Origin of the sequence: Ornithinimicrobium sediminis (assembly GCF_021272345.1) — a bacterium.
Taxonomy (GTDB): domain Bacteria; phylum Actinomycetota; class Actinomycetes; order Actinomycetales; family Dermatophilaceae; genus Ornithinicoccus; species Ornithinicoccus sediminis_B.
Genome location: NZ_JAJSDQ010000006.1, coordinates 111,896 through 167,964, shown reverse-complemented (window position 1 = coordinate 167,964; position 56,069 = coordinate 111,896). Strand labels below are relative to the sequence as shown.

The following is a 56,069-nucleotide window of genomic DNA, read 5'->3' as shown; positions in this document are numbered from 1 at the left end:
GCTATGTCCAGCACGTCATCGTCGAGCGGGAGAACGCCCTCGACCAGGTGGCGAGCATGCACCGCGTCGCCCGGCTCTTCGTCATCCCCGGCCAGGCCCTGGCCGGGCTCGGGGCGCTGTCCTTCATCGCGACCGTCGTGCTCGAGATGGTCAAGGCCTCCGACGTGGACATGGGGGACCCCGAGGCGTTCCGCCAGTCGATGCAGCCGATCGAGGTCGCCGGCATCCCGCTCTTCGCCCTCGCCATGGGGGTGGCCCTTCTGGGCTTCGCGCTCGTGCTGGTGGGCGCGGTGATCCAGTCCTCCGCGAAGCGCACCTCCCAGCGGGTCGAGCACGACTACCCGCTGCCGCCCCACCCCGGTCCCTGACCCACCCCCCGAGGAGCACACCATGACCTTCAACATCGGCAGCCAGACCGGCGGCGTCATCAGCAACGTCGGCCGTGACCAGGTGGTCAGCGGCGGCCAGCACGGCACGGCCGTCACCCTGGACGACGCGCGGTCGGCGGTCGACGCGCTGCGCGCCGTCCTGCACCGCCCCGACGCGCTCCCGCTCACCGAGCAGCAGCAGGCGGAGGTCCGTGGCGACCTGGCCGCCATCGAGGCCGACCTGGGCGAGGCCGACCCGCCCCGGGAGCGGATCGGCGAGCGGCTCACCCGTCTGACGACGGTGCTCACCCAGGCCGGTGCCCTCGTGGGTGCGGGTGCGGCGATGGTCGGCCCGCTCAGCACGCTGGCCCAGTGGCTGGGCTCGACAGGCTCGGCCGTGCTGCAGATGCTGCCTGTCTGAGCGCCCGGGACCAAGGCCCCTACCGGCTCGCTGCCGCCCCTGCCTACGGTCCGGGTATGGAGCACACACGGGTCCTGGCCGCCGGTGCCGTCGCGACCGCAGGGGTGGTGGCCGTCGCCGGCGCGGCGGCCTACGGCCTGTCCCGGTGGCCGGCCATGACGACCTGGGGCGCCACCGCCCAGGAGGCGGGGGAGAGCCTGCCCGGTGACGACGTGGTCGGCGAGCCGCGCTACCGCACGACCCACGCCGTCACCATCGACGTCCCACCCGGGCAGGTCTGGCCGTGGCTGGTGCAGCTGGGCCAGGGCCGCGGCGGGCTCTACAGCTACGACTGGCTGGAGAACCTGATGGGCCTGGATATCCGCAGCGCCGACCACATCGACCCGGCGCTGCAGGACCTGGCGGTCGGCGACACCGTGCGGCTGGTGCCCGAGGGCACCGAGCCCGACCTGTCGATGACGGTGCTGCGCCTCGAGCCGCCCTCCCTGCTGCTGCTCGGCGCCGGCATGCCTCGCGAGGAGGCGCTCGCGGCCGGTATGCCGTACCCCGCGTGGACCTTCCTGCTGCGCCCGGTGGCCGGCGACCGCAGCCGGCTCGTCGTCCGCTTCCAGAGCGACTTCGAGCCGACCCCGCTGGGGCTGCTGATGAACAAGTGGGCCCTGGGCCCGGTCCACTTCGTGATGGAGCGCCGGATGCTGCTGGGCATCAAGGAGCGCGCCGAGGCGGCCTGGGCGACACTGGGCTGATGCGCCTGCTGCTCGTCGCCGACACCCACGTGCCCCGGCGTGCCCGGGAGATGCCGCGCCAGGTCTGGGACGAGGTGGAGAGCGCCGACCTCGTGGTGCACGCCGGCGACTGGGTGGTGCCGGAGCTGCTGGACGAGCTCGAGGCCCGCTCGCGCCTCCTGCTGGCGGTCCACGGCAACAACGACGGTGCCGAGCTGCGCCGCCGGCTTCCGGAGGTCGCCACCGCGGTGGTCGGAGGGGTGCGCCTCGGGGTCGTCCACGAGACCGGGCCCCGCCAGCGGCGCGAGCAGCGGATGCGGGCGGCATACCCCGACCTCGACCTGCTCGTGTTCGGGCACAGCCACATCCCGTGGGACACCGAGGTCGACGGCCTGCGCCTGCTCAACCCCGGCTCGCCGACCGACCGCCGTCGCCAGCCCCACTGCACCTACCTGACCTGCAGCGTCACCGAGGGACGGGTCGACGACGTGACCCTGCACCGGCTGCCACCGCGGACCTGAGCGGCAGGCAGATGCCGGTCGCGGGACGCACGAGGCACCGTCCGGTCCCGGGGGTGGCGCGGGGACCCGGCCGCGACGAGTGGCACAGGAGCGCCGGCGGGTCGACGATGAGCAGGTCCAGGCTCAACGGCCACCACCACCGGTGCGCCCACCGCGGGCGGCCGGGTCCACGAGAGGACGTCCTCATGTCCGTCACCCGCATCTCCACCGCCGCCGCCCTGTCCGGGCTCCTGCTGGTCGCCGGCGCCGGCGCCGCACAGGCCGACCACACCCACGTCAGGGTGCTCGGCAACGGGCAGTGCGTCGTGCTCGCCGCCCAGGGCGGCGAGCAGTACGTCCAGCTGCCGCACGCCGACGAGTTCGCCGAGAACCGGAAGCACCCGCTGCATGTCAACGTCCACCTCGGCCAGGCCGGCACCCGGCAGGGCGAGCCGGTCGTCTTCGTCAAGGGCTCGCCGGGCGACCTCGACCACTGCGACAGTTACGTCAACGGCTGACTTCGTCGCCCGGACCCCTTCCGGTGCGCGGTCTCCCGGCCCTAGCCTGTGATGTGCGTCACTGGGCGCGCGATCGGGGATCTCGGGGAGCTGTGAAGGGGTCCAGCCATGTCCCGTCTTCTGCGTCTGCTCGTCACCGGGTCAGCCACCGCCGCGGTGCTGGCGGGGACGGCGCTTCCGGCCACCGTCGTCGCCGCACCGGACCCGGACGGTCCCGCCGCCCCACCGGCTCATGCGCAGGGCCACGAGCCCGGCAAGGGCGACACGGACGGGGACCGGGTCGCCGACGACCTCGAGGCCGCGCTCGACGAGCTGGGCCCGGGTGAGCGCGTGGACGTCATCGTGCAGGGCACCACGCCCAGCGAGGCCCGGCGCGCCGCCCGGTCCTTCACCGTGGACCACACCTACGCGACCATCCCGGCCTTCTCCGGCTCGGTGACCGCGGGTCAGGTGACGGCGCTGGCGAGGATCCCCGGGGTGACCCGGGTCGAGCTCGACGGGGTGGCCCGGACGGCCGACGCGGCAGGCGACCGGGACTACGGCGTCGACGCAGCGCGGGTGGCGGTGGCGCCGGGCGACGGCGTGCTGGACGGCAGCGGCGTCGGCATCTGTGTCATCGACACCGGCATCGACCCCGGCCACGAGCAGCTGTCGGGTCGCGTCGTCGGCTGGAACGACTGGGTCAACGGCCGCGCCGAGCCCTACGACGACCACGGTCACGGCACGCACGTGGCCGGCATCGCCGCCGGCGACGGCACGGGCTCGGCCGCGGCCGCCGACTACGGCGGGGTGGCCGGCGACGCTTGGCTCATCGGCGCCAAGGTGCTCAGCTCCGCAGGCAGCGGCGCGGACTCCGACGTCGCCGCCGCCATCGAGTGGTGTGCCGGACGCGCCGACGTGCACGTCATCTCGATGTCGCTCGGGAGCCCGGGTGGCGACGGTGCCGACGCGGGCAGCCAGGCGGCCGACGCCGCGGTGGCCGCGGGCAAGGTCGTCGTGGTCGCCGCCGGCAACTCCGGCGACGCGCCGGGCACGGTCTCCTCGCCCGGCGTGGCCACGCACGTGGTCACGGTCGGAGCCGCCTCCGACTACTCCCGGATGGCCGGCGGCCTGGACACCGACGACGGCCTCTACCTGGCCGGCTTCTCCAGCCGCGGGCCGACCACCAACCCGCAGGCCGCGCTCAAGCCCGACCTCGTCGGCCCGGGCATGAGCGTGGTCGCCGCACAGGCCAACACCACCAGCTCCTATGTCGCCTACTCCGGCACCTCGATGGCGACGCCCTTCGTGGCCGGGGTCGTGGCCCTGGGTCTGGAGGCCGAGCCCGGTGCCACACCTGCGCAGGTCAAGAGCGCACTGCAGGCGTCGGCCCGCGACGCCGGCACCGCCGGCCCCGACAACGAGTGGGGCCACGGCCTCGTGGACGCCAGAGCCTTCCTCGCGGCGCTGCAGGGCACCGCCGCGGCCACAGCGCCGTGGCCGGCGCACACCCTCCTCGAGGGGTCGGTCGGCTCGGGGGCCGTCCGGGACTACCCGTTCGAGGTCGCCGTCGCCGGCGAGCCGCTCGGCGTGACGATGCAGACGACCAACGGCGCGGCCCAGTGCGCGCTCTGGCTCGGCACGGTGTGCTGGTTCGGCTACGAGTGGGCACCCGACCTGGACGCCTACCTCGTCGACCCGGCCGGCACGGTCGTCGCCGTCAGCCGCTGCATGCTCGAGGCGACCAACGGCAACTGCGCGGCCCCGGGCAGGTTCGAGACCCTGGGCGTGCCGAGTGCCGCAGCCGGCACCTGGACCTTGCGCGTGGAGTCCTTCTCCGGGTCCGGCGCCTTCGCCGCCTCGGTGTTCGCCGGGTCCGGCACGTCCGAGCCACCGCCCCCGCCGCCCCCGCCGGACACGGAGCCCTCCGCCCCGACCGCGCTGACGGCCTCCGGTGTGACGACCAGCACCGTGGACCTCTCCTGGACCGACACCGCCGACAACGAGACCGGCTTCCGGGTCGAGCGGTGCGAGGGGGCCGCGTGCACCGGCTTCAATGAGGTGGGCACCGTCGGGGCGGATGTCTCCTCCTTCACCGACACCGGGCTGGGCGCGGGGACGACGTACCGCTACCGGGTGAGCGCGTTCAACGACGTCGGCGCCTCGGCCTGGGCCGGGCCGGTGAGCGCGACCACCGAGGCCGCACCGCCCCCGCCGCCGTCGGCCCCCTCGGCGCCGACCGACGTCACCGCGCAGGCCACCGCCAAGAACAAGGTCAGCGTGACCTGGACCGACACCGCCACCGACGAGAGCGGCTTCCGCGTCGAGCGGTGCACCGGGGCAGGGTGCACGTCGTTCACGCAGGTGGGCGCGCCCGGAGCCGACAGCACCTCGTACGACGACCGCGGGCTCAGGGCGAACACGACCTACGGCTACCGGGTGCTGGCGTGGAACGACAGCGGCGAGGCCGCCTCGGGCGTCGTCTACGTGACGACGCCGCGACGCTGACCCGCTGCTGCGTGCCTCAGGAGCGCCGCGCCGGCCTCAGGAGCGTCGCGCCGGGCTCACCCCGGCGTGACGATCCGGCGGCGCAGGCCGCTGGCGCGGCGCACCTGGCGGTCGACCGCTGCCCGCACGACCGCCTCGGACCCCACCACCACGACGCGCTCCTGGGCGCGGGTCACGGCGGTGTAGAGCAGCTCACGGGTGAGCAGCAGCGAGTCCTCGTCAGGCAGCAGCACGACGACCTCGCGGGCCTGGCTGCCCTGGGCCTTGTGGATCGTCATGGCGTGCATGGTGTCGACGTCCGCGAGCCGGCTCACCGCCAGCCGGCGCAGGCCGTCGGGCCCGGCGAACACCGCGTGCGTCCCGCCGTCCTCGCCGCGGACCACGACCCCGGTGTCACCGTTGAACAGCGCGAGGCCGTAGTCGTTGGCGGTCACCAGCAGCGGGCGGCCGGGGTACATCGGGTCCCAGAGGCCGTCGCCGGTCGTCTCGGTCACCCACTGCTCGACGTGCTGGTTCCAGGTGCGCACGCCGTGCGGTCCGTCGCGGTGGGCGCAGAGCAGCCGCTGCTGGTCGAGAGCGGCCAGCGCAGCCGTCTCGTCACCGGACAGGGCGGCCTCCCGCAGGGCGAGAGCCCGCCGGGTCAGCGGCCCGCGCAGCCGCGCCGTGGGGTCGTCCTCCTCGAGGAGGTCCACCTCCCCGCCTCCGTCGCGCAGCACCGTGACGACCTCGTCGGCGTCGCCCTCACGCAGCGCCTGGGCGAGGGCGCCGATGCGGTGCCCGAAGCGGTGCACGGTCCGCAGCCGCGCCACGCACGCCGGGGCACCGGCGGGGTCGCTCTCCTGCAGCCCGGCGACGAGGTCGGCGAGCACCGCGCCGGCGTCGATGGACACCAGCTGGTCCGGGTCGCCGACGAGCAGCAGACGGGCCTGGGGACGGACCGCCTCCAGGAGCCGGGCCGTCATGGTCAGCGACATCATCGAGCTCTCGTCGACGACGACCACGTCGTGCGGCAGCCGGTCGCTGCGGTCGTGGCGGAAGCGGGTGGAGCTGCCCGGACGACGCCCCAGCAGCCGGTGCAGCGTCGAGGCCTGCACCTCGCGCAGCGGCTCGACGAGGGCACGCTGCTCGGGTGCCAGGCGCTGTGCGGCGGGCAGGTCCGCGCGCAGGATGCCCTCCAGCGCCTCGGTGACGGCCTCCTGCAGCCGGGCCGCGGCCTTGCCGGTGGGGGCCGCGAGCGCCACCCGCAGCGGCCGGCCGGTCGAGCCGTGCTGCACCGCCAGCAGCACGAGCACCCCGGCGACGGTGGTCGTCTTGCCGGTGCCCGGGCCGCCGGTGAGCACGGTCGTCCAGGAGCAGACCGCCGCCTGGGCCGCTGCGCGCTGCTCGGCATACCCCTCACCGGGGAAGACGCGGTCCAGGCCCTCGCCCAGCAGGTCGTGGTCCACCGGCGGTGCCGGCTGCAGGCCCCGGGCGCGCAGGTCGGCGCAGACCTGCACCTCCTGGTGGTGGTAGCGCTGCAGGTAGACCAGGTCGAGGTCGACGAGCAGCACGCCGCGCCGGGCCAGGGCGCTGTCGCGCACCCGCTCCAGCCACGGCCCCGGCTCGGGCCAGGCGACGTCGGCGTCCAGCTCTGCGACGCGGGACAGGTCGACGCACACCGAGCCCTCGCGCACCGCGCGGGTGGCCAGGGCCGCCGCCAGCACCACCTGCTCGTCCTGCTCGTGGCCCAGCCGGGCGAGCGTGCCGGCGACGTGCACGTCGGCGGCGGTGAGCAGCCCCGCCCGGTTGAGCTCGCCGAGCACCCCGGTGGCGGAGCGGGCGAGCCGGCGGTCGTGCGGGCCCAGCGGCTCGAACGCGCGCGCGGCGGTGACCATGGTCATGTCCGTCCTCCGTCCAGCAGGTCGGAGACCGCCTGCACCAGGGCCACCGGAGGCCGCCACGAGAACACCCCGCAGGGCTGCCCGTCGACCACCGGGGTGGTGGGCCCGCACATGCCGCGGACGTAGAGGTAGAGCACGCCGCCGAGGTGCCGGCGCGGGTCGTAGCCCGGCAGCCGCCACCGCAGGAACCGGTGCGCTACCACGGCATACAGCAGCGCCTGCAGCGGGTAGCTGGAGTGGCCCATCGCCTCGGCCAGGGCCTCCGGACGGTAGGCGGCCGCGGTGAGCGGCTCGTCGGCCGGGCCGAGCCAGTTGGTCTTGTAGTCCACGACGAGGTAGCGCCCGCCGGTGCGCAGCACGACGTCGACGGACCCGGTGAGGTAGCCCCGCAGCGCCTGGCCGGCCAGCTCGGGACGGCGCAGCGCGTCTGCCCAGCCCCGCACCGGGTCGCCCGCCGGGAGGTGCTGCAGCAGCAGCGGGCGCAGGTCGCCGAGGCTCACGTGGTCGGCCACGTAGGCCGTGTCGTCGCCCCCGGCCAGGGGCAGCTCGAAGTCCAGCTCGCAGAGCCGGTCGCCCCGGCCCACCCCGCGCAGCGTGGCGCCGGGGGCGAGCGGGCCGAGCGGGGTGTCGCACACCTGCACCAGCGCGTCGGCCAGTGCCTCCGGGCCGCCGGGGCCCAGGTCCACCGGCCACCACACCAGCTGCTCGCCGATGTGCTCCAGCAGCTCGGCGCGCAGGTCGGCGGCGCCCGGGTCGGTGTGCTCCAGCACTGCGTGGACCAGGGAGCCGAAGGTCGCCCCCACCGGCAGGTCGGCCATCGGCGAGGGCACCTCGGCGCCCGGCAGCGCCAGGCCGGGCAGCACGTCGTCGCGCACCGGTTCGGTCGCGTCCGGCTCGTCCTGGCGCGGCTCCACCTCCGGCTCGCTGCCGACGCCGCCGGCGTCGCCCGGGCCGGTCTCGGCCGGGCGGCTGAGCGCGGTGTAGGACGTGCGCCGCCACGTGGTGTCGACCTGCCGGTCGAAGTCGCGGACGGAGAGCTCGGAGGCGTCGTCACGGGCCGGCGGCGCAGGGGGGACGGCGATGTCGGCGAACTCGATGTGCACCCCGGCCCGGGCGCCGGCGGACCAGCGGCACAGCACGCGCACGGCGTCCTCGTCCGGGGGCACCTCGACGGTGTCGGGCACCTCGGCCTCCCCGGGTGCCCGGCCCACGAGCAGGCGGTGCAGCGAGGAGGTGGGTGTGTTGCGGGTGCTGGGGGCCCACCAGGTGACGACCTGCGACTGGGCACGGGTCATCGCGACGTAGAGCAGGCGCAGCGACTCCCCGGCGTCCTCGCGCTGGTCGGCCTCGACGGACGCCTCCCACTCCGGGCCGTGCGGACCACCGACGTCGATGGTGCGGGTCTGCTCGGGCTCCGGGCCGTGGAAGAGGGGGATGCGGGGGGTGCCGACGTGCCGGTCGGTCATGAACGGCAGGTAGACCACGGGGTACTGCAGGCCCTTGCTGCCGTGGATGGTCACCAGCTGCACGGCGGAGGCGTCGCTGTCGAGCCGGCGGGTGCGCGCGCTCGCCCCGCCCGGGGTGTCGTCGTCCATCTGCGCACGCAGCCACTCGGTGAGGGCCACCAGGCCCATCGGCCCCTGGGTGCCGGCGTCGTGCAGCAGCTGGCCGACGTGCCGCAGGTCGGTGAGCAGCCGCTCGCCGCCCTCGGTGGCCAGCACCCGCTGGGCCAGGCCGTGGATGGTGGCGTGCTCGAGCACCGCCGCGACACCGCGTCGCTCGCAGATGTCGGCGAGGTCGCGCAGGTCACCGGCCAGGGTGTCGTCGAGCCGGTCGCCGCCCTCGTCGAGCTGCTCGACGGTGAGCCCGACCAGGCAGGTCAGCGCGGCGGCACGGGTGCGCACGGAGCGGTGCGGGGCGCAGAGCCCCTCCAGGAGCGTGAGCCACTCGGTGGCCGCACGGGTCGTGAAGACGCTGCCACCCCCGGCGACGACCGAGGGGATGCCGACCTCCGCCAGTGCGCCCTGCATCCGCGCCAGGTCGCGGCCGCGGTGGGCCAGCACCGCCACGTGCCGGGGCTGCAGCGGACGGCCGCAGAAGGTGGCGCCGGAAGCGACGAGCCGGGCGATGTCGGTGGCGGCGTCACGGGCGACGTGCTCCCGCACGGGTCCGACGGTCACCGAGCGGGCCCGCGGGGAGACGCCCAGGTGCTCGCGGTGCACGATGCGCAGGCGCAGCGGCTCGTCGCACGGCGCCCCGCGCAGCCGTGAGGTCGTGTGCCGGGCCTGCACCGGGCGCACCGTGATCTCCGGGTCGCCGAGTGCCGCGCCCTCGAGCACCCGCTGGAGGCTGTCGACGAGAGGACCGTCGCTGCGGTGGTTGGTGCCCAGCGTCATCCGGGTCCCGGCGGTCCGCGCCGCGCGCAGGTAGGTGACGACGTCGCCGCCGCGGAAGGCGTAGATCGCCTGCTTCGGGTCACCGATCAGCACCATCCGGGCGTGACCGGTGAAGGCCCGGTCGAGCACCTGCCACTGCACGGGGTCGGTGTCCTGGAACTCGTCGACGAGGACCACCCGCCACCGACGCCGCATACGGTCGCGGGCGGGGGAGTCCGGCGCCGCGAGGGCGTCGGCGAGCTGGGACAGCAGGTCCTGGTAGTGCAGCACCCCGAGCCGTCGCTTGCGTCGCTCCATCTCGGCTCGGACGGCCTCGGCGAAGCGGACCCGCCGCCCGGCCTCCGAGTGCGGCTCGGCGCTCACCGGTGCCAGCGCGGCGGCGCTGTCGTCGACCGCGGTGCGCGCGATGGTGAGCGCCTCGCCGCGGCTGAAGACCGGCTCCTGGTCGTCGGCGACGAACCCCCTCAGGTAGAGGTCGTCGACCACCTCGACGAGCAGGTCGTCGAGGTCCTCCACCAGCTGGGCGTCGCTCTCGGTGTCACCGGCCACCCCCAGGCTGCGCAGCACCATCTGGCAGAACTGGTGGGTCGTGGCGATGGTGGCCGCGTCGAAGCCGGTGAGCGCCTCGCGCAGGCGCGCCAGCCGTCGTGCCCGCTCCGGCGCCTCGGCCGCGAGGAGCAGCCGTTCCAGCTCGTCGCGCTCGGCCTCCGGGGGCGGGTCCAGCAGGGCGTGCTCGGCCGCCACGAGCTGCTCGCGCACCCGGGCCCGCAGCTCCTGGCTGGCGGCGCGACCGAAGGTGACCACGAGCATCTCGGGCAGGGTCGCCTCGCCCTCGGCCACGAACCGGGTCACCAGGGCCGCGATGGTCCACGTCTTGCCGGTGCCCGCGCTCGCCTCCAGCAGGGTCGTGCCGGTGGGCAGCGGGGCGGCGATGTCGAAGGTCGGCAGGCTCACAGCGTCACCGTCTCCTCGGGCCCGGTGAGCACCGGCTGCCACACCCGCAGTGCCAGCTGCCCCAGGCGGGTCTGCTCGCTGTCGTCCCAGCGCTCGTCGTCCCGGGGCGTCCCGAGCAGCTCGGGGAGTCTCAGGGCGCGCCCGTGCAGCCGGACGAACGCCGGGTCCTGGTCCTCCCGCGGGAAGGCGCCGTCGCGCTCCTCGGTCTGCCAGGCCGAGCGGGCCTTGTACACCGGGTCACCGGACCGGGCCAGGCGCGCCTCGGCATACGCGTGGGCCGTCTCGACCGGCAACGGCAGCGGCTCGCGCAGGCCGCGGTCGTGGACGTCCACCAGCTCGCGCAGCCGCTGCAGCGCCTCCTCGGCACTGAGGGGGCCGTAGCGCACACCGACCTGGATGGTCCGCGTGCCCGCCCTACGACGTCCCACGACGTGCGAGGTCCAGGGCCGTGAGGGGTCGGTGGCGGTGAGCGCCAGCAGCGTGATCCAGGCGTCGATGCGGTGCCTGGCCTTCACCTGGGAGTAGTTCGCCACCACCGCGCGGTCGCCGTGCAGGTGCGGGACCGTGCCGACCAGCCGGCGGCCCCCACCCAGGTCGACGTCCACGTCCACGGCATGGGCCTCGCCCGCGCGCAGGACGGTCGCGGCCGCTGCGAGCACCTCCACGGCACCGCACACCTCGTCGAGGATGCGGTGCCCGAGCGTGCCCGGCGGCAGCTGGCCCCGGAGCAGCTCGGCCTCCCGGCAGGACTGCAGCGACCGGCCGGACAGCACGTCGCGCAGCACCCGGTCGCCCACCGCCCACTGCTCGAGACCGTCCAGCTCGATCGGTATGCCGTCGCTCGCCTCGGACTGGACCTCCGGCAGGAGCACGCCCAGGCGCTGGCTGAGGAACGCCCGCGCGGGGTTGGCGTAGAACCGCCGCAGGTCGGTGAGCGACACCGTCGGGCCGGGGCGGGCCGGCAGCGGGTGGTCGCCGACGACGGCAGGGGAGTGGCGCGGCCCGGCCCCTGCCCGGGCGCCCTCCAGGGCGGTGCCGTCGAAGCTGAACGGACGTTCGCCGGCGAACAGCGCGCCGGGCGTGAGGTTGCGCGGGTCGAAGGGCTGCAGCGGGTGGCGCACCACCAGCGGGTCGGGCCGGTCGCCGTCCTCCGGGTCCGCGTCGGGGAAGGTCGCCCCGGCTCGGGTCGCGTCGACCAGCTCGCCCAGCGGGACCGACGGCGGCCGTGCCGCACCCGTGTGCTCGTCCGCGCCGGTGTAGGTGACCACCAGGGTCTCCTGCGCGGCCATGACCGCGTCGAGCAGCAGCTGGCGGTCCTCGCTACGCGGGTCGCGCTCGCCGGTGACCGGGGTGCGGGCCAGCACGTCGTCGCCGTCCACCGTGGTCGTCCGCGGGAAGAGCCCGTCGTCGAGCCCGACCAGGCAGACCACGCGGTGAGGCACCGAGCGCATCGGCACCATCGTGCACACCGTGAGCGTGCCGGTGCGGAAGTTGGCCCGGGTCGGCCGACCTCCGAGCCGGTCCTGGAGTACGGCCGAGACGTCGCTCAGGCTCAGGCCGGTGCTGCGCCTGGTGGTGTCGGGCGTGCCGCCCAGCGGGTCGGCGGGGGCGACCGAGGCGTCGCGGATGCGCTCCAGCTCCCGCTCGAGCTGGGTGACCTGCCAGGCGTCCCGCGGCGCGACGTCGGCCAGCGACAGCACCCCCGTGCGCAGCGCCTCCGCCCACTCCGGGGCGGCGTGGCAGGCACGCAGCCGCACCAGCGTCGAGCCCAGCCGGTCGAGCAGCTCGGCCAGCCGGCCGGCGAGGTCGATGTCGCCGCTGTCGAGGTCGTCCAGGGCCAGCGCGGTGCCCAGACCGCTGACCTGTGTGCCGTCGACCACCACACCGGTGAGGATGCGGTCCAGGCCGAAGCGCCAGGTGTTCTGGCCGAACCGCCGCAGCTGGTAGACCCCCCGGTGGTCGTGGTCCAGCCCCCACCGGATGACGGCCTCGCGCACCCAGTCGCCGACCCGCTCCAGCTCGTCCTCGTCCAGACCGAAGCGTCGCCGCACCGCCACCGAGCGGGCCAGGTCGAGCACCTCGCTGGCCGTGACCCGGCCACCGGCCAGCCGGACCAGGTCGGCGGCCACGGACAGCAGCGGGTTGGTGTGCCGTGGGCCGCGGTCGGCGAGCCGCACCCGCAGCCGGTGCGCCGGGTGGCCGGCCGCCTCGTCGCGCACGACGTCCGCCAGCCCGAAGCCGGCGTGCACGAGGGGGGCGTAGTCGTCGATGTCGGGGCACATCACGAGGATGTCGCGGGGCTCCAGGCCCGGGTCGTCCTGGAGCAGCCCGGAGAGCACCTCGCGCAGCACCTCGACCTGGCGTGCCGGGCCGTGGCACGCGTGCACCTGCACACTGCGGTCGGTGGGCGAGACGACCCGCGACGCCACGGTCGCCGCGTCCGGGGCGCGGTTGTGACGGATGTCGTCCTGGAGCCAGCCCAGCAGCGTCCCGGCCTGTCCACCTGCACGAGCGACGGCACGGGCGGGGGCCGCGACGTCTCGGTCCGGCGGCGCTGCACCGTCCGCGTCGGGAGCCGGGGCCGTGACCGCGCTCGTCGCGGTGGCCAGCACGCGCTGGACCTCCCGGGCGTCCCGGCCCAGCGCAGCCAGCAGCGGGTGGCGGACGTGGTCGACGGAGCGGTCCTGGGCCCGGGGCACAGGCCCGGGTGCGACGACAGGTGCCAGCTCGTCCCACAGGGCGGGGGATGCCTGGGGCAGCCACAGGTGCACCTCACGACGCCGGCCGAGGGCCTCCAGCAGCCGGACCTCGGTCACCGGCATCCGGGTGTGCCCGAAGAGCGAGAGCCGCCCCGGCAGGTCCAGCCCCTCGTCACCGGTCCCGAGCCGGGCCACCGTCTCCTCGAGCCGGACGTCCGGCGGCGGGGCGTCCACCCGGGCCAGGACGCGCCGCCACAGCTCGGCCTGCCAGCGCAGGTCCGGCTCCAGGGGACCTCCGAGGCCGTCGGTGTCCCGGCCCTCCCGCCAGTCGGTGACCAGGGCCGGGCGCTGCACGGCATACGCGGAGAAGAGCCCGGCCAGTCGGCGTGCCACGGACCAGCGTCGGCCCTGGCGCACCTCGCCCTCCTCGCCGGTGAGACCGTGCCCGAGATGCGTGGCCAGGGTGTGGCACCACGGCTCGCCCAGGCTGTCGTCGACCGCCTGCAGCACGGTCCAGGCCAGGCGGTCGGGCTGCCACGGGTCGTCGTGCTCGCGGCCGAGCAGCAGCGCGACCAGGGAGTGCGGGCTCAGGAAGCGCACCCCGGCGCACACACCGTCCCCTCCTCGGGTCCCCACCCCGAGACGGTGGGACAGGCGCTGGCTGAGCCAGCGCTCCACGCCGCGGGCAGGCACGACCACGACCTCCTCGGCGAAGGGGTCGGCCAAGGGCTGCGCCAGCAGACCGGCCAGCTCGTCGGCGAGCGAGTCGGTGTGCGCGGCGCGGTGCACGACCAGGGTCACGGCCTCACCCTAACGACGCGGCCGGACACACCCAGGCAGGCCACGGCCCGCCGCTTCCCGGCCGAGGCAGGTTGCGCCGGACATCGCACAGGAAACCGGCCGCCCCTCGTCATACGCGCATTCCTGGGATATCGTGCGGGCACCCCCCAAGAGCACGCGCTGGTCCCTGCGCCGAGTGCCCGAGAAAGCGGTATCAAGGATGAGCATCCGTCGCACCAAGAAATGGCAAGGAAATGGTCTGCACTCGGTCATCTCTCTGCTCGCTGCATCCGCACTGACGCTGTCCGTCGCTCCGGCCCAGGCCGACCCGGACCACGGTCCGGACGAGGACGGGCCGGTCTCGCAGCAGCGGCTGACCATCGCGCAGGAGGACCTGCTCACCCTGCCCGACCCGGAGGAGCCCGGGGCGATGGAGGGGGTCGTCCCCGACCTCGCAGACCTCCCGGACGCGTGGCTCGAGCCGACCCCGGCCGGTCCGGCCACCCTCACCCCGGAGCAGCCGGCGGGCTCCGGCGTCGACCAGGGCGTGCCCGAGCCGCCGTCGAAGCCGCTGCCGGCGACCGTCGACGCGGCGCCGGGCTGGCAGCCGACCTACTCGTGCGACCCCAACGACAAGCCGGGCATCGTGGCCTTCGCCGAGCTGGTCGCCGAGCACTACGACCGGCCCGGCTACTCGACCTCCCGCCGGTGCCTGTCCGGCAGCACGAGCCAGCACGGTGAGGGCCGTGCCGTCGACTGGTCGATGAACGCCTACGACGCGGAGGACAAGGCGATCGGGGACGCCGTGGCGGCCTGGCTCACCGTCGACAACGGGGCGATGGCCCGCCGGTTCGGCATCATGTCCATCATCTGGAACCGGCAGTCGTGGTACCTCTACGACCCCGGCTCGTGGCGCACCTACACCGGCGCCAGCCCGCACACCGACCACCTGCACATCAGCTTCACCTGGGACGGTGCGATGCAGCGCACCTCGTGGTGGACCGGGACCCCGGTCACCCAGGTCGACCACGGCACGTGCCGGGTCTACGCGCTGCAGTACGCCCCGCGCTACACCGACCGGCGCACCACGCCCTGCCCGACCAGCCTGCCGGCCCCGCCCCCCAGCGACTACCCGGTGGTGCTGCCCGGGGCACGCTCGGACACGGTGGCGACGGCACAGGCCTACCTCGGCCTGCGTGGCCTCGCCGTGGACGGCTCGTTCGGCCCGACCACGCTCGCCACCCTGATGGAGCACCAGCGCGCGGAGAAGCTGCCGGTGACGGGGGTGCTCGACAACGCCACCTGGCACGACGTCACCACGGGGGTCTCCCGCGTGTATGGTGCGGACCGGTACGGCACGGCGCACGGGCTGTCGCTGTTCACGGCGACCGGTGGGGACGTCTACGTCACCACCGGTGACACCTACCCCGACGCCCTGGCTGCGAGCGCGCAGGCCGGAGCCGACGGTGCACCGGTGCTCCTGGTGCGCAGCACCGGCGTCCCGGCGGAGACGGTGACCGCGCTGCAGCGCGCCAAGCCCTCGCGGATCGTCGTCGTCGGCGGCACGACGCGCATCCCGACGACAATGCTGGACGCACTGAAGCCGTATGCCGGAGCCGGGGGCGTCACACGCGTGGCGGGCGAGGACCGCTACGCCACCGCCGGCGAGCTCGCCCGCAGCGGCGGCAGCCCGGTGCCCGTCGCCTACGTCGCCACCGGCACCGACTACCCCTCCGCGCTGGTCGCGGCCGCCCGCGCCGCGTCCCAGGGCGCTCCCGTGCTGCTCACCCGCCCCACGGCACTGCCGGCTGCGACCGTCGCGGCACTGCAGGACGTCCGGCCCGAGCGGATCGTCGTCGTCGGCGACACCGGCGAGGTCTCCGCGTCTGTGGCGTCCGCGCTGGCCTCGCACGCCACCACCGGGCAGGTGCAGCGGATCGCGGGGAGCACCCCCGCCGACACCGCCGCGACCCTGGCGGTCCAGCAGGCCGGGGGTCTCGACGCGGTCTACGTCGCCACGTCGGCGACCTTCCCGGACGCCCTGGCCGCCGCGGCCAGGGCGGGCCACCAGGACGCTCCCGTGCTGCTCACCTCACCCACCCAGCTGCCCTCGGCGACCCGCGCTGCTCTGACGCACCTGCAGCCGAAGGCGGTCGTCGTGGCGGGCGGGCCGGACGCCATCGCGCCGGAGGTGGTCACCGCGCTCGAGGAGTATGCGCAGTGACTTTTCTGTCGGTCCGGTCGGCCGCAGCTCGACCGGACATGACGAAACTCTTCATGACCCTCTCTGACTGCGAATATGGACGCAGATGCCACCGACAGACGGAGATGCCGTCAACAATGGCGTGACCCCAGATGCGCGACCGCCTGCCGATATGGCGACACCGGGTATTCCGGGATACGGCCCCGGTGGGCGCCGGGCTCAGGTCGAGGTGTCCCGGGACGAGGGCTCGACCAGCCTGCGCCGGTCGATCACGACCGCGTTCCGGCGTTGCCGTGCCCGCAGCGCGAGCACGACCAGCACCGTGACGGCCACCAGTGCCACCACCAGTGCCACCACCAGCCAGACGTACTGCTCCATGACCCACCTCCCTCGTCACATCCGGGGGCCCGACCGCACCGGCCCCGCCGTCGGCACAGGCTACTGGGCAGGGTCGTCGTGGCCACCGCCGGCCCTGGTCGACTGCCCTCGCCGCCCGACGGCTCCTCAGGGGCGGCGCCAGTCGTCGCCGGTCAGGTGCGACCCGGCCTGCGGGCCCATCTGCAGCATCCCGCCGTCGACCACCCAGGAGGCGCCGTTGACGTAGCCGGCGTCCGGGCCACAGAGGAAGGCCACGGTGGCGGCGACCTCCCGGGCGTCACCCGGGCGTGAGACCGGTATGCCGGGGCGGGCCTTGCCTGCCAGCACCGACTCGTCCTCCTGCCCGGTCATCGGGGTGGCGATCTCGCCGGGAGCGACCGCGTTGACGGTGATGCCGTGCTCGGCGAGCTCGAGGGCCGCGACCTTCACGAGCAGCCCGAGCCCACCCTTGGCGGCGCAGTAGGGGGCGGCGCCCACGCGAGGCGCGTGCTCGTGCACCGAGGTGACCGCCACGATGCGCCCGCCACGGCCCCCGGCGACCATCTGCCGCGCCGCGGCCTGCAGGCAGCAGAAGGCACCGTCCAGGTCGACCGAGACCACCTCGCGCCAGGTCGCGTAGCCCATGTCGAGCAGCGGGGTCGCGCTGCCCGTGCCGGAGCTGACGACGAGGGTGTCCAGGCCGCCCAAGTCGGCCGCGAAGGTGTCCACCACCTCGCTGCCCTGCTCCGGGTCGGTGAGGTCCAGCCGGCGCACATGGGCCTGCGCCCCGGCCGCCTGCACCTGCCTGGCGGTCGCGTGCGCGCCGTCCTCGTCCTGGTGCCAGGTGATGCCGACCTGCCGGCCCGGCTGTGCCAGGGCGACGGCGGTGGCCCGGCCGATGCCGGAGTCGGCGCCGGTGACCACGATGCGCTGGGGCTCGAAGGACTCGGGGGCTGTCGTGGGGTCGCTCAACACCACTCCTCGGGGGTCGTCGGGGCGTCGTCCCCGACGCTAGGTCGCGGTCCGTGACGCCGCATCAGGACGAGCCTGTGCCACCGTCTGCCCAGGGCACGGTGCGACCATGGGGTGAACCGTCACGGGTGGCTGCCGCAGACGTGCCGACAGGAGGCTCCGGAGATGACCCCACGCTCCCGCCGTACCCCGGTCGTCGTCGCTGCGTTCGTCGCGGCGGCACTCACGGTCAGCGCCTGCACCGGCGGCGGCACGGAGGGCTCCCCGGCGCCCGGCGCGGAGCAGGGGTCGACCACGAGCGCGCCGACCACGAGCGCCCCGAGGACCAGCGCACCGACAGTGACCAGGCCCTCTGACACGGGGGACCCAGCCCCGTCGACGCAGTCCCCCTCGCCGGACGCTGGGCCGCTGCCGGTGGGTGCCTACGCTGTCTCCGCCGGTCACCCGACGGCGGTCGCCGCGGGGATGGAGGTGCTGGCGGCCGGAGGGACGGCGGTCGACGCCGCCGTGGCCACCGCGTTCGCCGTGTCCGTGGCCGAGCCGTTCGCCTCCGGGCTCGGCGGCGGTGGTGCCGCCCTGGTGCACGAGCTGGGTGAGGAGCCGGTCGCGTACGACTACCGGGAGGTCGTGGCCCAGGACGGCCGTATCCCCTCGAGCGGCGTCGGTGTCCCCGGCTTCGTCGCCGGTATGGAGCGCCTGCACAGCGACCACGGCGAGCTCGCGTGGGCCGACGTCGTGGCCCCGGCCGTGCGTCTGGCCGAGGAGGGTGTGCCCACGACCGCGCTGCTGGCCGGCCAGCTGGCCGCCGGTGCCGGACGGATCGAGCAGGGTGCCAGAGGTGCGTTCTTCCCCGACGGGCAGGCACTGCAGGAGGGCGAGCCGCTGGTCCAGGCCGAGCTGGGCGAGACGCTGCGCGCGGTCGCCGCCGAGGGCGCAGCGGTGGTCTACGAGGACGCTCTCGCGGGGTCGCTGACGGCCGTCGACGGCATCGACGCCGCCTCGCTGGCCGCCTACTCGGTCGCCACCCCCGACCCGGTCACCGGCGAGGTCGGGCCCTTCACGGTGGTCGGCGCGGCCGCCCCGCTGACCGGGGTCACCCTGGTGCAGATGCTGCAGATGGCTGCCTCCCTGGGTGCGACCGAGTCTCCTCCCGGGTCGGCGGACTTCGTCGACGCCGTCACGGTCTCCTGGCTGCGGGCACGCCAGGACCTGCTGACCGAGGTCGGCGACCCCGCCTTCGTGGACGTGCCGCTGGACGAGCTCACCGACGCGGAGCGCAACGCCGACAAGGTCGAGGGGACCGTGCCCCCGTGGCCGTCCACGAGCGGCGCGCAGGAGGGGGAGGGCAACACCACGCACCTGACCGTGGTCGACGCCGAGGGCACCGTCGTCTCGATGACCAACACGCTCACCAACTTCTGGGGCTCCGGTCAGGAGGTCGGGGGCTTCTTCCTCAACGACCAGCTCCGCCGGTTCGAGCTGGGGCAAGGGTCGGCCAACGCACCGGAAGCCGGCAAGCGCTCGCTCAGCTACAGCTCGCCCACCATCGTCGCCGACGACGAGGGCCGACCCGTGCTGGGTCTGGGCTCTCCGGGCGGGGCGCGCATCCCCGGCGTGCTGACCCAGGTGGTGCTGGCCTGGGCGTTCCACGGGGACAGCCTGCAGGAGGCGGTCGACCACCCTCGGTCCCACCAGGCCGACGGGGTGCTCGTCATCGAGCCCCTGCCGCACGGCGCGGCAGAGGCCCTGACCGCACGCGGCTACACGGTGTCGCAGGACCCGCCGTTCTCGCTCTACTTCGGCTCGGTCCAGGCCCTGGAGGTCGACTACGAGGCGGGCGAGGTCCGTGGAGCCGAGGACGACCGCCGGGCCGGCACCTTCGAGGTCGACACTCCCTGACGAGGCAGCGCCGGGGGCGCAGCCCCGGTCAGCGCAGCACCAGGTTGAGCAGGACGGTCAGGGCGACCGACAGGCCCACGGACAGCAGGATCATCACCAGGCACCCCGGGCCTCCGCCCAGGGCTCGGACCTCCGTGTTGCCGATACGCATGCACCCACTGTGCCCGGCAGCACCGCACCCCGCACCTCAGCCTGCCCTGGGTCGGTGCGCCCACCCTCAGGGGTGGGAACTGACGGTTCAGGTGGACGCCGGCGCACATCCTCCGCACGGTGGAAGAGGACTCAGCACAGAAGCTGAAACACGCGACAGGGATCCTCCCCGCGTGTCCACGACAGTGAGGAGACCACGCATGACACACCCACGCAACACATCCGGGACGACCGGTCGGACCAGTCGGCACCCGGTCCAGATCGCCGCGCTTGCCGTCGGGGTGGTGTTCCTGCTCGTCGGCGTCCTGGGGTTCGTCCCGGGGGTGACCGAGAACGCCGGTGACATCGAGCTGTCGGGCCACGAGTCGCCCGCCCTGCTGCTCGGCATCTTCCAGGTGTCGATCCTGCACAACGTCGTGCACCTGCTCTTCGGCATCGCCGGCGTCGCACTGGCCCGGTCCTTCTCCGGCTCCCGTGGCTACCTGGTGGGCGGCGGCGTCGTCTACCTGCTCCTGTGGGTCTACGGCCTGGTCGTCGACAAGGAGTCGGCGGCGAACTTCGTGCCGCTCAACGCGGCCGACGACTGGCTGCACCTGGCCCTGGGCCTCGGCATGGTCGCCCTCGGGCTGATCCTCGGCCGCCGCGCCCCGGCGCGGGCCACGGACGACCACACGGGCACGCACACCGCCGGCCGCACCGGCTCGGCAGCCGAACGGCCCGGCCCCGGCGCCGACGGCCCCCCGGTCCGCGGCTGAGCAGCCCAGACCACCCCGTACCGACGAAAGGACGTCACCATGACCACCCCTGACAACCCGCAGGGCGACCCCGGGCCCGACCCGGTGTTCGCACCCACCGAGGGCGACGTGGCCTTCGAGGACGACGTCGTGCCCACGGCACCTCCCGTGGCGGCCCCGGACCACGGCATGAGCCACACCACCGGAGGCAGCGGTGGCGGAGGCCGCGCCGACCAGGCGAAGCAGGAGGCCTCCCAGGTCGCTGACGACGCCAAGCAGGGCGGCCGCCAGGTCGCGGACGTCGCCAAGCAGGAGATGTCGAGCGTCAAGGACACCGTCGGTGACCAGACGCGGCAGCTGCTGGACCAGACGCGCTCCGAGCTCTCCGGGCAGGCCGGCACCCAGCAGCACCGGCTCGCCGAGGGGATCCGAGCCCTGGGGCAGGAGCTGGGCTCGATGGCCGAGGGCTCCCAGGAGCAGGGCATCGCCACCGACCTGGCGCGACAGGCGTCCCAGCGGTCCAAGGACGTGGCCGGATGGCTCGAGGACCGTGAGCCCGCCGACCTGCTGGACGAGGTGCGGGGCTACGCCCGTCGCCACCCCGGCACCTTCATCGCCGTGGCCGCAGGCATCGGCCTGGTCGCCGGCCGCCTGACCCGGGGACTGTCGGACGACTCCGACGACCAGGGCGGGTCGGCGCCGTCCCCGGCGGCCTCCGCACCTGCGCCCGCCGTGGGTGCAGCCCCGGTCGTCGCCGCGCCCGCCACCGCCCCGACCACGACCCCCCCGGGCACGGACCCGGCGGTGGGCCCCTACCCGGGCAGCCAGGTGGGTGACGGCGTCGAGGGTCGGCCCATGGGGCACTTCAACCCGTCGGTGACCGGCACGCCGGGGCCGGGGCCGCGATGACCGGGCCCCAGACGGGCCGCGCGGGCCCGCAGACCACCGGCCAGTCAGGACCGCAGACGACCGGCCAGGCGGGCGCCACGTCGGCGGCCCCGCACGACGAGCCGGCCGGACGGCCGCTGTCGTCCGTGGGTGACGTCGTGGGCCAGATCGGTGAGGACCTCTCACGCCTGGTGCAGCAGGAGCTGGAGCTGGCCAAGGCCGAGCTCGCCGCGTCCGCGAAGCGGGGCGGCAAGGGCGCCGGGATGCTGGGCGGCGCCGGTGTCGCCGGACACTTCGTGCTGCTCTTCTGCTCCCTGGCCCTGTGGTGGGGCCTGGGCGACCTGCTCGGACTCGGCTGGTCGGCACTCGTCGTCGCGCTGGTCTGGGCGGTCGTCGCCGGGGTGCTGGCCGCTGTGGGACGCAAGCAGCTCAAGGACATCGAGGGGATGCCTCGCACGGTGGAGACCACCACGGAGATCCCCGACGCACTCAAGGGAAACGAGGACAGGCGATGACGAGCAACGACCCGGACCAGATCCGTGCCGAGATCGAGGCGACCAGGCGCGACCTGAGCCACCACGTCAACGAGCTCGGCGAGACCGTCTCGCCCGGCAACGTGGCGCAACGAGGCAAGGACAAGGTCACCGGCCGGGCTGCTGAGCTCAGGGACCGTGTGATGGGCAGTGTCGAAGACGCGAAGGAGTCGGCGATGGGCACAGGACAGCACATGAAGGCCTCCGGTGAGGGCAGCGTGCAGCAGGCCTCGGCCTCGGCGCAGCAGCTGCCGGGCCAGGCCCGGCGGCAGACGCAGGGCAACCCCCTGGCCGTGGGGCTCATCGCCCTCGGCGCCGGGTGGCTGGTCGGCTCGCTCCTGCCCGCCAGCGAGAGGGAGCGCGAGGCGGCGCAGACCGTCAAGGACAAGGCCCAGCCCATGATGGAGGAGGCCAGGTCGGCCGGCCAGGAGGTCGCCGAGCACCTCAAGGAGCCTGCACAGCAGGCTGCGGAGGAGGTCAGGGCCTCCGCGCAGGGCTCCGCCGAGACCGTGAGGGGCGAGGCGCAGAGCACCGCCGACGACGTCAAGGGCTCGGCCCAGCAGTCGCGCGAGAACGTGCAGGAGTCCAGCCGCTCCTGACATCTGCCCGGCCACAGGCCCCTCACCCGTCCGGGTGGGGGGCCCGTTCTCGTGTGATCTGGCTCACATCTGGGTGGTGGCGCCATCCACCGGACGGCACCGCCCCGAACACCTCCCGACACCACACCGGGGCAAACCAACACCACGCCTCGTCGTCGAACCGAAGGAGATGTCATGCGCACCGTCACCACCCGTCTCACCCCCGTCGCCATCGCGGCCCTGGTGGGGCTGCCGATCGCCCTGGCCGCACCGGCCACCGCGTCGGACCACGAGAGCGGCACCGAGCTGTCGGCCACCCTCACCGAGATCAGCGGCTCCGGAGCCTCCGGCACGGCCTGGGGCTGGGTCGACGGCACCGAGCTGACGATCCAGATCGAGGCGATGGGCCTGCTGGACGGCGCTCCGCACGCCCAGCACATCCACATCGGAGGGTCCAACACCTGCCCGTCCGCCGACCTGGCCGGCTCCGGCTTCGAAGGAGCCGTCCGCACCACCGACGCCGTCGACTTCTACGGCGGTGTGGCGGTCTCCCTCACCAACGAGGGCGGCATGACCGGCCCCGACCACGCCCTGGACGTCATGGACTTCCCGGCCGAGGGTGAGTACTCCTACGAGCGCACCTTCGAGGTGCCCCAGGACGTGGCCGACGACATCGCCGCCGGCAACGGCGTGGTCGTCGTGCACGGCGTCGACCACAACGGCAGCGGCGAGTACGACGGCGACCAGGAGTCGGACCTCGACCCCAGCCTGCCGTCGGAGGCCACCGACCCGGCCATGTGCGGCACGCTGGACGTCGCCCAGATGGCCATGCCGGAGGACGGTGTCGCCACCGGGGGAGGGGCCACGCAGGGCACCGAGCACGCAGGGGCCATCGCCCTGGGTGCGGTCGCCATCGGGGCCGGAGCGCTCGGCCTCGCCGCGAGCCGGCGTCGCACCGAGACTGCGCGTCGCTGAGCGATGAGCCACGGCACCACGACCGGGGGTCGCGGCCACGAGCGCAGCAGTGCGTTCGTGGCCGCGGCCTCCGCGCTGCTCGTGACCGGCGCGGTCGTGCTCGGCTGGGCCCTGTGGGGCCAGCAGGCCGACCCTCCCGCGCCGGAACCCGCGGCCGGGCTGTCCACCGTCCAGGGGCCGAGCGTCCCGGGCCCCACCTCGAGCGAGCCACTCGTCAGCGAGCCCACCACGACCGAGCCCACCGCGACCGAGCCCACAACGGCCCAGCCCATCGCGACCGAGCCCACAACGGCCCAGCCCACTGCGAGTGAGCAGGCGGCTGAGGCAGAGGTCGAGGTGCTCCCGCCCTCCGAGCCGGTGGCCGTGGACATCCCGGGCATCCAGGTCAGCTCACCGCTGCACCCGCTCGGGCTCGACGACGACGGGGCGCTGCAGGTCCCCGCGGGCGAGCGGTACGACGAGGCAGCCTGGTACGACGGCTCACCCACCCCGGGCGAGCCCGGCCCCACCGTCATCGAGGGGCATGTCACCAGCCAGGGCTCGACGCCCTCGGTGTTCTTCGAGCTCGGCGCTCTCGGGGTCGGCGACACCGTCGACGTCACGCGCGAGGACGGCGCGGTGGTGACCTTCGAGGTCTACGCCACCGACTCCTTCCCCAAGGACTCCTTCCCGAGGGTGGCGGTCTACGGCAACACGGCAGGGCCCGAGCTGCGGCTGATCACCTGTGGTGGTGACTACGACCCGGTCGCCCGGGCGCACGTCGACAACATCGTGGTGTTCGCCCGGATGGTCGGGCACACCCCGCCTGCGTGACCCGAGGTCGTGACCTCGGCGCACCACAGCCGCGGCCCACCCGGTCAGGTGTCCGCGTGGGCCGCTGCGGCAAGGGGTGTGTCGGCCGTGGGGGTCACGTGTCCGCGTGGGCAGGCGGGGCCTCGCCCTGCGCACCGCCGAGGTATGCCGTGTGCCCGGTTTTTGGTCCGGTGCCCCCCAGAGCGTCGACCGCGCGCCCGAACACCCAGGGCACGCCGGCGGCCGCGCCGAGCACGGCTCGCCGGCCGGCCGGTGTGGCCGTGGCCGTGAGCAGCCCGTGGGTCAGCGCGGTGCTGACCAGCCCGGCACGCCGCGCCAGCGCGGGGTAGCGCTGCGGCCGTCCCGAGGCGACGGCCTGCACGGCGACCTGCGCCTGCGCCAGGCCCAGGGCCAGGCCCTCGCCGGTCAGGGCGTCGACGTAGCCGCCCGCGTCACCGACGAGCAGCACCCGTCCGGCGGCCCGGGAGGCCACCCGTTGGCGCAGCGGCCCGGCACCGCGCGCCGGCCCGGTGACCTCGGCGTCCCGCACCCGTGCGGCCAGCGACCCGAACTCCGCCAGGTGCGCCTGCATCGGCCCCCGGGCCGAGGTCAGCACCGCCACCCCGACCGTGTCGTCGGCGACCGGGGTCACGTAGGCCTCTGCGGCCCGCCCCCAGTGCACCTCCACGTGCTCGCTCCACGGGGCGACGCGGTAGTGCTGCCGGATGCCGTGCCGGCGCCGGCTGCCGGAGGGACGGTGCAGCCCCAGCATCCGGCGCACCGGGGAGTGCAGGCCGTCCGCCGCGACGACGTGGCGTGCCGACAGCCGCCCCTGCCCCTGCACCTGCACGCTCACCTCGCCGTCGTGCTGCTCCAGCCCGGTCACGGTGCCGGTGACCAGGCCTGCCCCGGCCCGCTCGGCGGCCTCCCGCAGCGCGGTGTGCAGCACGGTGCGCCGCACCCCCCGCCCCGGCCCCCGGGTGAAGTCGGTCGTCACCGACCGGGTGGGAGTGAGGTAGCGGATGCCGGCGATGTCGTGCCCGGCGGGGTCCACGCCCAGCGCCTGCAGGCCGGCCAGGGCACCGGGCATGAGCCCCTCGCCGCAGGCCTTGTCGACCACCCCGGCGCGCTGCTCCACGACGGCGACCGACAGCCCCGCCTGCACGGCATACAGGGCGGTGGCCAGCCCGACGGGCCCGCCGCCGACGACGAGCAGGTCCAGGCTCACCGCAACGGCTCCAGCGCACGGTCCTCGGTGCGGATGCGGACGGTCAGCAGCCAGGCGTTGAGCAGCGTGAACACGAGCGCGGTGACCCAGGAGCCGTGCACCAGGGGCAGGGCGACGCCCTCGGCGACGACGGCGACGTAGTTGGGGTGACGCATCAGGCGGTAGGGGCCTCGGGCGACCAGCGGAAGCCCCGGCACGACGATGACCCGGGTGTTCCAGCGCTTGCCGAGGGTCACGATGCACCACCAGCGCAGCGCCTGGGCCGCGACCACGACGACCACCATGGACCAGCCGAGCACCGGCAGGAACGGCCGGTCGAGCAGCCATGCCTCGGCCAGGCAGGCCACGAGCAGGCCCGTGTGCAGCAGCACCATCCACGGGTAGTGCCCCCGCCCGTGCTCCACTGCGCCCCGCGACAGTGCCCAGGAGGCGTGGTGTCGCGAGACGACCAGCTCGGCGAGCCGCTCGAGGACGACCAGGCCCAGCAGCACGGCATACCAGCCCAGGGAGCCCATCTCAGGCCTCGGGCATCTGCAGCAGCACGGTCTCCAGGCAGAAGCCCGGCCCCATCGCCATGAGCAGCCCGTGCGTGCCCGGGGCGGGCGGCCGCTCCCGGAGCGTGTCGTCGAGCACGTGCAGCACGGAGGAGGAGGACAGGTTGCCGATGCGGGCCAGCGAACGGGTCGTCACTCCCAGGGCCTCGCGGTCGACCTCCAGCGCGTCGACGAGGGCGTCGATCACCTTGGGTCCGCCGGGGTGGGCGACCCACCACCCGATGTCGGCCCGGGTGAGCCGGTGCCCGGCGAGGAAGGTGTCGACGTCGTCCCGCACGTGCGCCCGCACGAGCTCGGGCACCTCGGGGCCGAGCACGATCTTCAGACCGGTGGACCCCACGTCCCACCCCATCGCGCGCTCGGTGTCGGGGTAGAACCGGCTGCGGCTGGCCAGGACGACCGGTCGGCCCGGGTGACGGGCCGCGGCGCGCTCGCCGACCAGCACCACCGCGGACGCGCCGTCGCCGAACAGCCCGCTGGCGACCAGGTTGGCGGTCGAGGTGTCGTCGCGCTGCACGGTGAGGCTGCACACCTCGACCGAGACGAGCACGGCGACGTCGTCGGGATGGCCGGCCAGGTAGTCGTGGGCCCGGGCCAGGCCGGCCGCGCCTCCGACGCAGCCCAGCCCGAGGATGGGCACCCGCCGCACGTCGGAGCGCAGCGGCATCCGTGCCATGAGGCGGGCGTCGAGAGAGGGCACCGCCACCCCCGTGATGGTGGTCGAGACGAGCAGGTCGACGTCCTGCGCCACGAGCCCGGCACGGTCGAGCGCCTGCTGCACCGCCCGGTGGGCCAGCTCGGTCGCGGCCGCGACGAACGCGTCGTTGGCGGTGCCGAAGTCTGCGGTGACCTCCGGGTAGTCGTCCAGGGGCAGTGCGAGGTGCCGGTGCTCGACGCCGCTGTTGCCGTGGATGCGTTGCAGCACCGGCAGCTGGGTGTCGGGCAGGCCGGTGAGCCGGGCCATGCGTTCGGTCAGCTCGGCCTGGGCGTAGCGGTGCTCGGGCAGGACGGCACTGACGGCGGCGATCGTGGACACGACCGCCAGCCTACGGAGCGGCGGTGACCGGCGCCTGTCTACGCTCTGGGGGTGAGCGGAGCCCTGGGTGTGAGCGGCCTCGTCAGGGCGTGCCACCCGGGCCCCACCGTGGCCGTCACCCTGCTGACGGCCCTGCTCGCGGTCGCAGCCGGGACCGGGTGGACGACCGGGCTCCTGGTGACGGCGGCGGTGTGCGCCGGCCAGCTCACCATCGGCTGGTCCAACGACCTGCTGGACACCGAGCGTGACCGTGCCTCCGGGCGTGCCGACAAGCCACTGGCGAGCGGTGCCGTGGCCCGCGGGAGCGTGCGGGCCGCGCTCGCGGCGGCGACGGCCGCCACGGTGGTGCTGTCGGGCCTGACCGGCTGGCGGTCGGCGGCCGTGCACCTGGTCCTCGTCGTCGGGTCCGGCTGGGCCTACAACCTCGGGGTCAAGGGCACGCTCTGGTCGTGGGTGCCGTATGCCGTGGCGTTCGGCTCGCTGCCGGCAGTCGTCTGGCTCGCGGCCGGGCCAGGGTGGTCCCTGCCGCCGGCGTGGATGACGCTCGTCGGCGCGCTGCTGGGGGTGGGCGCCCACCTGCTCAACGTGCTGCCCGACCTGGCCGACGACGAGCGCACCGGCGTCCGGGGGCTGCCGCACCGGCTGGGGGAGCGCAGGGTGCGCCTGCTCGCGCCCCTGCTGCTGCTCACCGGGGCGCTCCTGGTCGTGCTGGCTCCGGGGGGCGAGGTGCCGGTATGGGGCTGGGTGGCCGTGGTGGTGTCCGCCGCCCTGGCCGGCGTCGCCTGGGTGACCCGCGGCTCGACACCCTTCGTCGCCGCGATGCTGCTCGCCGTGGTCAACGTGGTGGGGCTGGTGCTGCGGGGCTAGGGCAGAGTGTCCTCATGCACTACGTCGGTGTCGACCTCGCCTGGGGGGAGCGCAAGCCCACCGGAGTGGCCGTCCTGGACGCCGCAGGGCGGCTGGTCCACGTCTCGGCACAGACGACCGACGCGTCGATCGTGACGGCCGTGACGCCATACGTGCAGGGCCCGTGCCTGGTCGCGGTCGACGCTCCGCTCATCGTGACCAACCCGAAGGGCAACCGCCCCGGCGAGGCCGCGCTCAACCGCGACTTCGCGCGCTTCGACGCCGGTGCGCACCCGGCCAACACCGGCAAGCCGGAGTTCGCCGACACACCGCGTGGCGCCCGGCTGGCCGCGGCGCTGGGTCTCGACATGGACCCCGCGTCAGCAGCGGAACGCAGGGCCATCGAGGTCTACCCGCACCCGGCGACGGTCTCGCTGTTCCGGCTGGGCCGCACGCTGAAGTACAAGCAGCGCAGCGGGCGCACCCTGCCCGAGCTGCGCACGGCACTGCTGGAGCTGATGCGGCTGCTGGAGGGCCTGGCCGAGGCAGCGGCCCCCATGGTGGTCACCGAGCACGAGGGCTGGCGCGACCTGGTCGACCAGGTGCGCTCGGCGCAGCGCAAGAGCGACCTGCGCCGGGTCGAGGACCAGGTGGACGCCGTGGTCTGTGCCTACATCGCGCGGTATGCGGTGGCGCACCCGGAGGACGTCACGACCTACGGCGACCTCGCCTCGGGCTACATCGTCACCCCGACCCTGCCCGCCGGCCACCGGCCGACCCCTCGGGCCCCGGTGCTGGGTGCGGACCTCGTCCACCGCGCCGTGCAGAGCTACGCCTCGCACTACCCCGTCGTCACCGACGCCACCGCCGGCTACGTGGCCCTGGTGACGACCCTGCTCGACGACGCCGGCATCAACTACCTGTCCGTCACCGGACGCACCAAGAGCGTCGCCTCGTTCGCCGGGAAGGCCAACCGGATGGTCGACGGGCGTCCGGCCTTCGCCGACCCCCTGCGTGAGATCACCGACCAGATCGGCGTGCGGGTCATCACCTTCGTGCACAGCGACGTGGCGGCCGTGGCCGACCTGCTCGCCGACCAGCTGCGGGTGCTGGACGACCGTGACATGGGGCAGGAGACCGCGCAGGAGGGACGCTTCGGCTACGCCAGCCGGCACGTGCTGGTGACCCTGGACGACGCCCGCGCGGCCTCGCCGGAGTTCGCGCCCCTGCGCGACCGCACAGCCTCGGTGCAGGTGCGCACGGTGCTGCAGCACGCCTGGGCCGAGTTCGAGCACGACATCCGCTACAAGGGCAGCATCCCCGAGGAGCACGCCCCGGACCTGGACCGGAGGTTCACCCTGGCGGCCGGGCTGCTGGAGCTGGCCGACCGCGAGTTCTCGACGATCCGCGACCGGCTGCGGGCCAGCATGGCCGACTCCCGCCCCGAGGCCGACGCCGCCGACCCCCGCATCAGCGCCCAGGACCTCGCCTCCTTCCTCGCCGGCCAGTTCGCCGACGCGGGCTGGTCGCGCACCGAGCACTACGACTGGGTGTCCGGGCTGCTGCTCGAGCTGGGCATCACCTCGCTGGAGGAGCTCGGAGGCCTGCTGGGGTCGGTGGACAGTGCTGCCATCAGCGCCCGCATGGACTACCGCTACCCGCCGGGGGCGGTCCGGCGGCTCGACGACGCCCTGCTGGCGGTCTTCGGCGACCGCTACCTCGAGCTGCACGGCAACGCCGAGCGGGTGGAGCCGCTGCGCGCCCGCCTGGAGAAGCTCCGCGCCTGAGTGTGCCGGGGGCGGTGCCCGGCGTGCCCTCCTGCCCGCCCTCGTGCCGGTTCTCGTGCCCTGTCGGCCGTGCGAGGCCTTGTCCCGGCACGGTCGGCAGTGCTGCAATCGGCCATGGACTGGCTCCGCGACCTCACCCGCACCGTGTCCCGCGCACTGCCTCGCACCCGCCTGCCCGGCGCCCGGGAGCCGGTGCCCGAAGGCCAGCCTGCGAGCGTCGAGGAGGTCATCCGGCGCCTGCGTGCCCTGGACGCCACGCTGCCGCCCGAGGACGGCGTCGCCTGCTTCAACCGGATGTACCTGCGGGTGACCGAGCTGGTCGCCGAGCGCATCACCCTCGGCGACTTCCGCAACGAGACGTTCATGACCCGCCTCGACGTGGTGTTCGCCGCGCTCTACCTCGACGCCGTCGACGCGGCGCAGGACGAGGTGAACCCGTCGTGGAGCCCGCTGTTCGAGCGCCGCGGCCAAGGGCTCGCCCCGGTCCAGTTCGCCCTGGCCGGCATGAACGCCCACATCAACCACGACCTGCCGGTGGCGGTGGTGCGCACCTGTCGTCAGCTCGGGCTCAGTCCCACCTCGGCGGGCGTGCACGCCGACTACGACCGGGTGAGCGACATCCTCGCCACCGTGCACGCGGAGGTGCGGCAGTCCTTCCTCGACGGCATGGTGCTGTCGGTCGACAGGGAGGTGTCCCCGCTCCTCACACTGGTCGGCTCGTGGAGCGTCACCCGAGCCAGGGACGCCGCGTGGGTCAACACGGAGGTGCTGTGGCGGCTGCGGCGCAAAGAGAGCCTGGACGCCGAGTTCCGCGCCACGCTCGCGCGCACGGTCGGCATGGCCACCCGCCAGCTGCTCGTGCCGGTGGCCGCGCCGGCCACCCCCTGAGCCACCGGCTGAGCCGGCCATCGCCTGAGCCGGCCGTCCGCGGCAGGTCTGACGGTGCCGCCGCCTACAGTGCGGTCCATGCCAGACACCGACATCCGCACCGGGCCGACGTTGCAGCGGGTGGTGGGCCGCATCGGCTCCGGATGGGTCACGGCGGTCGTCGTGTTCGTGGCGCTCGGCGGCACGGTCTTCGGGGTCGACGCCGCCCACCTCCGCAACGCTGTCGTCCCGCTCGCCCAGCCCTGGGCCGTGGTGGCGGAGGTCAGCGCCGGGGTGGGCTACCTCGGCGCGCTCACGGTGCCCTTCGTGCTGGTGCTGCGCCGCCGGGCGCCGGAGCGGGTCACCTTCTGGCTGGTCGGTCTGGCCTTCGTGATGCCGCTGAGCCCGGTGCCCGCCGCGTTGGCCCTGGCCTCGCTGACCCGGCGTCGCACCGGCACCGTCGTGTGGCAGGCCGTCGGGCTGCACAGCGCGCTGGTCGGGTGGTTCCTGGTCTGGGACCTGCGCGGACCCACGACGGAGACGTCGGCGCTGCGTGCCGTCATCGCCCCGCCCGGGGCGGCCCCGACGGCCGCCGTCCCCGTCTCGGCGGCGCAGCTGGTCATCACGGCACTGGTCCTCGTCGTGGCGCCGGTGGTGGTGGGTCTCTACCTGCGCAGCCGGGAGCAGCTCGGGCAGTCGCGACGCCGGGTGGAGCTGGAGCAGCAGGCCAGCGGCACCCTGGCCGCGCAGGTGGGCCGCCAGGCCGAGCGTGAGCTCATCGCCCGCGAGGTCCACGACGTCATCGGTCACCGCCTGTCCGTGCTGTCGTTGCACGCCGGGGGGCTGGAGGTGGCGGCGTCGGCCGACCCCCGGCTGGCCCGTAGCGCCGCCCTGGTGCGTCAGTCGGCCCAGCAGACGATGGACGACCTGCGCTCCCTGGTCGCGATGCTGCGCGACCCCGACGACCGGGCCCCGCAGGGACTGCTGGACGGTGCGCCGACGGGCCTGGCGGACCTGCCGAGGGTCGTCGACGAGACCCTGACGGCCGGTCGACCGATCGGCTCGTCCGTCTACCTCAGCCATGCCGAGGAGGCCGACCCCGCCCTGGCGCGTGCCGTCTACCGGATCGTCCAGGAGCTGCTGACCAACGCCCAACGGCACGCCCCGGAGGAGCCGGTGCGGCTCAGCGTGCGCGGGGGCCCAGACGAGGGCATCCGCATCGAGACGACCAACAGGGTCGGTCCCGGGTGCTCCGAAGAGGTGACGGGCCGGGGCGGCGGCAGCGGCCTGGTGGGCATCCGGGAGCGCGCCGAGATGCTGGGCGGTGTCCTGGAGATCTGCCACGACGACGGCCTCTTCCGCGCCGAGGTGCGGCTGCCCTGGGTGAGGGTGCCGGTGCACCCACACGCGAGCGGACGCGCCGGCGCCACGGAGCAGGCTCACGTGCCGGGTCTGTCGGTGGGTTGACCTAGCGTGCGGCACATGCCTCAGCACGACCGTCCGGCATCCCGGAGCGAGCGTCCGCACACCCCGGACGAGCCGGCCGTCCGCGTGCTCCTGGTCGACGACGACCCCCTGGTCTGCCAGGGCCTGGAGCTCATGCTGTCCTCGGCGCCGGACCTGCAGGTGGTGGCCGCGGTCGCCGACGGTGACGAGGTGGTGGGCGCGGTGCACGCGCACCGGCCCGACGTGGTGCTCATGGATGTGCGGATGCAGCGCATGGACGGTCTCAGCGCCACCCGTGCGGTGACCGCCGAGAGCCGCGCGCCTCGGGTCCTCGTGCTCACCACGTTCGGCGACGAGGACGAGGCGCTGCGGGCCGTGATGGCCGGGGCCGCCGGCTTCCTGCTCAAGACCGCCTCCCCGGCGGAGATCATCGACGGGGTCCGCAGCGTGGCAGCCGGCGAGGGCGCCGTGTCCGGACGGGCCGCCGGTCAGATCTTCGCCCACCTCGCCGGAGACGCCGCCACAAGAGCCCGCGCCGAGGCCGCCGAGCTGTGCGCCCGGCTCACCGACAGGGAGCGGGAGGTCGCCGCGCTGGTGGCCCGGGGGAGCGCCAACTCCCAGGTCGCCACCCGCCTGCATGTGAGCCCGAGCACCGTCAAGGCCCACCTGGCGAGCATCCAGGACAAGCTGGGGTGCACCGGGCGCGTCGAGATCGCCGTGCTGGCCGAGCGGGCCGGGCTGACCCGTCGCTGACGACGCAGGCTCCGGCCGGAGGGTCCGTGACCGTCAGGGCCGGGCCGCGGCCTCGCCCGCCACGGAGGCGATCGGCGCGGGGGCAGGGGTGCCCGACCCGTCGCGCCGTCCGTGGGCCTCCGGCAGCTCCACCGGCACCCCGTTGGCGGAGGCGGCGCGCGCCGGGGCGGGGCCGGCCCAGGCCAGCAGGAGCGCGTCCTCGCCGCGGACGAAACGGTGGCAGCGAACCCCTCCGGTGGCCCGACCCTTGGTGGGGTACTCGGCATACGGCGTCACCTTGACCGACCCCGCCTCGGTGCCCGGCAGCGACCCTGAGGACCCGCTGACCGTCACCACGACGTTGTCGACACCGGGGTCGACGGCGGTGAAGCTCACGACCCCGTCACCGGCACCCACCTTGATGCCGGCGACCCCACCACCCGCACGGCCCTGAGGGCGCACGCCTGCGGCGGCGAAACGCAGCAGCTGGGCGTGCTCGGTGACGAAGACCAGGTCCTCCTCACCGGTGCGCAGCTCGACGGCACCGACCACGACGTCCCCGTCCTTGAGGGAGACGACCTCGAACTCGTCCTTGTTGGCCGGGAAGTCGGGGTTGACGCGCTTCACGACGCCGTGTCGGGTGCCCAGGGCGATGCCTGGGCCCTCGCCGGTGAGGGAGCACAGCGCCAGCGGCTGCTCGCCGGCCGGCAGGTCGACGAAAGCGGCCAGGGGGGCGCCGCCGGAGAGGGTGGGTGAGCCGTTGGTCGGCGGCAGCGTGGGCAGCTCCAGCGCGGACACGCGCACGAGCCGGCCCGCGGAGGTGAGCAGGCCGACGTGGCCGCGGGCCGTCGTGCGCACCGCGCTGGTGACGACGTCGTGCTTGTGCCGTGCCTCGTCACGGCCCAGCGGCTCGGCGGAGGTGGTGCGGGCGAGCAGACCGGTGGAGGACAGCAGCACCCAGCACGGGTCGTCGGCGACCTCCATCGGGGTGCTGGTGGCGGTGGTCGCCGTGCCGCCGGCGCTCTCGAGCAGCACGGTGCGCCGGGGCGTGCCGTGCTCCTTGGCGACGGCTGCGAGCTCGTCGGAGACCACGCGCAGCAGCAGCTGCGCGTCCTCCAGGACGGCGCGCAGCCGCTCGATCTCGGCGATGAGCTCGTCCCGCTCGGCCTCGAGCTCGATGCGGGAGAACTTCGTCAGGCGGCGCAGCTGCAGGTCCAGGATGTAGGTCGCCTGGATGTCGGACAGGTCGAAGACCGCGATGAGCCGCTCCTTGGCGGTGGCGGCGTCGTCGCTGCCGCGGATGAGCTGGATGACCTCGTCGATGTCCAGGATCGCCACGAGCAGGCCCTCGACCAGATGCAGCCGCTCCTCCTTGCGGCGCAGCCGGTATGCCGTGCGCCGCCGCACCACGTCGGTGCGGAAGTCGACGTAGACCGTGAGCAGCTCGCGCAGGCCCAGCGTCCGCGGCTGGCCCTCCACGAGGGCCACGTTGTTGATGCCGAACGACTCCTCCATGGGGGTCATCTTGTAGAGCTGGGCCAGGACGGCCTCGGGGTTGAAGCCGTTCTTGACCTCGATGACGAGCTGCATGCCCTTGGTGCGGTCGGTCAGGTCGTTGATGTTGGCGATGCCCTGCAGCTTCTTGGCCTGCACCAGCTGCTTGACCTTCTCGATGACCTTCTCGGGGCCGACCAGGTAGGGCAGCTCGGTGACCACGATGCCCTTGCGGCGCGGCGTGATGCTCTCGATGCGCGCGGTGGCCCGGGTGCGGAAGGACCCGCGGCCAGACTCGTAGGCGTCGCGGATGCCGTCCAGCCCGACGACGGTGCCGCCGCTGGGCAGGTCCGGGCCGGGCACGAAGCGCATCAGGTCGTCCAGGGTCGCCTCGGGGTGGGCGATGAGGTGCCGGGCGGCGCCGATGACCTCCACGAGGTTGTGCGGCGCCATGTTGGTGGCCATACCGACGGCGATGCCGGAGGCGCCGTTGACCAGCAGGTTGGGGTAGGCGGCGGGCAGCACCTCGGGCTGCAGCAGCTGGTCGTCGTAGTTGGGGACGAAGTCGACGGTCTCCTCGTCCAGCGAGCCCGTCATGAGCAGGGCCGCGGAGGCCATCCGGGCCTCGGTGTAGCGCGACGCGGCCGGGCCGTCGTCAAGGGAGCCGAAGTTGCCGTGCCCGTCCACCAGGGCCAGGCGCATCGTGAACGGCTGGGCCATGCGCACCATCGCGTCGTAGATCGCGCCGTCCCCGTGGGGGTGGTACTTGCCCATCACCTCGCCCACGACCCGGGAGCACTTGACGTGCGCCCGGTCCGGCCGCAGCCCCAGCTCGCTCATGCCGTAGAGGATGCGCCGCTGCACCGGCTTCAGCCCGTCGCGCGCGTCCGGCAGGGCGCGCGAGTAGATCACCGAGTAGGCGTACTCCAGGAAGGCGCCCTGCATCTCGCTCTCGACGTCGACATCGATGATCTTCTCCTCGATGTCGGCCAGGTCGTCGGCGGCGGGGCGGCTGCGGCGGGCCATGATGGTGGTAGGGCTCCTCGGTCACGGGGGTGGGCCGCTCCGATCGTATGCCGCGACGCCTGCGGTTCCGCTCCACCGGCCGGCGGATGGCCGCGTCGCGGGAGGACGAGACGTCCTCGCAGAGCCATTGACGGGTGGGCGCCGTGGGGGCATCGTGGCCCCATCAGGATGCTCGCGGCGGGGGTCCGGGCATCACGCCTTCGTCCTGGGGAGCCATCGTGTCCGTCCCACCCTCGCAGCACCGCCGTCCCCGGTCCTTGCTCGCGCTGCTCACGAGCGTGCTCTTCCTGCTCACCGCGACGGGGGCCGCCGCGGCGGGACCGCCTGACGACCGCGGCAAGCCCGACCGCGGCCGGGACGCCTACGTCGCCATCGGCGACTCGTTCGCCTCCGGGGTGGGCACCGGACTGCCCGATCTGGACCTGGGCTGCTACCGCAGCAGCGCGGCATACCCACCTATCGTGGACGTGGAGCGCTTCGACACCTCTCTAGAGTTCGTCGCCTGCGGGGGTGCCACCACGGCCACCGTGACGGCCACCCAGCTGCACCCTCTCGACCGTCAGACCGACTTCGTCACCTTGAGCGTGGGCGGCAACGACATCGGCTTCGGCAGCCTGGTTGCGGCGTGTGTCGGCGGTGCGACCGACGAAGTGTGCCTGGGCGCTGTGGCGGTCGCCGAAGGGGCCATCGCCGGAGTGCTGCCGGCTCGCCTGGATGCGACCTACGACGCCGTTCGCGAGCGGGTGCGCAGGGCCGAGGTCATCGTCGTGGGCTACCCGCGCTTCTTCTCCGAGCCCTACGTCCCCTGCCTGCAGTCCAGCGGCATCTCCGCGACCGAGGCGGCTGCCCTGAACGGCGTCGCCGACCAGCTCGACGCCGTCATCGCCAACCGTGCCGCCTCTGCCGGCTTCACCTACGTCAGCGTGGTCGAGTCGTTCACTGGGCATGACATGTGCGCGGCCGAGCCGTGGGTCAACGGCCTCACGTTCGTCCCTGGTCTCGGCCAGGTCGTGCCGGGCACGACCCCCAGCGACTCCTACCACCCGAACAGGGCCGGCTACCGTGAAGGGTTCACCCCGCTGGTGAGCGACGCCATGGAGGAGCGTCGCCCGTCCGTCTCGCAGGTGCGCGTCCCTGAGCACACCGCGCGCCACGGCATACCGGCTTGACCCTCACCTGGCGTGAGGCGCCACCGTGGTGCCCATGACCGCACACACGATGCAGGAGGACACGGTGCTCACCGTGGGCCAGGTGGCCGAGAGGTTCGGCCTCACGGTGCGCACGCTGCACCACTACGACGAGATCGGCCTGCTGACCCCCGGCGCCCGCAGCCGCTCCGGCTACCGCCTCTACACCGACGAGGACCTCACCCGGCTGCAGCACGTGGTCGTCTACCGCCGGCTCGGCTTCCCGCTCGAGCAGATCTCCGCGATCCTCGACGGGGAGCCCGGGACGGCCCTGGTCGACCACCTGCGACGGCAGCGTGCTGCGGTCATGTCCCGGCTGGAGGAGATGACCGATCTCGTCACAGCCATCGACCGAGCACTGGAGCAGCAGATGAAGGGTGTGAACCTGACCACGCAGGAGCAGCAGGAGCTGTTCGGCGACGCCTTCGACGACGACGACGCCCAGGAGGCGCAGGAGCGCTGGGGTGACACGGACGCCTGGCAGCAGTCGCAGGCCAGGACCACGACGTACACCAAGGCCGACTGGGAGCGGGTCAAGGCCGAGGGCGAGGCGTGCAACGCGGCGTTCGTCGCGGCGATGGAGGCCGGGCTGCCCGCGACCTCGACCGAGGCCATGGACGCCGCCGAGCTCGCCCGGCAGCACATCACGGCGTGGTTCTACGACCTCTCACCGGACATGCACCGCCACCTGGCCGACATGTACGTCGCCGACCCGCGGTTCACCCGGACCTACGAGGACGTGCGGCCCGGCCTGGCGGCCTACGTGCGGGACGCGGTCCACGCCAACGCCGACCGCCACGCGACGCCGGGGCCCGGCGACTGAGCCGGCACCGCCGCCTTCCCGGCGGCGGTGCCGGCTCAGGTCAGCCGTCGCGCATGTCGGAGACCGTGGTCAGCCGGTAGCCGTTGGCCCGCAGGGTGCTCACGATGGACGGCAGGGCGTCCCGCGTCTTGTAGCCGCCCAGGTGGAACAGCGCGATCGAGCCGTTGGTGGGCAGCGGCGAGGTGATCCGGCTGACGATCTGGGTGGTCGTGGTCGCAGGGTCCCAGTCGATGGAGTCACGGTTCCACATCACCGTCTTGGTGTAGCCGACCGACGCGGCGGTGTCGAGCACGAAGGTGTTGTAGGATCCGTACGGCGGGCGCCAGTAGGGCCGCACCGGCATGCCGGACAGCCGGGCCAGCACCGTCTCCGCGCTCGTCAGCTCGGTGCGGATGAAGGTCGAGGTCATCGGCACGGTGCAGGGTGCGGAGGTGGGTGACCCGCCGCCGCCGCTGACGAGGTCGCAGTGGTAGCGGGTGTGGTTGCCCATCTCGAAGAGCTCCGGGTGCGCTGCGATCCGGGCCATGATCGCCCGGCCCTCGGTGGTGTCGGCCATCGTGCTCGTGGGGAAGAAGGTCGTGCAGACCTGGTTGTCGACCAGGTAGTCCACGATGCTCAGGCCGGGGTCGAGCCGGCCACCCATGTCGAAGGTCAGCGCCACCTGCCTGGTGGTGGTGGACACGGACCTGAAGACCTCCTGCGCGCCGGTGGCGGGCCGGTAGCCCGACCAGCACACACCGAGCCAGCGCTGCACGATGCGCGGGATCTCGTTGCTCTGCGCTGTCGTGCCGCCCAGCACGTAGACCGTGGTCGGTGTCAGGTTCGTCGTGAGCTGGGTCCAGCTGCCCGGCGGCATGGTCGTGCCGGTGGACAGCAGCACCGGTCCGCGGGTGAACCGGACGGCGGGCCCCGAGGCCAGGGCGTCGGGCCAGCCCAGCCCGGTGGCCACCATGACGCCGGGACGGTCCGGGCCGAACACCCGCGCCGAGACGGCCAGGGCCGTGGTGTAGCGGGTGTCCCCGGCGACCCGCTCGACGGTCGCGATCCCGGCGAGCTCGGAGGCGACCGCCGACGAGACGGCGGTGGTGCCGCCGATGACCATGATCCGGTCGGGGGCGAGCCGCTCCAGCTCGGTGCGGGTGCTGTCGGGCAGGGACGTGCTGCGGGTGAGCAGCATCGGGGCCGACTGCACGCCGGCGGCGGCGCCTCCGGACAGCGCGTCGGGGAAGGCCTCCCCGGTGGCGACGTAGGCGGTCGCTGCCCCGGACGGGTAGGCCAAGGACGAGAGGGCTGCCGCCGTGGCGAAGCGGTCCGCCCCCGAGACCCGGGTGACGGGTCCGTACGACGCGAGCGCCGTCCGCACGCTCTCGGACACCGCGGCCGTGCCGCCGACGAGGTAGATCCGTCCCGGGTCGAGCCGGGTCAGCTCGGTGCGGGTGGCAGAGGGCAGGGTGTCCTTGGTGGTGAAGAGGACGGGACCGTTGAGCCGGGCCCCTGCCGGGCCGGCCGCCAGGCCGTCGGGGAAGTTGGCCCCCGTGGTGACGAACGCGACGGGGACCCCTGCCGGGAAGAACTGCCTGCTCACCGCTGTCGCCGTGGCGTAGCGGTCGGTGCCGGCGAGCCGCTCGACGCTGAAGTCGAGGTCTGCGGCCAGGGTCTCCTGGCTGCTCACCGTGCTCGCCGGGGGTGGAGAGGCCCAGGAGCCGCTCACCGCCATCACCCCGGGACCCATCAGGACCAGGAGGAGGGCGAGCAGCACTCGCGGGACTCGGCGGACGACGGGGGGAGCGGCCACGGGAAACACCTCCGGCGAAGCGGCCAGACGCAACACGTCTGTGTCCAGTATGACGCCGCAGCGGCCGTTTTCGTTGGCTCCTCAGTGCGACAGACCCGGGTCCCAGGGCCGGTCCCAGCGTCCGTGGTGGGCCACGGTCCCGACGCCGCGACGGCCCCGGCGCAGGCTGGGGCTCCGGCGGTCCGGCGCCGGGTAGCCCAGCGAGACGACCCCCACGATCCGCCGGTCCTCCGGCACACCGAAGGCCTCCTTGACAGGGCCGACCTCCTCCCGCTGCATCCCGAAGAAGAGGCCGCCCAGGCCCTCGTCCACCGCCGTCAGCAGCATCAGCAGCGCGGCCATCCCGGTGTCGACGTCCCAGTAGGGGACGGTCCACCGGGCCTCGTCCGCCTGGGTCGTGTGGGCCTTGTCCGCCTCGGCGTAGCGGCGCAGGTAGGCGCCCTTGTCGGACCAGCACAGGACCAGGCACGGCGCGGTGCGCACCCCCCGCAGCCAGCTGTTCGGCTCCACCTCGGGGTCGGTCGTCACCTCCCAGAAGAGCGCCCGGTCGGCCGGGTCGGTGAGCACCAGGAAGTCCCAGCCCTGGGAGAACCCGGCGCTGGGTGCCCGCACGGCATGCTCGAGGACCCGCTGTAGGACCTCCGGCGGCACGGGCCGGTCGGGGTCGTAGCTGCGCACCATCCGGCGCCGGCGCACCACGTCGCGGAAGTCCATGCCAGCATGATGCCAAGAGGGAGGAGGCACGACATGGTCGTGGCGTCGCAGACCGCAGCCGAGGCGGCAGAGGCCGGCGTGCGTGAGGTCTACCTCGTCGACTACGGGCCGCTCGCGGGGTGGGCCACCATCCTGCTGGGAGACCGGGGGCTGGCCGAGGACGTCGTGGTGGAGGCCTTCGCCCGGCTGCTCCAGCACTGGCAGGACGTGCACGACCCGCATGCGTGGCTCTACGCCACGGTCGCCAACCTCGTGCACGACCACTGGCGCCGGCGTGGTCGGGAGGCGGCCGCCTACGAACGCCTGCAGGCCGGTGTCACCGACCCCGACGTCGCCCCGGCAGGGCCCGACCGCGACGACGTGCTGTCGGTGCGTGAGGCCGTGCAGACCCTCCCGGAGCGGCTGCGCGTCCCGGTGCTGCTGCGCTACTTCGCCGACCTCTCGGTGCTCCAGGTCGCCCACCAGCTGGGCCGCTCCGAAGGGGCGGTCAAGCGCGACCTGCACGACGCGCGGACGCTGCTGGCGCAGAGCCTGGGGAGCCAGCGGTGAAGCAGTCGCGCCGCCGCCGACGCCGCGGTGACCGGCACGAGCGCCTGCTGCGCCGCCACGAACGGGTCGTCCGGGAGTTCTTCGCCACGCACCGCGCGCAGATGCCCGAGATCGAGCCGGACGAGCAGGCCTGGAGCCGGATCACGGCCGGACCCGTCTGGCAGGGTGGGGACATGACCGACCGTGCCGACCTGCCGCCGGGCTACCCGCACGAGTGGGAGGCCGACGTCGTGCTCATCGACGGGTCGGTGGCGCACGTGCGCCCGATCGTGCCGGCGGACACCCAGGGGATCCACCGGTTCCACGCAGGGCAGTCCAAGGAGTCCATCTACCTGCGCTTCTTCGCGCCCATCCCGCGGCTCAGCGACAAGGACGTGCACCGCTTCACCCACGTCGACTACGACGAGCGGGTCGCCCTGGTCGTGCTCATCCGCGACGAGATCGCCGGCATCGGCCGTTACGACCGGCTCGACCCCGACTCGACCACCGCCGAGGTGGCCTTCAACGTCTCCGACGCCCACCGCGGCAAGGGCATCGGGTCGGTGCTGCTGGAGCACCTCGCCGACATCGGTCGCGACCTGGGCGTGCGCCGGTTCGTCGCCGACGTCCTGCCGCAGAACCGGCGGATGATCGGCGTCTTCCGCGACGCCGGCTACGCAGTGGAGCACGAGTTCGACGACGGCGTCATCGTCGTCTCCTTCGACATCGAGCCCACCGAGGAGTCCCGCGTCGTCCAGATGTCGCGCGAGCACCGCGCCGAGGCGGTCAGTGTGCGGCGCGTGCTCACCCCCTCGGCGGTGGCGGTCGTCGGGGCCTCCCGCGACGAGGGGTCGATCGGGCGGGCGCTGCTGCGGCATATCGTCGACGGAGGGTTCACCGGGCCCGTGTATGCCGTCAACCCGGCGGTCGAGGAGATCGAGGGCCGTGCCGTGCACGCCTCGGTGACCGACATCGGTGAGCAGGTGGACCTCGCGGTGGTCGCCGTGCCCGCCGAGCAGGTGCTCGACGTGGTGAGCCAGTGCGCCGACGCCGGGGTGCGCGCCGTCGCGGTCGTGTCCTCGGGGTTCGCCGAGGAGGGGGAGGAGGGCCTGGCCCGGCAGGAGGAGCTGCTGCGCACCGCCCGGGCGGCCGGCATGCGGGTGCTCGGGCCCAACAGCTTCGGGATGATCAACAACGACCCGGCCGTGCGGCTCAACGCCTCCCTGTCCCCCCGCGTGCCCCCGCCCGGTTCGCTGGGCCTGTTCGCCCAGTCCGGGGCCCTGGGGATCGCCATCCTGGCCTCGGCGGAGCGACGCGGTCTCGGCATCTCGTGCTTCGCCTCGGCGGGCAACCGGGTCGACATCTCCGGCAACGACCTCATGCAGTACTGGCTGGACGACGACGCCACCACGGCCGTCGGGCTCTACCTGGAGTCGATGGGCAACCCGCGCAAGTTCTCGCGCATCGCGCGCAAGCTGGCCTCGCAGAAGCCGGTCATCGTGGTGAAGTCGGGGGTGAGCCGGTTCGGGCTGCCCCCCGGGCACCGCGTGCGGGCGACCAAGGAGCGACCGGAGGCGTTCGCCGCCATGCTGCGGCAGGCCGGCGTCATCCGGGTCGAGAACACCCACCAGCTCTTCGACGTCGCGCAGCTCGTGGTGCACCAGCCGCTGCCGGCCGGGCCGCGCGTCGCCGTCGTGACCAACTCCGACGCCCTGGGGGCGCTGGCCGCCGACGCCTGCGTCTCCTGGGGGCTGGAGGTCACCCACGGCCCGGTGGCGCTCCCGGCGGTGGCCGACCCGGCCCAGTTCGCCGAGGCGGTGCGGGCCGCGCTGGAGGACCTCCAGGTCGACTCCGTCGTCGCGAGCTTCATCCCGCCGCTGGCCACGACCGACCCGGAGGTCGTCGACGCCGTCACCCGTGCGGTCCAGGCCCACGACAAGCCCTGTGTCGCGACCTTCCTGGGCATGCGCGGGCTGGCCCCCGGCGGCACCCTGCCGACCTACCCGATGCCCGAGGACGGGGTGCGCGCACTGGCCGCGGCGACGCGCTACGCGCAGTGGCGCAGGCGTCCCTACGGCGACCGGGTGCGCCCCGAGGGGGTGAACCGCCGGGTGGCGCACGACGTGATCGAGTCCTTCCTCGGCGAGCACCCCCAGGGCGGAGACCTGGGCTCCGAGCAGGCTCTGGAGCTGCTCGCGGCCTACGGCATCGACGTCTGGCCGGTGCAGCACGTCCACTCGGCCAAGCAGGCGGCTGCGGTCGCCGAGCAGATCGGGCTGCCGGTGGTCGTCAAGGCGACCTCCGAGCTGGTCCGGCACCAGCCGGGCCAGCAGTGGGTCTACACCCGGGTCAGCCACCCCAAGTCGGCGGCCACCGCCTACACCGAGCTCGCCGAGGCGATGAGGCCGTTGGGCCTGGACGGCATCGCCCTGCAGAAGCAGGCACCTCCCGGGGTGGCCGTCGAGATCACCTCCTCGGAGGACCCGCTCTTCGGCCCGGTTGTCGGCTTCGGCGTCGCGGGCCTGCCCACCGACCTGCTCGGCGACGTGGCGCACCGCTTCCCGCCGCTGACCGACCTCGACATCACCGAGATGGTGGCCTCGGTCAAGGCCGCGCCCCTGCTGGACGGCTACCGAGGCACGATGCCGGTCGACCACGGTGCCCTGCACGACCTCGTGGCCCGGGTCTCGGTGTTCGCGGACGACCTGCCGGAGATCGCCACGCTGCGTCTCAACCCGGTGCAGGCCCACGAGGAGGGCATGGCGGTGCTGGGCGCCCAGGTGCGTCTCGCACCTGCTCCGACGCGGGCCGACACCGGTCGCCGTGCTCTCAGCACGTGACGTGGGAAGATGACGCATATGCCTCGCCGCCACTCCGCCGCCGCCGTGCTCCCCGAGGGCCTGCGCCGTGACATCGCCACCGCGGGCTACCTGCCCGCCGTCGTCCACGACATCGTCGCCACGGCGGTCGGCCCCGACGCGGTGGTGACGCACCTGGTCCACCAGGAGATGACCTTCGACGAGGAGGCCGTGCGGCGTCACCTCACCGTGCTGGTGCTCACCGAGCACCGGCTCATCATCGCCCACGCCGACGACCACGAGTCGGCCGAGCCCGAGCGCCAGCACCTGGCCACCGCCACCACCGAGGTCGTCCCGCTGCGGGCCGTGCGCGGGGTCATGCTCACCCACGTCGTCCCCGACCCCGAGAGCTTCCGGGGCGGCCTGGCCGGACGGTCGGTCACCCTCACGCTCGGCTGGGGCGCGGTGTCCCGTCTCGACCTCATCCCCGCCGTGTGTGCCGACCCCACCTGCGAGGGCGACCACGGCTACGAGGGGACCGTGGCCGGTGACGACATCTCGCTGCGCATCGCCTCCGACACCGACGGGGAGGCCGCGCTCGAGCGGGCGCTGCACTTCGCCCAGCACCTCTCGTCGCGCCTGGGCAGGTGAGCCCGCACCTCGGCTGGGCGGAGCCGCCGTATGCCGTGAGCCTGGCCGACGTGCTGCCCTCGGTGGTCGCCTCGTTGCGGGTGGCCCCGGCCGAGGGGGACGCCTGGGCACAGCCCGTGGTCGCGCTGCCCCCCGCCCGTTCGGCGGTCGTCGTGCTGGCCGACGGTCTGGGAGCACGGCAGCTGGCGAGGCGGCTCGGCCACGCGCCCTTCCTGCGCACCCTGGAGCCTGCGGCGCCGCAGGTGCGCAGCGGGTTCCCCTCGACGACCACGACCAGCCTGACGTCCTTCGGCACGGGGCTGCTCGCCGGTCAGCACGGGCTGGTCGGGTGGCAGGTCCGGCTGCCGGGCACCACCGACCGGCTGCTCAACCACCTGTCGTGGAAGGACGGTCCGGACCCTGCGAGCTACCAGCCCCATCCGACCCTGCTGCAGCGGGCCGAGCGCGCGGGCGTGCGGGTCTGCACGGTGTCCCGTGGCGAGTTCGCCGGGTCCGGCCTGACCCGCGCAGCGCTGGCGGGCGGGCGGTTCCTGGCCGCCAGAGAGGTCGACGAGCGGATCGAGCAGACCCTGCAGGCCCTCGCCGGCGAGGGACCGGCGCTGGTCTACCTCTACTGGCCGGAGGTGGACAAGGTCGGCCACGTGCACGGCCCGGACTCGTGGCAGTGGGGCGAGGCCGTGGAGGAGCTGGACAGCGGGCTGCGCACCCTGGCTGCCCGGCTGCCCGGCGGCACGTCGCTGACGGTGACGGCCGACCACGGCATGGTGGAGGCCCCCGAGTGGCAGCGGCACGACCTCGCCTTCTCGCCCGAGCTGGGGGAGGGGGTCGAGCTCCTCGGCGGTGAGCCGCGGGCGCCGTACGTCTACTGCCGGCCGGGGGCTGCCGACGAGGTCGCCGGCACCTGGCGGGAGGTGCTCGGGGACGACGCGCTCGTCCGCACGCGCGAGGAGGCGGTGGCCGACGGCTGGTTCGGACCCGTGCGGCCCGAGGTGCTGGAGCGCATCGGCGACGTCGTCGTCGCCATGCGAGGACAGTGGACCCTCCTGGACTCGCGCCTGCTGCGACCCCAGGTGCTGGCCCTGCGCGGCCACCACGGCTCACTGACCGACGAGGAGACGCTCGTCCCCCTGCTGCACCGGCCCGCCTGAGCCACCTCGGTCGCGGTCACACCAGGAGCGGGGTCACGACCATCGTCAGGAGTGCGCCCGCCAGGGCGAGGACGACCAGCGTCGACCGGTCGTGGAGACGAGCGACGGCATACAGCCCACAGACGACGGTGCCGACCAGGGCGACGGTCGAGGTGAGCCCCGCCATCAGCACCGGCAGGAAGTCACCGGCCTGCGCGGCCACCTCCACCAGCCACCACGACAGCACCCCGCTCACCAGCATCACGGAGCACAGACCGACCGACCACCACCCGGACCGCGTCGTCGGCAGGGCGTGGTGAGACCGGCTGCCCGTGGCGGGCGTGCTCATCGGCCTGCTCCTTCCGCCACCTCCAGTGGACCGCGGTCGGCCGCACGGTGCCAGGGCCGAAGGTCCCCCCGGCACGCTGCGCGACAGGCAGCGGAGTGTCACCCGTGCTCCGTAGACTGCACGCCGTGGCCGAACTCGTCTTCTTCACCGGGACCATGGACTGCGGCAAGTCCACCCTCGCGCTGCAGATGGACCACAACCACGCCGCGCGCGGGCGCAGCGGGCTGATCTTCTCCCGGCTCGACCGGGCCGGGACCTCGCGGCTCTCGTCCCGGCTGGGCCTCTCCCGGCAGGCGCTGGAGGTCCTGGAGCACACGGACTTCTGGGAGCTGGTGGTCGAGCAGATCACCAACGGCCGCAAGGTCGACTACCTCATCTGCGACGAGGCGCAGTTCTACGCCCCCGTGCAGGTGGAGCAGCTGGCGCGGCTGGTGGACGAGCTCGGCATCGACGTCTACACGTTCGGCATCACGGCCGACTTCCGCGCCCAGCTCTTCCCCGGGTCGCAGCGGCTGATCGAGCTGGCCGACCGCACCCAGCTGCTGCAGGTCGAGGCGCTGTGCTGGTGCGGCCGCACCGCGACGCACAACGCCCGCACCGTCGGTGGGGTGATGGTCGTGGAGGGTGAGCAGGTGGTCGTCGGCGACGTCGGCGACGGCGAGCCGCACGAGACGGTGGAGTACGAGGTGCTCTGCCGGCGGCACTACATGCGCCGGATGACGGCCCACGCCGCCCGCGCCCAGGCCCTCTCGCCCGACGTGCTCCCTTTCGACCTCGACCTGTGCCCGCTCCCGCAGCCCCGGTGAGCCCGTGACCGAGCACCACCGCGACAGCCCGGACCCCGTCCACCCCACGCCGATCACCGGCGCCCCGGCCCGCCCGCGCCTCGGCAGCCGGGCCAGGGCCGGTGCGGGCGTCCGCAGCGCCGGCCACAGCACCGCAGGAGCGGGCCTGGCCGCCGTGGCGGCAGCGCGCCGCGCCACGCACTCCGGGGGCGCCGGTCGCACCGGGCTCTCCCGCCTCATCGAGGTGCACGCCCTGCACAACGCCGGCGACGCGGTCGTCGCGGTGGCCCTGGCGGGGTCGCTGTTCTTCACCCTGCCCACCGGCGAGGCCCGCGGCCAGGTGGCCCTGTTCCTGCTGCTCACCCTGCTGCCCTTCAGCGTGCTCGCGCCCTTGGTGGGGCCGTTCCTGGACCGCTACCGGCACGGCAGGCGCTGGGCCATCGGCACCACGATGGGCCTGCGTGCAGTGCTGTGCGTCCTGCTCGCGCTGTCGCTGGACGAGGCGTCGTGGTGGCAGTTCCCCGCGGCGCTGCTCATCCTCATCGCCTCCAAGGCCTACAACGTGACCCGGTCGGCGGCCACGCCCCGGCTGCTGCCCGAGGAGATGAGCCTGACCTCGGCCAACGGCCGCATGTCGATGGCGGGTGTCGTCGGTGCGGCGGTGGCCGTCCCCGTGGCAGCCCTGCTGTCGACGGTGGGGCCGCAGTGGGCGCTGGGCCTCGGTGTGCTGGTCTTCCTGTTCGGGGGCCTGCTGGCGGTGCGGCTGCCGGCCAGGGTCGACTCCACCAGGGGCGAGGAGGAGGTGCCGATCTCGGAGTTCACCGACATGCACCAGCGGCGCAGGATCCCGCGTGAGGTGGTCATCGCCCTGCGGGCCAACGCCGGCCTGCGCATGCTCTCCGGCTTCCTGACGATCTACATGGCGTTCCTGCTGCGCGAGCAGCCGCCGGCCGGCTGGGAGAGCAGCTACACGGTGCTGATCGGCCTGGTCGCGGCCGCTGCCGGCTTCGGCTCGGCACTGGGCACCTTCCTGGGGGCCCGCACCCGGTCGGTCCCGCCGATGACGATGGTGAAGGTCGCTCTCATCGTCGACGTGCTCTTCGCGCTCGTCACCGCCCTCAGCTTCGGCATGGTCACCCTGCTGCTGCTCAGCGTCGTGGTCGGCACCTGCCAGCAGCTGGGCAAGTTCGCCCTCGACGCGACCATCCAGGAGAAGGTGCACGAGCGACGTCGCACCAGCGTGTTCGGCCGCTCCGAGACCCTCATCCAGGTGTCCTGGGTGGTCGGTGGCGGCCTGGGGGTGCTGCTGCCCATCGACGCGACGGTGGGCATGGGTGTCGTCGCCGGGCTGCTGACCGTCTGGCTGGTCGTCGTCCTCAACGGCGCCCGGGGCGGTGCCGCGGTCAGCGACGCCGGTCGCGCGCCCCGAACATGATGTCGTCCCAGCTGGGGACGCTCGGCCGGCCACGCCTGCGGGCCGCGGGGTCGACCACCCCGGCGTCCTCGGACTCGGGGGTGGGTGCCGGACCTGTGTCACCGCGGCGGGACGGCACACCCTCCGGCAGGCCCTCCTCGGCAGCGCCGCCCTCGTCGTCCCAGACGTCCTCGCCCTCCGGCAGCGCCTCCTCGTAGGCCCCCTCGGCCGGTCCCGCCTCGTCGTAGGGCTCCTCGAGCGGTCCCGCCTCGTCCTGAGGCAGGTCGTCGTCCTGACCCTCGTCGTCGTCCTCGCCGTCGAACTGGTCGAAGAAGTCGGCGAGGGTTGCCTCGTGCACCTCCTCGGACTCCTCCTCGTCGGTGTGCCCGTGGGCCGATGGCGGCAGACCCATGGTGTCCGGGTCGTAGGGAAAGTCCTCGAGGGGCAGCGCCTCCTCGGGCACGTCCCTGCGGCCGGGCACCGACCCCGGGTCGGAGGTGATCTCGCTGGTGTCGTCGGACTCGATGGTCGGCGGCTCCGGCGGGGGCTCCACCGCAGCGGCCCCCGGTCGGGGCCGGCGGGTGCGGCCGCGCTTGCGGGACCGCTCGCGCATCGAGGACATCAGGTCGTCGGGTCCGTCGAGCGCGCCGCCGAAGATCGTGGCGGCCGCCGCCTCACGCGGCAGGGTCACCTCGTCCTCGCTGAGCCAGCGTGCCTCGTCGTCCAGAGCGTCCAGCGAGCCGGTGGCGGGGTCGAAGGTCCACGACGCCTGCCGGTCCCGCTGCCCGGCCACGAAGGTCACGACCACGGTCCAGCGGCCGCCCTCGGGGCGGGTGGCGTCCCAGGCCACCTTGTCGGCCGGCACCCCCCGGGCCTCCAGACGCTCCGAGGCCCGCGACTCCAGGGTGGGCGGGCTCCCGGCCCGGTCGTGGGTGCGCACGTGCGAGGCACGGGCCCGTCGCGCCACGTGCTCGCGCTCCGCCAGGATCGGGGTCTCGTAGCGCTGCACCCGCTCGGGATCCCAGCCGGTACGGCCGGCGATCTCCTCGGGGGTGTGGCCGGCCCGGATCATGGACTGGACCTCGCGCGGTGTGACCGGCACCGTCGACGCCGGACGGGGCCGTTCGCGGACGGCCGCGCGCAGCCGGTCGTCGACCGGCACGACGTAGTCCGTGCCGTCGCCGGCGGTGACCACGAGGTGGGCGCCGTCCTCGTGCAGCCCGGTGAACCGCAACTGATCCATGCTGCCTCTCCCTTGTGCCGACATGCCTCCAGGGTCGACTGTGCCACCTGGGGCCGTGCTCGTCGCGCAGGCCACGCCGGAGCCGTGCCGCCCGGGTACCTTTGCTCCCACCATGGTCGCCTCGAACGAAGGACTGCAACTCTTTCTCGACATCATCGGGGTGTTCGTGTTCGCCCTGTCGGGCGCGCTCGTGGGGGTGCGCAAAGGGCTGGACATGATCGGCATCGCGGTGCTGGCGTGGATCGCGGGGCTCGGCGGCGGCATGCTTCGCGACGTCTTCCTCGGCGACGTGCCGCCGGTGGGGATCAGCGACTGGCGGCTGCTCGTCACCGCCCTGACCGCCGGGCTGTTCGTCTTCGCGACCCACCACCAGGTCATGGCCGCCGTCTCGGACATGCCGCGCGTGCGCCGCGAGATCATGTCCCAGTCGGTGCGCACCCTGGACGCCGCCGGACTGGCGATCTTCAGCGTCGGCGGCGCGCTGAAGGCGGTCGCCTTTGGTGCCGACCCGCTGGCCTGCGTCCTCATCGGGGTGATCACCGCCTGCGGGGGAGGTGTCCTGCGCGACGTGCTGGCGGGGCAGGTGCCCGAGCTGCTCAGACGCGAGCTGTATGCCGTGCCGGCCCTCATCGGCTCCACGATCGTGGTCGTGTCCTTCGAGCTCGGCCACCTCAGTGAATGGGTCGTGTGGGCATCCGTCATGCTGGTGTTCGTGATCCGCATGGTCGCGGTGATCCTCGACCTCAACGCCCCGACCGCCCTGCGCACAGGAGACCCGCGATGACCTCACCGCTCGCCGAGCCCGCCGACCCGGACCGCGCCGCTGCCGAGGCGCCCCCGAGCGAGGAGTCCACCGACGAGGTCCTGCAGGAGGCGACGCAGCAGGAACGCACCGACGAGACAGCCCCCTACGACGCGGTCGTGCTGGTGTCCTTCGGCGGCCCCGAGGGTCCCGACGAGGTCATGCCGTTCCTGCGGCGGGTCACCCGGGGCCGGGGCATCCCCGACGAGCGGCTGGCCGAGGTGGCCGAGCACTACCACCACTTCGGTGGGCGCAGCCCCATCAACGACCAGAACCGTGCCCTCATGGCGGCCCTGCGCGCCGAGCTCGACCGTCGCGGCGTGGACACCCCGCTGGTGTGGGGCAACCGCAACTCCGAGCCCTTCCTCACCGACACCCTGCGGGACGCCCACGAGCGGGGGATGCACTCGTTCGTGGTCGTCACCACCAGCGCCTACTCGTGCTACAGCTCCTGCAGGCAGTACCGCGAGGACCTCGCCGAGGCCCTCGACACGCTGACGGCCGAGGGGCGCACGCTGCAGGTGGACAAGGTGCGGCAGTACTGGAACCACCCCGGCTTCTCCGCGGTGAACGTGCGCCTGGTCACCGAGGCCGTCCGCGACCTGCACGAGCGCACCGGCGAGGTGCCTCGGGTCGTCTGCGTGACCCACTCCATCCCCGACGCCATGGACGACACGTCCGGCCCCGGGGACGAGGACGGCAACCTCTACAGCGCCCAGCACCAGGCCCTCACCGAGGCCATCGGCCAGGAGGTCTCGGCCACCCTGGGCCAGGAGGTCACCGCCGACCTGGCCTACTGCTCCCGCTCCGGCCCGCCCACCCAGCCGTGGCTGGAACCCGACGTCAACGACCACCTCACCGCCCTGCACGGGCAGGGGGTGCGGCATGTCGTTGTGGCGCCCATCGGCTTCGTGTCCGACCACATGGAGGTCGTGTTCGACCTGGACACCGAGGCCCGTGAGACGGCCGACGAGCTCGGCCTGGACATGGTGCGGGTGCCCACGGTCGGGGTGGACCCGGAGTTCGTCAGCGGTCTGGTCGACCTCGTGCTCGAGCGGGCCGGTGAGGCGCGCGGCGACGACGTCGACCGCCCGGCGTGGCCGGTGCCGGTGCCGCGGCCCTCCGTGTGCCGTCCCGGCTGCTGCCCCAACCTGCGCACCGCGAAGCCGGCCTGCTGCGGGAGCGACTGAGTGCCGGTCGACCTTCCCGCCGAGTCCGAGCGGGTCGCGCTCGAGCAGCTGGCCGTGGACCTGGCGACGGCGGCCGGGCGCTTCGTGCGCGACGAGCGACCCGACCAGGTCGCGGTCGCGGAGACCAAGGCCACCGACCTGGACGTCGTGACCGTGATGGACACCCGCTGCGAGGCGCTGCTGCGGGAGCGCATCGCGAGCGCCCGCCCCGACGACGGCATCCTCGGCGAGGAGGACGGGTGGTCGGCCGGCACCTCGGGGCTCACCTGGGTGCTGGACCCGATCGACGGCACGGTCAACTACCTCTACGACCTGCCCGCGTATGCCGTGTCCGTCGCCGTCGTCGTCGGTGACCCCACCGTGCCCGGGGGCTGGACGCCGGTGGCCGGGGCGGTGTGCAACCCGCGGGTCGACGAGGTCTTCCACGCCCGCGCCGGTGGCGGCGCCCGGCTGGACCGGCCCGACGAGCCGGGCGGCACGGCATACATCCGGGGTCACGCGCTGCGCGTGCGGGAGCCCGAGTCGGCGTCCAAGGCTCTGCTGGCCACCGGCTTCAGCTACGACGTGGACGACCGCCGGGCCCAGGGTGACATCGCCGTCAGCATGCTCACGCAGGTGCGCGACCTGCGTCGGATGGGGGCGGCCTCGCTCGACCTGTGCCACGTGGCCGCGGGCCGGGTCGACGCCTACTACGAGCGGGGGCTGCAGCCCTGGGACATGGCGGCCGGCGTGCTCGTCGTGACCGAGGCGGGAGGCGTGGTCTCCGGGCTGGCCGGGCCTGCCTCGCGGGACATGGTCGTCGCCGCGGCCCCCGGTCTGCACGCCACCCTGCACCCCCTGCTCGTCGAGCTGCACGGCTGAGGGGTCAGCCGGCGAGCGTGCCGCGGTCCACCCGTCGGGTCCACCGGGCCACCCACGCGGTGCCGGCCAGGCCCAGCACGCCGACGACGACCGCCGCGGTCGCCAGCGGGGCGACGGAGGCGACCACGCCGACCAGCACCGGGCCGCCGGTGCTGCCGATGTCACCGCACAGGCGCCAGCCCCCGAGGAACTGTGCCCGCCCGGCCACTGGCGCCGCGTCGGCGCCGAGGGTCATCACGATCCCCGAGCCGAGCCCGTTGCCCAGCGCCATGAGGCAGGCCACGGCCGTCAGACCGGCCACCCCGCTGGTGGTCGGCAGCAGCAGGCAGCCCAGCGCGACGGCCAGCACCACCGGGACGGCCACCACCGTGCGCCCGCGGGTGTCCATGAGCCACCCGCCGGGCAGGAAGAAGGCGATGTCCACCGCCGCCGCAACGGCCAGGACCAGCGACGTCGTGGCGGCCGACAGCCCGACCTGCTCGGCCCACAGCGGGAGCAGGACCGTGCGCACCGAGCGGGAGGCGCCGATCACGACGACCGCAGTGCCCAGGGTCAGCAGGGTGCGGCGGTGCTCCCGCAGCACGGACAGCACGGAGGCGTGGCCGCCGGCGCGGGCTGCGGCGCGCTCGGTGGTGCCGAGGTCGGGCATGACCAGGGCGAGCAGCCCGGCTGCCACCGTCAGGGTGGCCGCGAGCACGAAGGCCGCCCGCAGGTCGGTCAGCCCGATCAGCGCTGCACCCAGCAACGGCCCGAGCAGCAGCCCGACGCGGTGGCTGCCCCCGAGCACGCTCATCGCCCGGGCGCGGTAGGCCGTGGGCACGGCGTCGATCATGTAGCCCTGGCGGGCGATCAGGAAGGCCGTCCAGGCCATGCCGCTCACGACCACCGCGCCACCGAGCACCGCCAGGCTGGTGGTGAGTGCCGCAGCGAGCAGGGCCGCGCCGTCGACCAGGCCGCCCAGCAGCAGGGTGCGCCGCTCGCCGACCCGGGCCACCAAGGCTCCTGCCGGCAGGGAGGCGAGCAGCATCCCGACGCCCAGCAGCGCCACCACGAAGGCGGCGGTGCCGACGTCGGCACCCAGGTCGCGCGCCCGCAGCGCCAGCACCGGCATCACGGCCCCGTGACCGGTGGAGGCGACCACCGTGGGGCCGTAGGCGGTGAGCGCGACGGAGCGCAGCCGGAACGGGCGCGCAGAGGGGACGGACACCTGTCCGATGATGGCACTGCAGGGCCCGCGGCGGTCCCTGGTCGCGCAGAGCGCAGAGATAGGGCACAATCCCGGCGCAACCTACGAACAGCGGGGATCCCGTGGCCGGGCACAAAAACCGGCTCCCTGACGTTCACAGGCCAGCGACCTGCGGTCGGCATCGGCCACCGCACACCGACCATCGCAGTGAGGACAGGGACACAGGGCATGGCGACTGACTACGACGCCCCTCGCAAGACCGAGGACGACGTCAACGAGGACTCCATCGAGGAGCTGAAGGCGCGACGGGCCGACAAGAACACCGGCAGCGTCGACGTCGACGAGACCGAGCACGCCGAAGGCTTCGAGCTGCCGGGCGCCGACCTGTCGGGGGAGGAGCTGTCCGTCCGGGTGATGCCGCGGCAGGCCGACGAGTTCACCTGCTCGAAGTGCTTCCTGGTGCACCACCGCAGCCAGCTGGCGAAGGAGGTCGGCGGGCTGCCGGTCTGCACCGAGTGCGCGGCCTGAGCGCTGCGCCGGGGCGCTGAGCGACTACCCTCGGACGACGTGACCACTGACAGCGTGCCGGTGCTGCTGCACCGCCTGGACGAGGACCTGCCCGTGCCGGTGCAGGCCCATCCCGGTGATGCCGGGCTGGACCTGTGTGCCCGCGAGGGCGTCGTACTGGCGCCGGGGGAGCGGGCGCTGGTGCCGACCGGGGTGGCCCTGGCGCTGCCGGCAGGCTACGCGGGGTTCGTGCACCCCCGGTCCGGGCTGGCGGCCCGGCACGGGGTCACCGTCGTCAACGCCCCTGGCACCGTGGACGCCGGCTACCGCGGGGAGATCAAGGTCTGCCTGCTCAACACCGACCGGACCCAGGCCTTCACCGTGCACCGGGGCGACCGCATCGCCCAGCTCGTCGTGCAGCCCGTGAGCACGGTCGCCTTCACCGAGGTGGCGCGCCTGCCCGGCAGCGCCCGCGGCGACAGCGGTCACGGCGACTCCGGCGGCTTCGGCGCCGCACCCGACCTCATCACCACCGACACCAAGGACTGACGCAGACACGTGGGCATCTTCGGCAAGCGCAAGCAGATCACACCCGACCTCGGCGACGACAGCGCCGAGGCCGAGGTCGACGTCCCCGAGGGCGAGCCCGGCGTCGACCGTGACTGGGAGCGCGCCGTGGACGGCCCGTTCGACGTCTCCGAGCGTCCCGACGCCGAGGGCTACCTGGACCTCGGTGCGCTGCGCGTCCCCCCGCGGCCCGGCATGGAGCTGCGGCTGGAGATCGAGCAGGGCACCCAGCGCATGGTGGGGGTGACCTGCGGCGTGGGGGACAACAAGGTGCAGCTGCAGGCCTTCGCCGCGCCTCGCTCCTCGGGCATCTGGACCGAGATCCGCTCCGCCCTGTCCGAGGGCATCGTGCAGGCCGGCGGCTCCGCACAGACCGCCGACGGCGTCTTCGGGGACGAGCTGCGCGCGCGGATGCCGGGGCGGGCCGCCGACGGCCGGGTCGCCTACCAGCCGGCCCGCTTCATGGGGGTGGACGGGCCGCGCTGGTTCCTCCGGGTCGTCGTGAACGGCCCCGCCGCGACGGACGAGGAGGCCCTGCGCGAGGTGCTCACCTTCGTGCGCGGCGTCGTCGTGGACCGTGGCGACGAGCCACGCCCGCCGCGCGAGCTGCTGGAGCTGCGTGCCCCGCAGAACGTCGTGGACGCCGCCGCCCGGCGCGCACGCGCCGCCCAGGGCGACGAGCCTCAGGGCGACCAGCCCCAGAGGCAGCCTCCCGCGGGACAGCAGCAGGACCCCACCGAGCAGAGCGGAAGCGAGGGCCGGCCGTGAGCGCACTGACCCGCATGATGGACCGGCTGGGGCGCGACCAGGCACAGCTGGAGGCCGACGAGGTGGCGCGCGAGTGCGCCCGCCCCGGGTGCCAGTCCGTGGAGAGCCTGGTCGAGCGCGAGGTCGCGCAGGTGACCGGGGTGGTCCACAGCCTGGCGGTGCCGCCGCACGGTCGCCGGCCCGAGGTGCGCGTCGAGCTCTACGACGGCACCGGTGTGCTGGAGCTCATCTGGCTCGGGCGCCGCGCCATCGCGGGCATCCAGCCGGGCACCTACCTCACGGTGCGTGGCCGCGTGGCCTGCGAGGACGACCGGCTGGTCATGTACAACCCCGGCTACGACCTGCTGCCCTCCCGTGGCTGAGCCCCAGCGCGAGCCCCTGGCCGAGGCCCGGGCGGAGGAGACCGTGGAGATGGTCATCCGTGGCCGGCTCTCGGAGGTGCTGGGCGGCTGGTACGGCTCCGTGGAGACGGCCCTGCCGACGGTCGTCTTCGTCGTGGTGTGGCTGGTACGCGAGGAGGTCCGCCCCGCGGTGGTCGCCGCGGTCGCGGCGACCCTGCTCATGGTCGGCGTGCGGATGGCGATCGGCGGGTCCTACCGCTACGTGCTGTCCTCCCTGTTCGGCATCGGCATCGCCGCCTTCTTCGCGCTGCGCAGCGGCAACGCCGAGGACGCCTTCCTGCCGGGCATGCTGGTCAGCGCCGCCTACGGCATCGGGGCGCTGGTCTCGATCCTCGCCCGGTGGCCGCTCATCGGCTTCCTGGTGGCAGCGGCCGACCCGAAGTTCGCCGACGACCCTCGCGCCTGGCGGCGTGACCGGCCCCTCGTGCGCGTCTGCAGCCGGCTGACCTGGGTGCTCGTGGCCCTGTTCGTCGTGCGGCTGGCCGTGATGGTGCCGCTCTACCTCGCCGGCGAGGTCGCCTGGCTCGGCGTGGCCAAGATCGCCCTCGGATGGCCGGCCTACCTGGCGGCGATCCTCGTCATGGGCGTAATGCTGACCACCGGCCGCACCCCCCTGCAGCAGGAGACCCCCCGCACCTAGGGCCGGCGGGGGCTCCCGCACCGCCGAGGAGCTCAGTCCTCGTCGTCGGGGGTTCTCGGCTGGGCGTCCGGGTTGAGGGTCAGCGCCAGGGCCGACTCGGCCTCCGGCGGACACAGGAAGAGCACCTCGTCACCGACCTCGAGCATCTCGTCGGGCACCGGGGTGAGGGCGCGGCCGTCGCGCAGGATCGTGATCATGGCCGTGTCCTCCGGCAGCGGGAGCTCACCGACGCGCCGGCCGACATACGGGCTGGAGTCGGGCATGGTCAGCTCGACCATGTGCACGTTCCCCTGCTGGAACTCGAAGAGCCGCACCAGGTCACCGACGGCCACGGCCTCCTCGACCAGCGCGGTCATCAGGCGCGGGGTGGAGACGGCCACGTCGACCCCCCACGAGTCGTTGAAGAGCCACTCGTTGCGCGGGTTGTTGACCCGCGCAACCGTCCTGGCCACCGCGAACTCCGTCTTGGCCAGGAAGGACACCACGAGGTTCACCTTGTCGTCCCCGGTGGCGCAGACGACGTGGTCGTAGGTGTTGAGCCGAGCCTGCACCAGCGTGCTCAGCTCGCAGGCGTCGCCGAGCAGCCAGTCGGCGGCCGGCACCCGGGCGGTGCGCTCCGGGTCGGGCTCCTGGTCGATGATCAGGACGTCGTGGTTGTTGTGGATGAGCTCCCGGGCGATGGAGCGCCCCACGCTCCCTGCCCCGATGACGGCGATGCGCACGGTGCCTCCTCCTCAGTCCTGCGGCGGGGGAGCGTCGAGACGGTGCTCCAGCTCGGGGAGCCGGTCCCGGGGGACGACCAGGTGCACCTCGTCGCCCTCCTGGTAGACGCTCTGCTCGGTGGGGATCTGCGCGTCGCCGAGCCGGGTCACGAAGGCGACCCGGCCCTGCGCGAACGCCTCGATCTC

53 protein-coding genes (2 of these 53 running past the window's edge) are annotated in these 56,069 nt (G+C 74.0%); 35 read left to right on the top strand and 18 right to left on the bottom strand.

The window, feature by feature from the left end; genetic code table 11:
• The 6 genes from LVO85_RS13945 to LVO85_RS13920 all read left to right on the top strand — a co-directional run.
• Nucleotides 1-368, top strand: partial view of an FHA domain-containing protein gene (locus tag LVO85_RS13945; RefSeq protein WP_232748100.1) — the final stretch only. It extends 403 nt beyond the left edge of the window; 368 of the gene's 771 nt are visible here — the last part of the coding sequence; its start codon lies beyond the left edge, outside the window; the stop codon is at nt 366-368.
• Between the two features lie 22 nt (nt 369-390).
• Entirely contained in the window at nt 391-789 is a 399-nt protein-coding gene (locus tag LVO85_RS13940; protein WP_232748099.1) for a hypothetical protein, read from the top strand.
• Between the two features lie 56 nt (nt 790-845).
• On the top strand, nt 846-1,535 hold the full coding sequence (locus LVO85_RS13935; protein ID WP_232748098.1) for an SRPBCC family protein: 690 nt from the start codon (nt 846-848) through the stop codon (nt 1,533-1,535).
• On the top strand, nt 1,535-2,035 hold the full coding sequence (locus LVO85_RS13930) for a metallophosphoesterase family protein (protein WP_232748097.1): 501 nt from the start codon (nt 1,535-1,537) through the stop codon (nt 2,033-2,035). The genes LVO85_RS13935 and LVO85_RS13930 overlap by 1 nt, the downstream gene beginning before the upstream one ends.
• A 185-nt stretch (nt 2,036-2,220) precedes the next feature.
• Complete coding sequence (locus LVO85_RS13925) at nt 2,221-2,532, top strand: hypothetical protein (RefSeq protein ID WP_232748096.1); 312 nt, start codon at nt 2,221-2,223, stop codon at nt 2,530-2,532.
• 108 nt (nt 2,533-2,640) lie between these two features.
• Entirely contained in the window at nt 2,641-5,019 is a 2,379-nt protein-coding gene (locus LVO85_RS13920) for a S8 family serine peptidase (RefSeq protein WP_232748095.1), read from the top strand.
• Nucleotides 5,020-5,075: 56 nt separating this feature from the next.
• On the opposite strand, the gene recD is transcribed toward LVO85_RS13920, so the two are convergent.
• From recD to recC, 3 genes are read right to left on the bottom strand one after another with little or no spacing between them, the layout of a single operon-like run.
• Complete coding sequence (recD, locus tag LVO85_RS13915; protein ID WP_232748094.1) at nt 5,076-6,899, bottom strand: exodeoxyribonuclease V subunit alpha; 1,824 nt, start codon at nt 6,897-6,899, stop codon at nt 5,076-5,078.
• Nucleotides 6,896-10,249 carry a UvrD-helicase domain-containing protein gene (locus LVO85_RS13910; RefSeq protein ID WP_232748093.1) on the bottom strand — a complete coding sequence of 1,118 codons (3,354 nt, stop codon included), beginning with the start codon at nt 10,247-10,249 and terminating at the stop codon, nt 6,896-6,898. Before LVO85_RS13910 ends, recD begins: the two co-directional genes overlap by 4 nt.
• Nucleotides 10,246-13,749 carry an exodeoxyribonuclease V subunit gamma gene (gene recC / locus LVO85_RS13905; protein ID WP_232748092.1) on the bottom strand — a complete coding sequence of 1,168 codons (3,504 nt, stop codon included), beginning with the start codon at nt 13,747-13,749 and terminating at the stop codon, nt 10,246-10,248. Before recC ends, LVO85_RS13910 begins: the two co-directional genes overlap by 4 nt.
• A 199-nt stretch (nt 13,750-13,948) precedes the next feature.
• Here recC and LVO85_RS13900 point away from each other — a divergent pair, with 199 nt between their 5' ends.
• Nucleotides 13,949-15,952 carry a cell wall-binding repeat-containing protein gene (locus LVO85_RS13900; RefSeq protein ID WP_232748091.1) on the top strand — a complete coding sequence of 668 codons (2,004 nt, stop codon included), beginning with the start codon at nt 13,949-13,951 and terminating at the stop codon, nt 15,950-15,952.
• Between the two features lie 198 nt (nt 15,953-16,150).
• Here LVO85_RS13900 and LVO85_RS13895 read toward each other — a convergent pair whose 3' ends face one another.
• The 3 genes from LVO85_RS13895 to LVO85_RS13885 form a co-directional block, all read right to left on the bottom strand.
• The gene (locus tag LVO85_RS13895; RefSeq protein WP_232748090.1) at nt 16,151-16,309 is read right to left on the bottom strand and encodes a hypothetical protein; all 159 of its coding nucleotides are present in this window, start codon (nt 16,307-16,309) and stop codon (nt 16,151-16,153) included.
• A gap of 126 nt (nt 16,310-16,435) precedes the next feature.
• A complete protein-coding gene (locus LVO85_RS13890; protein ID WP_232748089.1) occupies nt 16,436-17,260 on the bottom strand; it encodes an SDR family oxidoreductase in 825 nt (274 codons plus the stop codon).
• Nucleotides 17,261-17,382: 122 nt separating this feature from the next.
• Nucleotides 17,383-17,619, bottom strand: a complete 237-nt coding sequence (locus tag LVO85_RS13885) for a hypothetical protein (RefSeq protein WP_232748088.1) — start codon at nt 17,617-17,619, stop codon at nt 17,383-17,385.
• A 55-nt stretch (nt 17,620-17,674) separates the two neighbouring features.
• Between LVO85_RS13885 and LVO85_RS13880 the strand changes: the two genes are divergently transcribed.
• Nucleotides 17,675-19,159 (top strand): gamma-glutamyltransferase, encoded by a 1,485-nt coding sequence (locus LVO85_RS13880; RefSeq protein WP_232748087.1) that lies wholly within the window; start codon nt 17,675-17,677, stop codon nt 19,157-19,159.
• A 28-nt stretch (nt 19,160-19,187) separates the two neighbouring features.
• Here LVO85_RS13880 and LVO85_RS16855 read toward each other — a convergent pair whose 3' ends face one another.
• Complete coding sequence (locus tag LVO85_RS16855; protein ID WP_269813492.1) at nt 19,188-19,310, bottom strand: hypothetical protein; 123 nt, start codon at nt 19,308-19,310, stop codon at nt 19,188-19,190.
• 199 nt (nt 19,311-19,509) lie between these two features.
• Between LVO85_RS16855 and LVO85_RS13875 the strand changes: the two genes are divergently transcribed.
• The 6 genes from LVO85_RS13875 (at nt 19,510) to LVO85_RS13850 (ending at nt 23,830) form a co-directional block, all read left to right on the top strand.
• On the top strand, nt 19,510-20,064 hold the full coding sequence (locus LVO85_RS13875) for a DUF4383 domain-containing protein (RefSeq protein ID WP_232748086.1): 555 nt from the start codon (nt 19,510-19,512) through the stop codon (nt 20,062-20,064).
• Between the two features lie 39 nt (nt 20,065-20,103).
• Nucleotides 20,104-20,952 (top strand): DUF883 family protein, encoded by an 849-nt coding sequence (locus LVO85_RS13870; protein WP_232748085.1) that lies wholly within the window; start codon nt 20,104-20,106, stop codon nt 20,950-20,952.
• Nucleotides 20,949-21,446: a phage holin family protein gene (locus LVO85_RS13865; RefSeq protein WP_232748084.1), complete on the top strand. Its 498-nt coding sequence runs from the start codon at nt 20,949-20,951 to the stop codon at nt 21,444-21,446. Before LVO85_RS13870 ends, LVO85_RS13865 begins: the two co-directional genes overlap by 4 nt.
• A complete protein-coding gene (locus tag LVO85_RS13860; protein WP_232748083.1) occupies nt 21,443-22,063 on the top strand; it encodes a DUF3618 domain-containing protein in 621 nt (206 codons plus the stop codon). Before LVO85_RS13865 ends, LVO85_RS13860 begins: the two co-directional genes overlap by 4 nt.
• Before the next feature lie 174 nt (nt 22,064-22,237).
• Nucleotides 22,238-23,017 (top strand): CHRD domain-containing protein, encoded by a 780-nt coding sequence (locus LVO85_RS13855; RefSeq protein ID WP_232748082.1) that lies wholly within the window; start codon nt 22,238-22,240, stop codon nt 23,015-23,017.
• Nucleotides 23,018-23,020: 3 nt separating this feature from the next.
• Nucleotides 23,021-23,830: a class F sortase gene (locus LVO85_RS13850; protein ID WP_232748081.1), complete on the top strand. Its 810-nt coding sequence runs from the start codon at nt 23,021-23,023 to the stop codon at nt 23,828-23,830.
• 94 nt (nt 23,831-23,924) lie between these two features.
• Here LVO85_RS13850 and LVO85_RS13845 read toward each other — a convergent pair whose 3' ends face one another.
• The 3 genes from LVO85_RS13845 to LVO85_RS13835 are packed head-to-tail and all read right to left on the bottom strand — an operon-like array spanning nt 23,925 to nt 26,627.
• The gene (locus LVO85_RS13845) at nt 23,925-25,037 is read right to left on the bottom strand and encodes an NAD(P)/FAD-dependent oxidoreductase (RefSeq protein WP_232748080.1); all 1,113 of its coding nucleotides are present in this window, start codon (nt 25,035-25,037) and stop codon (nt 23,925-23,927) included.
• Nucleotides 25,034-25,552 (bottom strand): isoprenylcysteine carboxyl methyltransferase family protein, encoded by a 519-nt coding sequence (locus tag LVO85_RS13840; RefSeq protein WP_232748079.1) that lies wholly within the window; start codon nt 25,550-25,552, stop codon nt 25,034-25,036. Before LVO85_RS13840 ends, LVO85_RS13845 begins: the two co-directional genes overlap by 4 nt.
• A 1-nt stretch (nt 25,553) precedes the next feature.
• A complete protein-coding gene (locus tag LVO85_RS13835; protein ID WP_232748078.1) occupies nt 25,554-26,627 on the bottom strand; it encodes a type III polyketide synthase in 1,074 nt (357 codons plus the stop codon).
• A gap of 51 nt (nt 26,628-26,678) precedes the next feature.
• Here LVO85_RS13835 and LVO85_RS13830 point away from each other — a divergent pair, with 51 nt between their 5' ends.
• From LVO85_RS13830 to LVO85_RS13810, 5 genes are all read left to right on the top strand, one after another.
• Nucleotides 26,679-27,494 carry a UbiA family prenyltransferase gene (locus LVO85_RS13830; RefSeq protein WP_232748077.1) on the top strand — a complete coding sequence of 272 codons (816 nt, stop codon included), beginning with the start codon at nt 26,679-26,681 and terminating at the stop codon, nt 27,492-27,494.
• A gap of 14 nt (nt 27,495-27,508) precedes the next feature.
• The gene (locus tag LVO85_RS13825) at nt 27,509-29,260 is read left to right on the top strand and encodes a DUF429 domain-containing protein (RefSeq protein ID WP_232748076.1); all 1,752 of its coding nucleotides are present in this window, start codon (nt 27,509-27,511) and stop codon (nt 29,258-29,260) included.
• 114 nt (nt 29,261-29,374) lie between these two features.
• Entirely contained in the window at nt 29,375-30,148 is a 774-nt protein-coding gene (locus LVO85_RS13820; protein WP_232748075.1) for a DUF5995 family protein, read from the top strand.
• 78 nt (nt 30,149-30,226) lie between these two features.
• Nucleotides 30,227-31,594, top strand: a complete 1,368-nt coding sequence (locus LVO85_RS13815) for a sensor histidine kinase (RefSeq protein ID WP_232748074.1) — start codon at nt 30,227-30,229, stop codon at nt 31,592-31,594.
• Nucleotides 31,595-31,609: 15 nt separating this feature from the next.
• Nucleotides 31,610-32,326: a response regulator transcription factor gene (locus LVO85_RS13810; RefSeq protein WP_232748073.1), complete on the top strand. Its 717-nt coding sequence runs from the start codon at nt 31,610-31,612 to the stop codon at nt 32,324-32,326.
• A 33-nt stretch (nt 32,327-32,359) separates the two neighbouring features.
• Here the strand turns inward: LVO85_RS13810 and LVO85_RS13805 are convergent, their stop codons facing one another.
• On the bottom strand, nt 32,360-34,825 hold the full coding sequence (locus tag LVO85_RS13805) for a DNA gyrase/topoisomerase IV subunit A (RefSeq protein WP_232748072.1): 2,466 nt from the start codon (nt 34,823-34,825) through the stop codon (nt 32,360-32,362).
• Between the two features lie 218 nt (nt 34,826-35,043).
• On the opposite strand from LVO85_RS13805, the gene LVO85_RS13800 reads away from it, so the two are divergent.
• Both LVO85_RS13800 and LVO85_RS13795 read left to right on the top strand, forming a co-directional pair.
• A complete protein-coding gene (locus tag LVO85_RS13800; RefSeq protein WP_232748071.1) occupies nt 35,044-35,994 on the top strand; it encodes an SGNH/GDSL hydrolase family protein in 951 nt (316 codons plus the stop codon).
• A 34-nt stretch (nt 35,995-36,028) separates the two neighbouring features.
• On the top strand, nt 36,029-36,835 hold the full coding sequence (locus LVO85_RS13795; RefSeq protein ID WP_232748070.1) for a MerR family transcriptional regulator: 807 nt from the start codon (nt 36,029-36,031) through the stop codon (nt 36,833-36,835).
• Between the two features lie 40 nt (nt 36,836-36,875).
• Here LVO85_RS13795 and LVO85_RS13790 read toward each other — a convergent pair whose 3' ends face one another.
• Together LVO85_RS13790 and LVO85_RS13785 are read right to left on the bottom strand one after the other, a co-directional pair.
• On the bottom strand, nt 36,876-38,630 hold the full coding sequence (locus tag LVO85_RS13790) for a cell wall-binding repeat-containing protein (RefSeq protein ID WP_232748069.1): 1,755 nt from the start codon (nt 38,628-38,630) through the stop codon (nt 36,876-36,878).
• A gap of 81 nt (nt 38,631-38,711) precedes the next feature.
• Nucleotides 38,712-39,344 carry a nitroreductase family protein gene (locus LVO85_RS13785; protein WP_232748068.1) on the bottom strand — a complete coding sequence of 211 codons (633 nt, stop codon included), beginning with the start codon at nt 39,342-39,344 and terminating at the stop codon, nt 38,712-38,714.
• Nucleotides 39,345-39,377: 33 nt separating this feature from the next.
• Here LVO85_RS13785 and LVO85_RS13780 point away from each other — a divergent pair, with 33 nt between their 5' ends.
• From LVO85_RS13780 to LVO85_RS13765, 4 genes are read left to right on the top strand one after another with little or no spacing between them, the layout of a single operon-like run.
• Complete coding sequence (locus tag LVO85_RS13780; RefSeq protein ID WP_232748067.1) at nt 39,378-39,893, top strand: RNA polymerase sigma factor; 516 nt, start codon at nt 39,378-39,380, stop codon at nt 39,891-39,893.
• On the top strand, nt 39,890-42,712 hold the full coding sequence (locus LVO85_RS13775) for a bifunctional acetate--CoA ligase family protein/GNAT family N-acetyltransferase (RefSeq protein ID WP_332875441.1): 2,823 nt from the start codon (nt 39,890-39,892) through the stop codon (nt 42,710-42,712). The genes LVO85_RS13780 and LVO85_RS13775 overlap by 4 nt, the downstream gene beginning before the upstream one ends.
• A gap of 9 nt (nt 42,713-42,721) precedes the next feature.
• Nucleotides 42,722-43,321 (top strand): DUF5998 family protein, encoded by a 600-nt coding sequence (locus tag LVO85_RS13770; protein WP_332875440.1) that lies wholly within the window; start codon nt 42,722-42,724, stop codon nt 43,319-43,321.
• Complete coding sequence (locus LVO85_RS13765) at nt 43,318-44,469, top strand: alkaline phosphatase family protein (RefSeq protein ID WP_232748066.1); 1,152 nt, start codon at nt 43,318-43,320, stop codon at nt 44,467-44,469. The genes LVO85_RS13770 and LVO85_RS13765 overlap by 4 nt, the downstream gene beginning before the upstream one ends.
• A 16-nt stretch (nt 44,470-44,485) precedes the next feature.
• Here the strand turns inward: LVO85_RS13765 and LVO85_RS13760 are convergent, their stop codons facing one another.
• The gene (locus tag LVO85_RS13760) at nt 44,486-44,797 is read right to left on the bottom strand and encodes a hypothetical protein (RefSeq protein ID WP_232748065.1); all 312 of its coding nucleotides are present in this window, start codon (nt 44,795-44,797) and stop codon (nt 44,486-44,488) included.
• A gap of 125 nt (nt 44,798-44,922) precedes the next feature.
• On the opposite strand from LVO85_RS13760, the gene LVO85_RS13755 reads away from it, so the two are divergent.
• Nucleotides 44,923-45,603, top strand: a complete 681-nt coding sequence (locus tag LVO85_RS13755) for a thymidine kinase (RefSeq protein WP_232748064.1) — start codon at nt 44,923-44,925, stop codon at nt 45,601-45,603.
• 4 nt (nt 45,604-45,607) lie between these two features.
• Nucleotides 45,608-47,017: an MFS transporter gene (locus LVO85_RS13750; protein WP_232748063.1), complete on the top strand. Its 1,410-nt coding sequence runs from the start codon at nt 45,608-45,610 to the stop codon at nt 47,015-47,017.
• Here the strand turns inward: LVO85_RS13750 and sepH are convergent.
• Nucleotides 46,986-48,239 carry a septation protein SepH gene (gene sepH / locus LVO85_RS13745; RefSeq protein ID WP_232748062.1) on the bottom strand — a complete coding sequence of 418 codons (1,254 nt, stop codon included), beginning with the start codon at nt 48,237-48,239 and terminating at the stop codon, nt 46,986-46,988. The genes LVO85_RS13750 and sepH overlap by 32 nt on opposite strands.
• A gap of 112 nt (nt 48,240-48,351) precedes the next feature.
• On the opposite strand from sepH, the gene LVO85_RS13740 reads away from it, so the two are divergent.
• From LVO85_RS13740 to LVO85_RS13730, 3 genes are read left to right on the top strand one after another with little or no spacing between them, the layout of a single operon-like run.
• On the top strand, nt 48,352-49,023 hold the full coding sequence (locus tag LVO85_RS13740; RefSeq protein ID WP_232748061.1) for a trimeric intracellular cation channel family protein: 672 nt from the start codon (nt 48,352-48,354) through the stop codon (nt 49,021-49,023).
• Nucleotides 49,020-50,231 (top strand): ferrochelatase, encoded by a 1,212-nt coding sequence (locus LVO85_RS13735; protein ID WP_232748060.1) that lies wholly within the window; start codon nt 49,020-49,022, stop codon nt 50,229-50,231. The genes LVO85_RS13740 and LVO85_RS13735 overlap by 4 nt, the downstream gene beginning before the upstream one ends.
• On the top strand, nt 50,232-51,092 hold the full coding sequence (locus tag LVO85_RS13730; RefSeq protein ID WP_232748059.1) for an inositol monophosphatase family protein: 861 nt from the start codon (nt 50,232-50,234) through the stop codon (nt 51,090-51,092). It abuts the gene before it with no gap.
• A gap of 4 nt (nt 51,093-51,096) precedes the next feature.
• On the opposite strand, the gene LVO85_RS13725 is transcribed toward LVO85_RS13730, so the two are convergent.
• Nucleotides 51,097-52,299, bottom strand: a complete 1,203-nt coding sequence (locus LVO85_RS13725) for an MFS transporter (protein ID WP_232748058.1) — start codon at nt 52,297-52,299, stop codon at nt 51,097-51,099.
• 207 nt (nt 52,300-52,506) lie between these two features.
• On the opposite strand from LVO85_RS13725, the gene LVO85_RS13720 reads away from it, so the two are divergent.
• From LVO85_RS13720 to LVO85_RS13700, 5 genes are read left to right on the top strand one after another with little or no spacing between them, the layout of a single operon-like run.
• Entirely contained in the window at nt 52,507-52,806 is a 300-nt protein-coding gene (locus tag LVO85_RS13720; RefSeq protein WP_232748057.1) for a DUF4193 domain-containing protein, read from the top strand.
• Nucleotides 52,807-52,845: 39 nt separating this feature from the next.
• Nucleotides 52,846-53,334, top strand: coding sequence for a dUTP diphosphatase (gene dut, locus LVO85_RS13715; RefSeq protein WP_232748056.1), 489 nt, complete (start codon nt 52,846-52,848; stop codon nt 53,332-53,334).
• A 9-nt stretch (nt 53,335-53,343) separates the two neighbouring features.
• The gene (locus LVO85_RS13710; RefSeq protein ID WP_232748055.1) at nt 53,344-54,120 is read left to right on the top strand and encodes a DUF3710 domain-containing protein; all 777 of its coding nucleotides are present in this window, start codon (nt 53,344-53,346) and stop codon (nt 54,118-54,120) included.
• Nucleotides 54,117-54,482: an OB-fold nucleic acid binding domain-containing protein gene (locus tag LVO85_RS13705; protein ID WP_232748054.1), complete on the top strand. Its 366-nt coding sequence runs from the start codon at nt 54,117-54,119 to the stop codon at nt 54,480-54,482. The genes LVO85_RS13710 and LVO85_RS13705 overlap by 4 nt, the downstream gene beginning before the upstream one ends.
• Nucleotides 54,475-55,161: a DUF3159 domain-containing protein gene (locus LVO85_RS13700; RefSeq protein ID WP_232748053.1), complete on the top strand. Its 687-nt coding sequence runs from the start codon at nt 54,475-54,477 to the stop codon at nt 55,159-55,161. Before LVO85_RS13705 ends, LVO85_RS13700 begins: the two co-directional genes overlap by 8 nt.
• A 32-nt stretch (nt 55,162-55,193) precedes the next feature.
• Here the strand turns inward: LVO85_RS13700 and LVO85_RS13695 are convergent, their stop codons facing one another.
• Both LVO85_RS13695 and LVO85_RS13690 read right to left on the bottom strand, forming a co-directional pair.
• Entirely contained in the window at nt 55,194-55,883 is a 690-nt protein-coding gene (locus LVO85_RS13695; RefSeq protein ID WP_232748052.1) for a potassium channel family protein, read from the bottom strand.
• A gap of 12 nt (nt 55,884-55,895) precedes the next feature.
• A protein-coding gene (locus LVO85_RS13690) for a potassium channel family protein (protein WP_232748051.1) crosses the window boundary here: on the bottom strand, nt 55,896-56,069 show its final stretch. It continues 489 nt past the right edge of the window; 174 of the gene's 663 nt are visible here — the last part of the coding sequence; its start codon lies beyond the right edge, outside the window; the stop codon is at nt 55,896-55,898.

Excerpts from the sequence above, each read along its gene's own strand:
- LVO85_RS13940 (WP_232748099.1), top strand. The coding sequence starts at position 391 with ATGACCTTCAACATCGGCAGCCAGACCGGCGGCGTCATCAGCAACGTC.
- LVO85_RS13935 (WP_232748098.1), top strand. The coding sequence starts at position 846 with ATGGAGCACACACGGGTCCTGGCCGCCGGTGCCGTCGCGACCGCAGGG.
- LVO85_RS13930 (WP_232748097.1), top strand. The coding sequence starts at position 1,535 with ATGCGCCTGCTGCTCGTCGCCGACACCCACGTGCCCCGGCGTGCCCGG.
- LVO85_RS13925 (WP_232748096.1), top strand. The coding sequence starts at position 2,221 with ATGTCCGTCACCCGCATCTCCACCGCCGCCGCCCTGTCCGGGCTCCTG.
- LVO85_RS13920 (WP_232748095.1), top strand. The coding sequence starts at position 2,641 with ATGTCCCGTCTTCTGCGTCTGCTCGTCACCGGGTCAGCCACCGCCGCG.
- recD (WP_232748094.1), bottom strand. The coding sequence starts at position 6,899 with ATGACCATGGTCACCGCCGCGCGCGCGTTCGAGCCGCTGGGCCCGCAC.
- LVO85_RS13900 (WP_232748091.1), top strand. The coding sequence starts at position 13,949 with ATGAGCATCCGTCGCACCAAGAAATGGCAAGGAAATGGTCTGCACTCG.
- LVO85_RS13895 (WP_232748090.1), bottom strand. The coding sequence starts at position 16,309 with ATGGAGCAGTACGTCTGGCTGGTGGTGGCACTGGTGGTGGCACTGGTG.
- LVO85_RS16855 (WP_269813492.1), bottom strand. The coding sequence starts at position 19,310 with ATGCGTATCGGCAACACGGAGGTCCGAGCCCTGGGCGGAGGCCCGGGG.
- LVO85_RS13875 (WP_232748086.1), top strand. The coding sequence starts at position 19,510 with ATGACACACCCACGCAACACATCCGGGACGACCGGTCGGACCAGTCGG.
- LVO85_RS13870 (WP_232748085.1), top strand. The coding sequence starts at position 20,104 with ATGACCACCCCTGACAACCCGCAGGGCGACCCCGGGCCCGACCCGGTG.
- LVO85_RS13865 (WP_232748084.1), top strand. The coding sequence starts at position 20,949 with ATGACCGGGCCCCAGACGGGCCGCGCGGGCCCGCAGACCACCGGCCAG.
- LVO85_RS13860 (WP_232748083.1), top strand. The coding sequence starts at position 21,443 with ATGACGAGCAACGACCCGGACCAGATCCGTGCCGAGATCGAGGCGACC.
- LVO85_RS13855 (WP_232748082.1), top strand. The coding sequence starts at position 22,238 with ATGCGCACCGTCACCACCCGTCTCACCCCCGTCGCCATCGCGGCCCTG.
- LVO85_RS13850 (WP_232748081.1), top strand. The coding sequence starts at position 23,021 with ATGAGCCACGGCACCACGACCGGGGGTCGCGGCCACGAGCGCAGCAGT.
- LVO85_RS13840 (WP_232748079.1), bottom strand. The coding sequence starts at position 25,552 with ATGGGCTCCCTGGGCTGGTATGCCGTGCTGCTGGGCCTGGTCGTCCTC.
- LVO85_RS13825 (WP_232748076.1), top strand. The coding sequence starts at position 27,509 with ATGCACTACGTCGGTGTCGACCTCGCCTGGGGGGAGCGCAAGCCCACC.
- LVO85_RS13820 (WP_232748075.1), top strand. The coding sequence starts at position 29,375 with ATGGACTGGCTCCGCGACCTCACCCGCACCGTGTCCCGCGCACTGCCT.
- LVO85_RS13815 (WP_232748074.1), top strand. The coding sequence starts at position 30,227 with ATGCCAGACACCGACATCCGCACCGGGCCGACGTTGCAGCGGGTGGTG.
- LVO85_RS13810 (WP_232748073.1), top strand. The coding sequence starts at position 31,610 with ATGCCTCAGCACGACCGTCCGGCATCCCGGAGCGAGCGTCCGCACACC.
- LVO85_RS13805 (WP_232748072.1), bottom strand. The coding sequence starts at position 34,825 with ATGGCCCGCCGCAGCCGCCCCGCCGCCGACGACCTGGCCGACATCGAG.
- LVO85_RS13795 (WP_232748070.1), top strand. The coding sequence starts at position 36,029 with ATGACCGCACACACGATGCAGGAGGACACGGTGCTCACCGTGGGCCAG.
- LVO85_RS13785 (WP_232748068.1), bottom strand. The coding sequence starts at position 39,344 with ATGGACTTCCGCGACGTGGTGCGCCGGCGCCGGATGGTGCGCAGCTAC.
- LVO85_RS13780 (WP_232748067.1), top strand. The coding sequence starts at position 39,378 with ATGGTCGTGGCGTCGCAGACCGCAGCCGAGGCGGCAGAGGCCGGCGTG.
- LVO85_RS13770 (WP_332875440.1), top strand. The coding sequence starts at position 42,722 with ATGACGCATATGCCTCGCCGCCACTCCGCCGCCGCCGTGCTCCCCGAG.
- LVO85_RS13760 (WP_232748065.1), bottom strand. The coding sequence starts at position 44,797 with ATGAGCACGCCCGCCACGGGCAGCCGGTCTCACCACGCCCTGCCGACG.
- sepH (WP_232748062.1), bottom strand. The coding sequence starts at position 48,239 with ATGGATCAGTTGCGGTTCACCGGGCTGCACGAGGACGGCGCCCACCTC.
- LVO85_RS13740 (WP_232748061.1), top strand. The coding sequence starts at position 48,352 with ATGGTCGCCTCGAACGAAGGACTGCAACTCTTTCTCGACATCATCGGG.
- LVO85_RS13735 (WP_232748060.1), top strand. The coding sequence starts at position 49,020 with ATGACCTCACCGCTCGCCGAGCCCGCCGACCCGGACCGCGCCGCTGCC.
- LVO85_RS13720 (WP_232748057.1), top strand. The coding sequence starts at position 52,507 with ATGGCGACTGACTACGACGCCCCTCGCAAGACCGAGGACGACGTCAAC.